Annotated in this window: 56 protein-coding genes and 3 tRNA genes (1 of these 59 running past the window's edge); 38 read left to right on the top strand and 21 right to left on the bottom strand. The window is 49.1% G+C overall.

The genetic code is table 11. From position 1 onward, the window contains the following. On the bottom strand, positions 1-1,860 hold the 5' portion of the coding sequence (locus tag C0068_RS08010) for a transglycosylase SLT domain-containing protein (RefSeq protein ID WP_103683970.1). The gene continues 78 nt to the left of window position 1, outside the view; 1,860 of the gene's 1,938 nt are visible here — the first part of the coding sequence; the start codon lies at positions 1,858-1,860; the stop codon falls past the left edge of the window. 100 nt (positions 1,861-1,960) lie between these two features. Between C0068_RS08010 and C0068_RS08005 the strand changes: the two genes are divergently transcribed. Continuing rightward, positions 1,961-3,856: an ATP-binding cassette domain-containing protein gene (locus C0068_RS08005; protein WP_103683969.1), complete on the top strand. Its 1,896-nt coding sequence runs from the start codon at positions 1,961-1,963 to the stop codon at positions 3,854-3,856. A 4-nt stretch (positions 3,857-3,860) separates the two neighbouring features. Here C0068_RS08005 and C0068_RS08000 read toward each other — a convergent pair whose 3' ends face one another. Beyond that, positions 3,861-4,301: a universal stress protein gene (locus C0068_RS08000; RefSeq protein ID WP_103683968.1), complete on the bottom strand. Its 441-nt coding sequence runs from the start codon at positions 4,299-4,301 to the stop codon at positions 3,861-3,863. A gap of 85 nt (positions 4,302-4,386) precedes the next feature. Here C0068_RS08000 and C0068_RS07995 point away from each other — a divergent pair, with 85 nt between their 5' ends. The 5 genes from C0068_RS07995 to C0068_RS07975 all read left to right on the top strand — a co-directional run bounded on the left by C0068_RS07995 (position 4,387) and on the right by C0068_RS07975 (position 8,754). Continuing rightward, positions 4,387-4,884 carry a hypothetical protein gene (locus tag C0068_RS07995; RefSeq protein WP_103683967.1) on the top strand — a complete coding sequence of 166 codons (498 nt, stop codon included), beginning with the start codon at positions 4,387-4,389 and terminating at the stop codon, positions 4,882-4,884. Beyond that, positions 4,877-5,125, top strand: coding sequence for a DUF1653 domain-containing protein (locus C0068_RS07990; RefSeq protein ID WP_103683966.1), 249 nt, complete (start codon positions 4,877-4,879; stop codon positions 5,123-5,125). Before C0068_RS07995 ends, C0068_RS07990 begins: the two co-directional genes overlap by 8 nt. Positions 5,126-5,241: 116 nt before the next feature. After that, on the top strand, positions 5,242-7,902 hold the full coding sequence (gene topA / locus C0068_RS07985) for a type I DNA topoisomerase (protein WP_103683965.1): 2,661 nt from the start codon (positions 5,242-5,244) through the stop codon (positions 7,900-7,902). Between the two features lie 37 nt (positions 7,903-7,939). Beyond that, positions 7,940-8,410: a DUF6586 family protein gene (locus tag C0068_RS07980; RefSeq protein WP_103683964.1), complete on the top strand. Its 471-nt coding sequence runs from the start codon at positions 7,940-7,942 to the stop codon at positions 8,408-8,410. 86 nt (positions 8,411-8,496) lie between these two features. Further along, positions 8,497-8,754, top strand: coding sequence for a hypothetical protein (locus C0068_RS07975; RefSeq protein WP_103683963.1), 258 nt, complete (start codon positions 8,497-8,499; stop codon positions 8,752-8,754). Between the two features lie 15 nt (positions 8,755-8,769). Here C0068_RS07975 and C0068_RS07970 read toward each other — a convergent pair whose 3' ends face one another. From C0068_RS07970 to C0068_RS07960, 3 genes are all read right to left on the bottom strand, one after another. Beyond that, a complete protein-coding gene (locus C0068_RS07970; protein ID WP_123182434.1) occupies positions 8,770-9,186 on the bottom strand; it encodes a hypothetical protein in 417 nt (138 codons plus the stop codon). A 5-nt stretch (positions 9,187-9,191) separates the two neighbouring features. Then, entirely contained in the window at positions 9,192-9,794 is a 603-nt protein-coding gene (gene lexA, locus C0068_RS07965) for a transcriptional repressor LexA (RefSeq protein ID WP_103683961.1), read from the bottom strand. Between the two features lie 194 nt (positions 9,795-9,988). Further along, entirely contained in the window at positions 9,989-10,306 is a 318-nt protein-coding gene (locus C0068_RS07960; protein ID WP_233208771.1) for a DUF6763 family protein, read from the bottom strand. 255 nt (positions 10,307-10,561) lie between these two features. Between C0068_RS07960 and C0068_RS07955 the strand changes: the two genes are divergently transcribed. Further along, the gene (locus C0068_RS07955; protein WP_103683960.1) at positions 10,562-11,671 is read left to right on the top strand and encodes a mechanosensitive ion channel family protein; all 1,110 of its coding nucleotides are present in this window, start codon (positions 10,562-10,564) and stop codon (positions 11,669-11,671) included. Positions 11,672-11,675: 4 nt separating this feature from the next. Next, entirely contained in the window at positions 11,676-12,419 is a 744-nt protein-coding gene (locus tag C0068_RS07950; RefSeq protein ID WP_103683959.1) for an S-methyl-5'-thioinosine phosphorylase, read from the top strand. On the opposite strand, the gene C0068_RS07945 is transcribed toward C0068_RS07950, so the two are convergent. Then, positions 12,413-13,228 carry a CsiV family protein gene (locus C0068_RS07945; protein WP_158249939.1) on the bottom strand — a complete coding sequence of 272 codons (816 nt, stop codon included), beginning with the start codon at positions 13,226-13,228 and terminating at the stop codon, positions 12,413-12,415. The genes C0068_RS07950 and C0068_RS07945 overlap by 7 nt on opposite strands. A gap of 62 nt (positions 13,229-13,290) precedes the next feature. After that, on the bottom strand, positions 13,291-16,737 hold the full coding sequence (gene mfd / locus C0068_RS07940; protein WP_103683957.1) for a transcription-repair coupling factor: 3,447 nt from the start codon (positions 16,735-16,737) through the stop codon (positions 13,291-13,293). Positions 16,738-16,894: 157 nt separating this feature from the next. Here mfd and C0068_RS07935 point away from each other — a divergent pair, with 157 nt between their 5' ends. From C0068_RS07935 to nqrM, 9 genes are all read left to right on the top strand, one after another. Then, on the top strand, positions 16,895-18,361 hold the full coding sequence (locus C0068_RS07935) for a glyceraldehyde-3-phosphate dehydrogenase (protein WP_103683956.1): 1,467 nt from the start codon (positions 16,895-16,897) through the stop codon (positions 18,359-18,361). 234 nt (positions 18,362-18,595) lie between these two features. Then, positions 18,596-19,936 carry a Na(+)-translocating NADH-quinone reductase subunit A gene (locus tag C0068_RS07930; protein WP_103683955.1) on the top strand — a complete coding sequence of 447 codons (1,341 nt, stop codon included), beginning with the start codon at positions 18,596-18,598 and terminating at the stop codon, positions 19,934-19,936. Positions 19,937-19,939: 3 nt separating this feature from the next. Beyond that, a complete protein-coding gene (locus C0068_RS07925; RefSeq protein WP_103683954.1) occupies positions 19,940-21,139 on the top strand; it encodes an NADH:ubiquinone reductase (Na(+)-transporting) subunit B in 1,200 nt (399 codons plus the stop codon). Continuing rightward, positions 21,132-21,899: a Na(+)-translocating NADH-quinone reductase subunit C gene (locus tag C0068_RS07920; RefSeq protein ID WP_103683953.1), complete on the top strand. Its 768-nt coding sequence runs from the start codon at positions 21,132-21,134 to the stop codon at positions 21,897-21,899. Before C0068_RS07925 ends, C0068_RS07920 begins: the two co-directional genes overlap by 8 nt. Positions 21,900-21,901: 2 nt before the next feature. Beyond that, complete coding sequence (locus tag C0068_RS07915; protein WP_103683952.1) at positions 21,902-22,567, top strand: NADH:ubiquinone reductase (Na(+)-transporting) subunit D; 666 nt, start codon at positions 21,902-21,904, stop codon at positions 22,565-22,567. Then, positions 22,567-23,175 (top strand): NADH:ubiquinone reductase (Na(+)-transporting) subunit E, encoded by a 609-nt coding sequence (nqrE, locus tag C0068_RS07910; RefSeq protein ID WP_103683951.1) that lies wholly within the window; start codon positions 22,567-22,569, stop codon positions 23,173-23,175. Before C0068_RS07915 ends, nqrE begins: the two co-directional genes overlap by 1 nt. A 24-nt stretch (positions 23,176-23,199) precedes the next feature. Beyond that, on the top strand, positions 23,200-24,423 hold the full coding sequence (gene nqrF, locus C0068_RS07905; protein ID WP_103683950.1) for an NADH:ubiquinone reductase (Na(+)-transporting) subunit F: 1,224 nt from the start codon (positions 23,200-23,202) through the stop codon (positions 24,421-24,423). After that, a complete protein-coding gene (locus C0068_RS07900) occupies positions 24,380-25,444 on the top strand; it encodes an FAD:protein FMN transferase (protein ID WP_233208770.1) in 1,065 nt (354 codons plus the stop codon). The genes nqrF and C0068_RS07900 overlap by 44 nt, the downstream gene beginning before the upstream one ends. Before the next feature lies 1 nt (position 25,445). Next, the gene (gene nqrM, locus C0068_RS07895) at positions 25,446-25,679 is read left to right on the top strand and encodes a (Na+)-NQR maturation NqrM (RefSeq protein WP_103683948.1); all 234 of its coding nucleotides are present in this window, start codon (positions 25,446-25,448) and stop codon (positions 25,677-25,679) included. A gap of 100 nt (positions 25,680-25,779) precedes the next feature. Here nqrM and C0068_RS07890 read toward each other — a convergent pair whose 3' ends face one another. Continuing rightward, complete coding sequence (locus C0068_RS07890; protein ID WP_103683947.1) at positions 25,780-26,889, bottom strand: 3-deoxy-7-phosphoheptulonate synthase; 1,110 nt, start codon at positions 26,887-26,889, stop codon at positions 25,780-25,782. Positions 26,890-27,026: 137 nt separating this feature from the next. On the opposite strand from C0068_RS07890, the gene C0068_RS07885 reads away from it, so the two are divergent. Genes C0068_RS07885 through C0068_RS07875 form a run of 3 tightly spaced genes read left to right on the top strand, consistent with a single transcriptional unit; the run spans position 27,027 to position 30,225 of the window. Beyond that, positions 27,027-28,274 (top strand): lipoprotein-releasing ABC transporter permease subunit, encoded by a 1,248-nt coding sequence (locus C0068_RS07885; RefSeq protein WP_103683946.1) that lies wholly within the window; start codon positions 27,027-27,029, stop codon positions 28,272-28,274. A 14-nt stretch (positions 28,275-28,288) separates the two neighbouring features. Continuing rightward, positions 28,289-29,005 (top strand): lipoprotein-releasing ABC transporter ATP-binding protein LolD, encoded by a 717-nt coding sequence (lolD, locus tag C0068_RS07880; RefSeq protein ID WP_103683945.1) that lies wholly within the window; start codon positions 28,289-28,291, stop codon positions 29,003-29,005. Next, positions 29,005-30,225 (top strand): lipoprotein-releasing ABC transporter permease subunit, encoded by a 1,221-nt coding sequence (locus C0068_RS07875; protein WP_103683944.1) that lies wholly within the window; start codon positions 29,005-29,007, stop codon positions 30,223-30,225. Before lolD ends, C0068_RS07875 begins: the two co-directional genes overlap by 1 nt. A gap of 26 nt (positions 30,226-30,251) precedes the next feature. Here C0068_RS07875 and C0068_RS07870 read toward each other — a convergent pair whose 3' ends face one another. Further along, entirely contained in the window at positions 30,252-30,776 is a 525-nt protein-coding gene (locus tag C0068_RS07870) for a DUF2062 domain-containing protein (protein WP_103683943.1), read from the bottom strand. Between the two features lie 106 nt (positions 30,777-30,882). On the opposite strand from C0068_RS07870, the gene C0068_RS07865 reads away from it, so the two are divergent. The 18 genes from C0068_RS07865 (at position 30,883) to C0068_RS07780 (ending at position 47,467) form a co-directional block, all read left to right on the top strand. After that, a complete protein-coding gene (locus C0068_RS07865) occupies positions 30,883-33,240 on the top strand; it encodes a DNA internalization-related competence protein ComEC/Rec2 (RefSeq protein WP_103683942.1) in 2,358 nt (785 codons plus the stop codon). A gap of 64 nt (positions 33,241-33,304) precedes the next feature. Beyond that, positions 33,305-33,943, top strand: coding sequence for a MotA/TolQ/ExbB proton channel family protein (locus tag C0068_RS07860; RefSeq protein WP_103683941.1), 639 nt, complete (start codon positions 33,305-33,307; stop codon positions 33,941-33,943). Then, a complete protein-coding gene (locus C0068_RS07855; RefSeq protein ID WP_103683940.1) occupies positions 33,940-34,371 on the top strand; it encodes an ExbD/TolR family protein in 432 nt (143 codons plus the stop codon). The genes C0068_RS07860 and C0068_RS07855 overlap by 4 nt, the downstream gene beginning before the upstream one ends. Positions 34,372-34,400: 29 nt before the next feature. Further along, positions 34,401-36,203: a lipid A export permease/ATP-binding protein MsbA gene (gene msbA / locus C0068_RS07850; RefSeq protein ID WP_103683939.1), complete on the top strand. Its 1,803-nt coding sequence runs from the start codon at positions 34,401-34,403 to the stop codon at positions 36,201-36,203. Then, positions 36,204-37,187, top strand: a complete 984-nt coding sequence (gene lpxK / locus C0068_RS07845) for a tetraacyldisaccharide 4'-kinase (RefSeq protein ID WP_103683938.1) — start codon at positions 36,204-36,206, stop codon at positions 37,185-37,187. 67 nt (positions 37,188-37,254) lie between these two features. Beyond that, complete coding sequence (gene kdsB / locus C0068_RS07840) at positions 37,255-38,028, top strand: 3-deoxy-manno-octulosonate cytidylyltransferase (protein ID WP_103683937.1); 774 nt, start codon at positions 37,255-37,257, stop codon at positions 38,026-38,028. Further along, the gene (locus tag C0068_RS07835; RefSeq protein WP_103683936.1) at positions 38,025-38,504 is read left to right on the top strand and encodes a low molecular weight protein-tyrosine-phosphatase; all 480 of its coding nucleotides are present in this window, start codon (positions 38,025-38,027) and stop codon (positions 38,502-38,504) included. The genes kdsB and C0068_RS07835 overlap by 4 nt, the downstream gene beginning before the upstream one ends. Then, positions 38,501-39,508, top strand: coding sequence for a UDP-N-acetylmuramate dehydrogenase (gene murB / locus C0068_RS07830; RefSeq protein WP_103683935.1), 1,008 nt, complete (start codon positions 38,501-38,503; stop codon positions 39,506-39,508). Before C0068_RS07835 ends, murB begins: the two co-directional genes overlap by 4 nt. Then, on the top strand, positions 39,508-40,092 hold the full coding sequence (locus C0068_RS07825) for an alpha-ketoglutarate-dependent dioxygenase AlkB family protein (protein WP_103683934.1): 585 nt from the start codon (positions 39,508-39,510) through the stop codon (positions 40,090-40,092). Before murB ends, C0068_RS07825 begins: the two co-directional genes overlap by 1 nt. Positions 40,093-40,173: 81 nt before the next feature. Then, entirely contained in the window at positions 40,174-40,818 is a 645-nt protein-coding gene (gene uvrY / locus C0068_RS07820) for a UvrY/SirA/GacA family response regulator transcription factor (protein ID WP_103683933.1), read from the top strand. Between the two features lie 18 nt (positions 40,819-40,836). Continuing rightward, entirely contained in the window at positions 40,837-42,711 is a 1,875-nt protein-coding gene (gene uvrC / locus C0068_RS07815; protein WP_103683932.1) for an excinuclease ABC subunit UvrC, read from the top strand. Between the two features lie 42 nt (positions 42,712-42,753). Further along, positions 42,754-43,314 carry a CDP-diacylglycerol--glycerol-3-phosphate 3-phosphatidyltransferase gene (gene pgsA, locus C0068_RS07810; protein ID WP_103683931.1) on the top strand — a complete coding sequence of 187 codons (561 nt, stop codon included), beginning with the start codon at positions 42,754-42,756 and terminating at the stop codon, positions 43,312-43,314. Positions 43,315-43,449: 135 nt separating this feature from the next. After that, positions 43,450-43,525 (top strand) — tRNA-Gly (locus C0068_RS07805). Positions 43,526-43,743: 218 nt separating this feature from the next. Then, positions 43,744-43,817: transfer RNA gene (locus tag C0068_RS07800), tRNA-Cys, on the top strand. 219 nt (positions 43,818-44,036) lie between these two features. Further along, positions 44,037-44,519: a hypothetical protein gene (locus tag C0068_RS07795; protein ID WP_103683930.1), complete on the top strand. Its 483-nt coding sequence runs from the start codon at positions 44,037-44,039 to the stop codon at positions 44,517-44,519. Between the two features lie 88 nt (positions 44,520-44,607). Next, a complete protein-coding gene (locus tag C0068_RS07790; protein ID WP_158249938.1) occupies positions 44,608-46,872 on the top strand; it encodes a CFI-box-CTERM domain-containing protein in 2,265 nt (754 codons plus the stop codon). A 142-nt stretch (positions 46,873-47,014) separates the two neighbouring features. Continuing rightward, positions 47,015-47,101: transfer RNA gene (locus tag C0068_RS07785), tRNA-Leu, on the top strand. A 189-nt stretch (positions 47,102-47,290) separates the two neighbouring features. After that, complete coding sequence (locus tag C0068_RS07780; RefSeq protein ID WP_103683928.1) at positions 47,291-47,467, top strand: carbon storage regulator; 177 nt, start codon at positions 47,291-47,293, stop codon at positions 47,465-47,467. A 510-nt stretch (positions 47,468-47,977) separates the two neighbouring features. Here C0068_RS07780 and C0068_RS07775 read toward each other — a convergent pair. The 12 genes from C0068_RS07775 to C0068_RS19505 form a co-directional block, all read right to left on the bottom strand. Then, positions 47,978-48,598: a hypothetical protein gene (locus C0068_RS07775; RefSeq protein WP_103683927.1), complete on the bottom strand. Its 621-nt coding sequence runs from the start codon at positions 48,596-48,598 to the stop codon at positions 47,978-47,980. Continuing rightward, a complete protein-coding gene (locus tag C0068_RS07770; RefSeq protein WP_146047854.1) occupies positions 48,595-48,945 on the bottom strand; it encodes a hypothetical protein in 351 nt (116 codons plus the stop codon). The genes C0068_RS07775 and C0068_RS07770 overlap by 4 nt, the downstream gene beginning before the upstream one ends. 37 nt (positions 48,946-48,982) lie before the next feature. Beyond that, entirely contained in the window at positions 48,983-50,374 is a 1,392-nt protein-coding gene (locus tag C0068_RS07765) for a hypothetical protein (protein ID WP_103683925.1), read from the bottom strand. Continuing rightward, entirely contained in the window at positions 50,371-50,721 is a 351-nt protein-coding gene (locus C0068_RS07760; protein ID WP_103683924.1) for a hypothetical protein, read from the bottom strand. Before C0068_RS07760 ends, C0068_RS07765 begins: the two co-directional genes overlap by 4 nt. 366 nt (positions 50,722-51,087) lie before the next feature. Next, positions 51,088-53,556 (bottom strand): DUF3987 domain-containing protein, encoded by a 2,469-nt coding sequence (locus C0068_RS19555; RefSeq protein ID WP_199176137.1) that lies wholly within the window; start codon positions 53,554-53,556, stop codon positions 51,088-51,090. Positions 53,557-53,886: 330 nt separating this feature from the next. Beyond that, positions 53,887-54,135, bottom strand: coding sequence for a helix-turn-helix transcriptional regulator (locus C0068_RS19435; protein ID WP_146047853.1), 249 nt, complete (start codon positions 54,133-54,135; stop codon positions 53,887-53,889). An 87-nt stretch (positions 54,136-54,222) separates the two neighbouring features. After that, positions 54,223-54,870: a hypothetical protein gene (locus tag C0068_RS07745; RefSeq protein ID WP_103683922.1), complete on the bottom strand. Its 648-nt coding sequence runs from the start codon at positions 54,868-54,870 to the stop codon at positions 54,223-54,225. Between the two features lie 42 nt (positions 54,871-54,912). Next, positions 54,913-55,140 carry a hypothetical protein gene (locus C0068_RS07740; protein ID WP_103683921.1) on the bottom strand — a complete coding sequence of 76 codons (228 nt, stop codon included), beginning with the start codon at positions 55,138-55,140 and terminating at the stop codon, positions 54,913-54,915. Next, a complete protein-coding gene (locus C0068_RS07735; RefSeq protein WP_103683920.1) occupies positions 55,137-55,343 on the bottom strand; it encodes a hypothetical protein in 207 nt (68 codons plus the stop codon). The genes C0068_RS07740 and C0068_RS07735 overlap by 4 nt, the downstream gene beginning before the upstream one ends. Further along, a complete protein-coding gene (locus tag C0068_RS07730; RefSeq protein WP_103683919.1) occupies positions 55,340-55,618 on the bottom strand; it encodes a hypothetical protein in 279 nt (92 codons plus the stop codon). The genes C0068_RS07735 and C0068_RS07730 overlap by 4 nt, the downstream gene beginning before the upstream one ends. 95 nt (positions 55,619-55,713) lie before the next feature. Continuing rightward, on the bottom strand, positions 55,714-57,018 hold the full coding sequence (locus C0068_RS07725) for a site-specific integrase family protein (protein ID WP_199176136.1): 1,305 nt from the start codon (positions 57,016-57,018) through the stop codon (positions 55,714-55,716). Positions 57,019-57,422: 404 nt separating this feature from the next. Continuing rightward, the coding region (locus C0068_RS19505; RefSeq protein WP_158249937.1) for a hypothetical protein at positions 57,423-57,671 on the bottom strand (249 nt) is incomplete at its 5' end.

Below are 57,671 nucleotides of genomic sequence, written 5' to 3'. Positions count from 1 at the left end.
GAGCTTATTGGCGTAAATTACGCTAAATGCCAGCACGTTTTTGATGTACTCGCGGGTTTCACCGTAGGGCAGGTTTTCAATCCAAATGTCTGCGGGAAGATCAGCGGTTTGTCGCAACAGCACCCGCTCAACTCGGCTGGGGCCAGCATTATATGCGGCAGTTGCTAATATACGGTTGCCGCCGAATTGCTCTAATAATTGCCCGAGATAAAACCCGCCCATCGCGATATTTTTTTCTGGTGTCACTAAGTCTTCGGCGCGGGGATTAGGCAAGCCCATTTGACGAGCAACGGTGCGGGCGGTACCTGGCATTAGCTGCATAATGCCGCGTGCTCCTACCCGCGAGTTGGCGCTCGGAGCGAAGGCGCTTTCTTGTCGCGCTATTGCATATATCCACTTCAGGTCAATTTTTTCTCGCTTGGCGACCGACTTGAACGTCTCCTTATAAGGCGTCGGGAAGCGTAGGGTAAGGTCATCCCATTCGCCGGCGCGGATTGCCGTCATTATAGATTGGTGTGACCAACCCCAGTCTAAGGCGAGCTGTGCGGCCGCTACTTGCTCGGGCTTGCTTAAACTCCGCATGCCGTAATTCCATTCTAGGCTTGCGGTTAGGTGCTCTCCTAATAGGTAGAGTTCTTTGGCGCGGTTGATGGCGTCGTGTTGTTCAACTTCAGAAATAAGAGCCGGATCTAGGGTGCGAGCAGATTCTAATTCGTAGTCTTCATTAAGAATATCTGCCGCTAAAAAACTGTAGTAACCGCGCTCCGCTGCGATTTTTTGCAAAACGAGCTGGGTGGCAACACTTAGTTCGCCCTTGAGCTCTATGTCAGCTCTAGCCCACCAATAGCGCCAGTCGGCTTTTTCGCGCATATCTGCGGGAAGGAATTGAATGGTTTGCTGCACCGCCGGCCAGTCACGGTCTTTCAGGGCTAGGCGAATTCGCCATTCGGTGAGATAGGGGTCTTCGTAATTGGGGTCGTTGGCCGTAACCCAGTCGCGGGTATAGTCAGCGTCGCTGGCGATTGTTTGGCGTGCCATGCTGTCACGCAGCGCGTAGTTTTGTTTGGCAGTGAAATTAAGCCTGCGATCAAGCTGGTGCCACAAGGTATTGGTACGCTCAAAATCGCCGCGCGCTAGACGCTTTAGGGTATGAACCGCAACTTCTTGGCTGTGGCTATTTACCGGCAGATTGACACCAATTTGATAGAGGCTCTCTGGGCGGCGCAATAGCTCAAGATATTGTTCGGTATTTTTAATCTTGCCCATTAGATAGCGGGCCATATCAGTTTGGCCTTTTTCTAGCGCCAACTCCGCACGCAGCCAATACTGATCTTCAATTTGATTTGCGTTAAGGCGTGCCATCCATTGGCTGATGGGAATGTCGCACTCTTTGGGCAGAGAGTAAGGAGTGCGCCAAAGCTCTGCTATCGCGACATCGGCTTTGCTGTGCTCGCCGACTTGGCGCAGCGCATAGGCATAATGACAGCTGGTGGCGGTGGATGAGTTCTTTTGGTAATAGCGAACAAAACGTGGCCAGTCGCGGCTACGCAATAATTTGTTTAGCCACGAGATACGAATGCGCTGCCCTACAATGGTGTCGCCATATTGTTGAAGGTAGACGTCTATGGTCTTGTCAGACACGCTATTAATTTGCGCCTTCACTAACTCAAGCTCTAAATAGGGTAGTAGCGGGTAGTTATTTAGCTTGGGAACCAGCTTTTCCGCATTGTTAAGTCGGCCGCGGCTGATTTCGTCGATAGCTTCGCGGTATAATCGCCGGCTTTCGTCAAGGCTAGGGGCGGCAAACACATTTGTTGCCAGTGAGCTTAGGATGAAAAATAGTATAAAGAGGCGTTTCATTTCCCTGCAGCCTTGTAAAACATCGTTAATTTCCTGAAGTAGCGTATTTATCAAACTCGAGATAACCAGCCTAAGCTTGGTTACATACTGGATCAAATATATGCCTTTGTTACGTGCCACACAATTACAGCACAGTATTGGACAACAAATTGTGTTGGATAACGCAGAATTGCAATTAGAAGCTGGCGATCGCGTTTGCTTATTGGGTCGTAATGGCTGTGGTAAGTCAACATTGCTGCGCATTGTCGATGGAAATACCACGGTAGATTCCGGCGAGATTTGGCGCCAGCCAGGTGTAAAAATCGCGCGAATGGAGCAAACCTTAGATTTCGCCTCTCCAGAAGAAACGATTTACGACGTCGTCGCCGACGGTTTGGCGGGCTTAGGTAAAATTCTGCGCCGATACAATGAATTGATTCACGGTGAGATGGGTAACAAAGAGCTTAGTGAACTTGAAAAGCTCCAGCGGGAAATAGAAGTTAATGACGGTTGGCTCTTCCAGCAAAGAATAGAAAATATTTTGTCTAGGCTTGAGCTAGATGCTGACGCGACGGTGTGCAGCCTATCAGGTGGTTGGCGCCGTCGAGTTGCCTTGGCGCGGGCATTGGTTTGTGAGCCTGATATTTTATTGTTGGATGAGCCCACCAACCATTTGGATTTGGACGGCATTCTTTGGTTAGAACAATGTGTGATGTCGTTTCAGGGCTGTGTGCTTTTTGTTACCCATGACCGCGCTTTAATCGAAAAACTCGCTACGCGTATTATTGAATTAGATCGCGGAATTCTCACCAATTACGATACAAATTATGTTCGCTATTTGGAACTGCGGGAGCATGCTTTAGAAGTCGAAGCGGAGCAAAACGCACTTTTCGACAAGCGTTTAGCGCAAGAAGAGGTGTGGATTCGCCAAGGTATTAAAGCCCGTAGAACGCGTAACGAAGGTCGCGTTCGAGCTTTAGAAAAAATGCGGAATGAACGCTCTCAGCGCCGCGTCATCACCGGCTCTGCCAGTCTCAGTGTTAATCAGGGCGACAAAACCGGCAAAGTCGTTGCGGAGCTCACAGACGTTACATTTGAAGTCCCTGGCAAGATGTTGGTAGACAATCTTTCACTATTAATTTGTCGCGGTGACAAATTAGCGCTTATTGGCCCTAATGGCGCGGGTAAAACAACTCTGCTGCGTCTGATCCTTGGAGAGCTAGCGCCTCAGAGTGGCACAGTTAAAGCTGGCACCAAACTTCAAGTTGCGTATTTTGATCAGCTGCGCGATCGTTTAGACGAAGATAAACGCGTTGTTGATATTGTGGGGCAGGGGCGCGACGCCGTCACGATCAATGGTAAAGACCGGCATATTATGAGCTACCTCGGTGATTTCTTATTTACTCCCGAGCGTGCCCGCAGTCATTTTGGCGTCTTGTCTGGCGGTGAGCGGGCGCGGGTGCAGCTCGCGTGTTTGTTTAGTCAGCCCGCGAATGTGCTGGTAATGGATGAGCCGACCAACGATTTAGATATGGAAACCCTCGAATTGCTCGAGAGTTTATTGGTTGAATTTAGTGGCACGGTACTGCTGGTAAGCCATGACCGTTCCTTTGTTGACAGCGTTGCCAGTAGTTGTCTGCTATTTGAAGGCAATGGCCAGATTAGTGAGCATGTTGGCGGTTACACAGAAGTGTCGAATTACATGGCGCGTCGAGCCAGCCAGCAAAAGAGCGTGTTACAAAGTAAGGACAGCGTAAAGGTGGAAGTCGCAGTAGCAGACGTAAAGCCGGCGCCGAAAGTCCGCAAATTGAGTTACAAGGATCAGCGAGAGCTGGACGCGCTGCCGGAGAAGATTGAAAACTTAGAAGCTAAAATTGCTGAGCTGGGTGAAGTTACTGGCGATCCTGCTTTTTACCAGCAAGATGCCGACAAAGTCACCCAGGTTCTCGAGCAGCTCAGTAATGCCCAGCTAGAGCTAGACGCATGTATGGAGCGCTGGATGGAGTTGGCAGAGTAAGGCGCTATTTGTCCTGTCCAACCCGTACTGCGAGCACGTCACAACTTGCACCGTGTAGCACGCCGTTTGCGGTTGATCCTAGCAATAGGGCCAGCCCCTTGCGGCCGTGGCTGCCAACGATGATGAGGTCCGCGGCGAGGTTTTCACTGAGTTCATGAACTTGGGCGTCTGGCCGGCCGCTTAGCAGGTGACAGCGCTCAGCGGCGACATTGGCGCGCTGCGCGTATTGGTGAAGAGATTCTTCCGCTTGACTCTGCAATTGTTCTTGCACGCTTGAAAAATCCATGGGGATATCACCGCCATAAGCTAAATTTAATGGCTCGACCACGTGGACTAAATGCAATTCGGCATTGTCACTGGCAGCCATTGCTACGGCGCGTTCTAACACGGCTTCGGCTTCGTCAGATAGGTCAATCGCCGCAAGGATACGCTGGTAATTCGGCATAGCTTTCTCCTTTTGTGTTCGCAATCTACCCGAGTATTAAGGTATAAAGCCTGCCATCTGTCCAGTGAACTCAAAGGAGCGACGTGTGGGTTGGCTAATTGCAGTAGTCGTAATCGGGTTTATGCTGGCACCAGTAATTTGGATATTGCCCTCGCGGCGCCAGTCGCAGCAGGCCGAAATACGCGCCTTTGCGCGCACGATGGGGCTGTCAGTAAAAGTCGTGGCGATGCCTAAAACGCGGCGTGCAAAGATTCGCCGCGAAGATGATGTGTTCGGGGTCTGCTATACACGCTTTTTACATAATAAAAAGCCGCTAGCAAGCTGGAAATACTGGTTGATAGAGGTGCCGGATGGTGACGATGACATTGAGTCGCTTGATCCGGCTATGCTTGAATTGATTGAAGCGCAGCGGCAGTTGTTGCCCAAAGATGCAAGCATGCTTGAATTGACACCACTTGGTCTCAATATCTATTGGCGTGAAAGTCATGCAAGCGACGAGATTGTGAAAAATATTGCACAGTGCTTCGACAATATTATTGCGGCGGCGGGGCTCGAAAACGGGGTGAGTAAATCAGATGGCTGATGAAACGAACAAAAGTGTGGTGCCAGGGCGCTATCGCCATTACAAGGGCGGTGAATATTACGTTTACGAGCTTGGTACTCACAGCGAGACCGAAGAATTACTTGTTGCTTATCGACCGCTTTACGGCGAGTCTGCACTTTGGCTTAGGCCCCTCGCAATGTTTTTGGAAGCTGTTGAATTTGAAGGAAAAGTTCAGCCTCGCTTTAAGTTAATTAGCCCTGCAGACGGGTCGAGTTTGTAGTGTTAGGGTTGGGGTGGGGATATTACTTCGCCCTTGACCCTGAGGAAATGAACACTTATATATGTCGCCTCTCGCCGCTAAGGCGTCACATTATTACGTACTTGTAGAAGGATAATATGGGCAAATCTTTAGTTATTGTGGAATCGCCAGCCAAGGCGAAGACCATTAACAAATATCTGGGTAACGAATACATCGTTAAATCCAGTATTGGCCATATCCGTGATTTGCCGACCAGTGGCAGTAGTAAGGCCAGCCCTGTTGATGCCAAGCAGCGCGCTAAAGCTGCGGCGCTAACTCGTAAAATGTCGCCAGAAGAAAAGGAAATTCATAAGAAAACCAAGGCCCGTGAGCAATTGATTGGCCGCATGGGGATAGATCCGGAAAATGACTGGAAGGCGCATTATGAAATTCTTCCCGGCAAAGAAAAGGTTGTTAATGAATTAAAAAAATTGGCAGAAAATGCTGACACCATCTATCTCGCAACGGATTTGGACCGCGAGGGAGAAGCTATTGCATGGCATTTGCGTGAATCCATCGGCGGTGACGATAGCCGTTATAAGCGGGTGGTGTTTAACGAAATCACTAAGAAGGCAATTCAAGCGGCCTTTGAAAAACCCACCGAGCTCGATATCGACCGTGTTAATGCTCAGCAGGCGCGGCGTTTTTTAGATCGCGTGGTGGGCTATATGGTCTCGCCTTTATTGTGGGCGAAAATTGCGCGGGGCTTGTCTGCGGGTCGTGTGCAGTCGGTTGCAGTGCGGCTTATCGTAGATCGCGAAAAAGAAATACGCGCATTTATACCCGATGAATATTGGCAAATTCATACCGATAATGCCTCTGCGTCTGGGCAATTACGGCTGGAGCTAAAAAAACAAGCGGGTGAAAACTTCCGCCCTGATAATGAAACCGACGCAATGGCGGCGTCGGCGGCCTTGAAACAGGCTGAGTTTAAAGTCAGCGCCCGTGAAGACAAGCCCACCAAGAGTCACCCCGGTGCACCGTACATCACATCAACGCTTCAGCAGGCTGCTAGTACACGGCTAGGCTTTGGGGTGAAAAAAACCATGATGATGGCTCAGCGCCTGTATGAGGCCGGCTACATCACCTATATGCGTACCGACTCAACAAATTTGAGCGCAGATGCAGTTGCGGCATGCCGTGACTATATTTCGTCTAATTTCGCCAAAGCGTATTTGCCAGAGGCGCCGCGCTCATATTCAAGCAAGGAAGGCGCTCAGGAGGCGCATGAAGCGATTCGCCCCTCAGATGTCAATGTTGAGCCTAGTCAATTGGCCGGCATGGAGCGTGATGCAGAGCGCCTGTATACCTTAATTTGGCGTCAGTTTGTGGCCTGCCAAATGGCCTCTGCTGATTTTACTAGCACCTCGATTACTGTGACGGCGGGTGAGTTTGAACTGCGTACTCGTGGTCGCGTTGTGCGTTTCGACGGCTTTATGAAGGTACAGCCGCCGAGCATTAGTAAAAAAGAAGATGATCAAGAGCTGCCAGATGTGAAAGTTGGCGAGAACTTGGAGCTGTTAAAAGTCGATCCGACTCAGCATTTCACCAAACCGTCACCGCGCTATTCTGAAGCGGCGTTGGTAAAAGAATTAGAAAAGCGTGGTATTGGACGTCCCTCTACCTATGCTTCGATTATCTCAACGATTCAAGATCGCGGTTATGTAAAAGTAGAAAATCGACGCTTTTACGCGGAAAAAATGGGCGATATTGTTACCGATCGTTTGGTTGAAAGTTTTAGCAATCTTTTGGATTACAGCTTTACCGCAAGGATGGAAGAGTTACTCGACGCAGTTGCTTCGGGGGATAAAAACTGGAAGCAGTTGTTAAACGAATTCTATGTGGATTTTCGTAAAACATTAGAGCTGGCGGAAGCGAGCGATGATGGTATGCGCCAGAACGCACCGACGGGGACTGATATACCTTGCCCTAATTGCGGCAGAGATATGCAGATCAGAACCGCGAGTACCGGTGTGTTTTTGGGCTGCTCTGGTTATGCATTACCGCCAAAAGAGCGCTGCAAACAGACAATAAATTTGGTGTCTGGTGATGATTTTGTCAGCATCGACAATGATGATGACGAAGCTGAATCCAAGCTGCTACGCAGTAAAAAACGCTGCAAATTGTGCAATACCGCAATGGATAGCTATGTTATCGATGCATCGCGCAAGCTCCACATCTGCGGCAATAATCCTGATTGTTCCGGTCATGAGATTGAAGAGGGCAGTTTTAAAGTTAAGGGTTATGAGGGGCCGCTGATTGAATGCGATAAGTGCGGCGCAGATATGCAGTTAAAAACTGGCCGTTTCGGTAAGTACTTCGGTTGTACGAGTGAAGATTGTAAAAACACGCGCAAGCTCTTGCGCAGCGGAGAGGCGGCGCCGCCGAAGATGGACCCCGTGCCGATGCCGGAGTTGAAGTGTGAGAAAGTAGACGATCACTATATTTTACGAGACGGCGCGTCGGGCCTATTCCTAGCGGCAAGCGGATTTCCGCGCAACCGTGAAACACGGGCGCCACTGGTTAAAGAGATACTGCCGCATCGCAAGGAAGTTGACGAAAAATACGCATTTTTATTTGATGCGCCGGTGAAAGATAAAGAGGGCCGCGATAGCGTTATTCGCTATAGCCGCAAGACCAAAGAGCAGTATGTTCAAACTGAAGTTGATGGCAAACCTTCTGGCTGGGCGGCATTTTACGAAAACGGTAAGTGGGTGGTGCGCGAAAAAGCAGCGAAAAAGCCTAAAGCGTCAAAGTAATCAAAACGATGTAGCAGCCTAAGGTGCTGGAGTGATTATGAAAGAGAGCTTTCGCGGGCAGTGCAATTTACATATTTATTTTGCTGAGCAGTATCTTAAACAGCTCGGGTCGGCGGACTCGGAGGAGTGGGGTGGGCATTTTCACCGGGCTACCTCCGAGTCGCTGACTTTGCAGCTTTTGCTAGCTTACCAGTGCCATTTGGCTGATGTGCTAGAGCAGCAGCCCAAATTCGGGATAAGTGCGCCACAGGGACAGTTTAATGCGCGCTCATTTGTTGAAGTGGATTTACCGCCCGAAATAGTTGAGCTGGCAGATCGGGAGCTACACTCGCCGTGGCTCAGCTCATTAGTTAATTATTCCTTTTTGCAAACTGCCGCTGCCTCTCCCGCAGGTGTCATTGCCAGCGATGCCGGCAGCACTCGTCGCGCTAGCGTGGATTATGCTGACTGCCTTGCCGAATTAAAGTCCTTGATTGCTCGTCATCGAGCAACGTTGATGGAATATTGAAGTCGTTGGCGCGAGGCTAGGCGGGTTTGCTACAATAGATTTACCAGACACGCCGTGTTGGCCTTAGTTATATCAAGGATATTTTAGTGTTGTCATATTTAGAACTCGTCGAGCTTGCGAACGGCGATATAGTCTTGCAGCGATCAGAAGGTGATGAAAATCCGCTGGTGACGATCAAATTTTCGAAAGAAACCCGTGAGCATATTGCTGGCTCAGCTTTAGATGTTGCGCGGGCAATGGTACAGGCGGGTATTGAAGCTGCCGCGATGCCGGTAGAGGAAGACAGCTTTGACGATGATATTGATGATGACGATCTTGAGCCTGACGCCAAAATCGTCCACTAAAAGCGTTTAATAGCGCTAAGGCTGCATAAAAATAACAAGGCACTCTGCTGAACCAGCAAGCGCTGCAAGCTCTAAGGCTTCTCGTTCATCGTCTCTGAGAGGTCTTTCTAGTAATACCGCAACAGTATGGCTTTTGCCGCGTTCAAGAGCTCTTATCGCAATTTCACTTAAGTCTCGCTTGGTGTTTGACACAACCTGTAATATTTTACGGTCGTGCTGGTGCGATTCAGCGTTTAATAACGGTTTTAAAGGCCTGTCTGCGACCCAGCAAAGCCAGCGCTGATCGGCATTGCTACTGAGTTCGATCATCATGGCGGCAAGCATGGGGCGAGATAAATGCGCGTCGCTACGCATAGTAATCTCGGTGACAGTCCCGCGGTTTAAAGACGGTGCTGGGCTGTAATGTAAGGGCATTTGTTCTAGACAAGACATAATATTTAGCTCCCGCGCCGTAAAACACCAACACTTAAACCTTCAATCGCAAATTCTTGCTCTCTTAGGTCCACTTCAATGGGTGCGTAATCTGGGTTTTCAGCAAGTAAAGAAATATGGAATTTACTTTTTTGCTGCTGAAAACGTTTTACTGTGACTTCATCACCGATTCTTGCAACGACGATTTGCCCGTTGCGTACCGCAGTTGTGCGATGTACCGCTAGTAAGTCGTCGTCGAAAATCCCAGCATTTATCATGCTGTCGCCCTTAACTCTGAGGAAATAGTCAGCGCTGGGAGAAAAAATTGCGGCGGGCATATCGCAGTAATCTTCTATATGCGCTTCAGCGAGAATAGGGCTACCGGCGGCGACGCGGCCAATAATGGGGATGCCAAGAGATTCGGGTAAGCGAATGCCGCGAGATGCACCGGCAATGATTTCGATAGCGCCTTTTCTTGCCAGCGCTTTCAGGTGCTCTTCTGCAGCATTGGGAGACTTAAAGCCAAGCTCTCTGGCGATGTCTGCCCTGGTTGGTGGATACCCAGTTTCACCGATATGATCTTTGATCAATTGCAGGACTTCACTTTGTCTAGCGGTCAGCTTTTCCATAATTTTGGCATCTGGTTACTTATACAGTAACTGTTATTATATACAGTACGATGTGAATCGCAATAGCCTAATTGAATATTGGAAATGAGAGCGTTCAGAAACAAAAAAACCTGCGCTAGCAGGTTAGGAGAAATAGCTGGCTGTGCGCTGCAGAGCAGGGTGTGCGCTTGCTGTAGCGGCGGTTTGCACAGGGCTTAATACTCGTCGATGATCCCATTTATAATGTCTGACTCAATTTCCGAAAGTGGATTCCAGCTTTCGGGAACCATTGTGTCGTCTAGGAATCGATAGTCGTCGTCGCTTAATTCAAAGGCGTTTCGCCAATCTTCAGGTTCTTCGATCATCTCTAAGCTAAGCTGATCCCAACTGTCCATATCGTATTGACAGAGTTCGCCGTCTATTAGCTGAGCTTCTACAGAGTCGCTGTCGTCATCTACTGCAACTACTTCGAATAATTGGCCAGACTCGATGTCTTTGTACCAATAACCAATTTGGGGTCTTATTGCTGCCATGATTTCCGCCTCGGTTGATCTACGCTTCCCAAACTAACACTTAAGAAACCGCTGTCTAGTAGGTATTTTTCGCAGTGCTGAGAGATCCGAGCTGGGGTTTTACGTCGCTCTTTAATACAATTAGCTTTATATTCAGCTGCATAGACAATTTTATTGATCTTACTTAGCAGTTTTACTTTGGTTTTTTATGGTGCATTTATCTAAGCGCGCAGGGTTTAGAAATGAAATTGTATAGAAATAAGTTGAGGGGCCCCGATGCTTAAGCAGTGGTGGACAGATTTTCAACCTGCGGAATATCCGTGGTTAGGTGATGTTTTTGTATTGGTGCTCATTTTACTCGGCTTGAATTTAGTGCTTGGTAGGCTGATTGCGCATTTGGGCAAAAAGTTTGAGAAAACCCATAATTTGTGGGACGACGCCTTGCTGGAGGCTGCCCGCCGCCCCGCATTGCTGATGATTTGGGCTGTTGGTGGCAGTCATGTCTTAGAGGTGATTGCTCAGTCCAGCGAGGCAGAGGTATTTTCAGCCTTAGATTCACTGCGAGCAGTGGGCGTGGTGCTGATTTTGGCTTGGTTTTTGGTGTCTTTGGTGAGGCAGGTAGAGCTGCGCCTATTGTCGGATGAATACAGCGTAAAAGATGAGCCCATAGACCAGACCACCGTCATGGCGCTGGGTAAGTTGGTACGTTCAGCCATTATTATTGTGTCGGCATTGATGGTTTTGCAAAACCTTGGTTACAGTATTTCTGGGGTGTTGGCCTTTGGCGGTATTGGCGGTATTGCGGTTGGTTTTGCCGCCAAGGATTTATTAGCCAATTTTTTTGGTGGCTTGATGGTGTATTTAGATCGGCCATTTTCGGTAGGCGATTGGGTGCGCTCGCCGGATAAAAATATAGAGGGAACGGTTGAAAATATCGGTTGGCGGCAAACGCGGATACGGACGTTTGATCAGCGGCCACTCTATGTACCTAATGCGACCTTTTCGCAGATTTCAGTCGAAAACCCTTCGCGGATGTTGAATCGTCGAATTTATGAAACGATTGGTGTGCGCTATGAAGATGCGGCAGTTCTCCCCGATATTATTCGCCAAGTGCGGGCAATGTTAGAGGATCACACTGATATTGATTTAGGGAAGACGCTGATTGTTAACTTTAATCAGTACAATGCTTCGTCCTTGGATTTCTTTGTGTACACCTTTACCAAGACTACAAACTGGGTTGAATACCACGCTATTAAGCAGGATGTGTTGCTGAAAATCCTCGACATTATTCATGGCTTGGGCGCGGATGTCGCGTTCCCGACAACCACGGTGAAGCTCGATCCAATTTCTATCGAGACAGCGCAAGAGCGCAAAACGGAGCAGTAAGTAAATGAGTAAAACCATAGCAGTGATTGGTGGTACCGGTTTGTGTGATTGGCCTGGCGCAGAAGTGCTTGATGAGACAGCTGTCGAGACGCCGTATGGCGCGCCTAGTGCACTTTTACAGCGAATTCGTTACGAGGGTGCAGAGTTTTTGTTTTTGGCGCGGCATGGTAAGGGCCATCAAATTCCGCCGCACGCGATTAACTATCGCGCAAATATCGACGCATTAAAAAGAGCGGGCGTTGATGCACTGGTGGCGGTGAACGCCGTTGGGGGGATAAGTGAGCGGTTTGTGACGGGGGTTATCGCCATTCCCAATCAAATCAATGATTACACTTGGGGGCGTGAACATACCTTTTTTGATGGCAGCAACGGTAAAGTCGAGCATATTGATTTTAGTTATCCCTATAGCCAAGATTTACGCTCGCGGCTCGCGAATGCAGCGGTAGATGCCGATATCGCATTTGAGGATTATGGCGTGTATGCCGTAACGCAGGGGCCGAGATTAGAAACGGCGTCAGAAATAAGCCGCTTGGCACGTGATGGCAATGACATTGTAGGCATGACTGCAATGCCCGAAGCGAGTTTGGCTCGCGAAGCGGGCATTGAATATGCGTCTATCGCGCTGGTGGTAAATCCCGGGGCCGGTCTGAGTGATAATATTATCACTATGGAAGATATTCAGACCGTGATTGATACTGGCATGCTGCAGGTGAAATCTATTTTAGCGCATTGTATCGCGGCTTATTGAGCCGCGTTTTCTGCACTTGCTTCTGTGACGCCAGTGCCTTCTTTTATTTTACTTATTTTGATGATCACGCCGAATCTAGGGTGATCAATGAAGTGTAATTCGTCACTACGCATCCGTCGCTGTTGTTTCATCACGACTATTTGATCAATCGGGTAGTCGCCGCGACTCTCTGCCTCGGCTTTTGCTTGGACAGCTTGCGGCGTATAGCCTGGATTTTGTTTTAAAAATTCCGCGTACTCTGGGCTGTCGCTAGCTGGGCTGGGTAGTTCTTCCGGTTCGTCAAAGCTTAATGGCTGGCGTGGGAGATAGTAATTACCGCCACGACTCCCAAAGCTGCTCAACCATAAATTGGTATCTACGTGTAGATAGCGCTCTACAGCCACGCGAATATAGCCTTCCAGCTCGTAATGGTTGCCGTATTGCTTTCCGCCTTGAATTAAAATGGCAGGCGATCTTTTACGCGATGTTAAATCTTGCTGCCAGCTTGCTTGAAGCAGGGGTTTATAGCGCGACGACAGGCGCAGAGATTTAAGGGTTTGCTCAAATTCTGGGTCCATGTAGTCAACTTTTTGCAGCGTGGTGCCGCTATTGTAAATACGTGTCCAGTTGCGGGGGTAACGGAGGTGGAGGTTATCTGGCCAGTCTTCTTCGTAACGGCTGGACTGATCATTATTAGCGAATACGACGAGATCGATGTGAAAACGATTGTCGTTTTGGCTTAGCGCAAAACTACTAAAAGTTAGCAGTAAAAACGCAAGTAAGCCGGTGATTGGGCGACAGTAAGAATGTCGTCGATTCGCTGTGTTCATATCGCAATGTCTCTTTGTTTTCATGTCACAGGGTGACTGTCTATATGCTAATGCAAACTATCTCAGTTCTGGGGAGCGGGCGCCAGTTTTGCCAATAAAGATTCAATAAATTCAAAACGCTGCAAGGGCTCTTCCATCGGCTGCTTAAATTTTAGCGCGGTAGCCCCGTCGAGTTGGTAGGTGGCTGGGGCTGATTGCACTAGCTGCACTAAATTTAAAGGATTCACTTGGGTATCTTCGGCAAATTCAATGCGGCCAGAGATGGCCGAGGCCTCAATTTTGCTCAGACCTAACTTCAGTGCTTGCAGACGTAATTCGCCGCAGCGGAATAAGTTTTTTACTTGATTGGGGAGTAGGCCAAAGCGGTCTATCATTTCTATTTGCAGTTCGCGCAATGCGTCGCTGTCGGCGGCACCGGCAATACGTTTATAGAGCATCAGGCGGCTTTGCACATCGGGCAAATAGTCGTCGGGAATCAGCGCTGGTAGGCGCAGATTGATTTCAATATGGTCGTCGTCGCTGCGCTCAAGATTGATTTTCTTGCCGGCTTTAATGGCTTGAACAGCTCGGTCTAGCATGTCCATATAAAGTGTAAAACCGATGGTATGTATCTGCCCGCTTTGGCCTTCACCTAGCAGCTCGCCTGCGCCGCGAATCTCCATGTCTTGAGTGGCCAGGGTGAAGCCTGCGCCGAGGTCGTCAGCCTCGCTAATGGCGTTTAGACGCTTTTCTGCATCGCCGGTTAATTGTTTAGCCGGCGGCGTTAGCAGGTAGGCATAGGCTTGGTGGTGGGAGCGACCGACTCGGCCTCGTAATTGGTGGAGCTGCGCTAAGCCAAATTTGTCGGCGCGATCAATAATAATGGTGTTGGCATTGGGCACGTCGATCCCAGTTTCAATAATCGTTGAGCACACCAATACATTGTGGCGTTTATGGTAAAAATCGCTCATTACTTGTTCGAGTTCACGCTCGCGCATTTGGCCGTGTCCAATACCGATGCGCAGCTCGGGGATCATTTCTTGTAAATCCCGCGCAGTTTTTTCAATGGTTTTTACTTCATTGTGTAAATAGTAAACCTGACCGCCGCGCAAAATTTCGCGAAGTATCGACTCCTTTATCAAGGCGGGGTCAGATTCCCGAACAAAGGTTTTTACCGATAATCTCCGTGCAGGAGGGGTGGCGATAATCGATAGGTCGCGAATACCCGCCATTGACATATTTAAGGTGCGCGGAATTGGGGTGGCGGTGAGGGTGAGCACATCGACTTCGGCGCGAATATTTTTGAGGGCTTCTTTTTGCCTTACGCCAAAGCGATGTTCTTCGTCGATGATCACCAAGCCGAGATTTTTATAAACAATCTCATTGCCGAGCAGCTTATGAGTGCCGATTAAAATATCGACTTTTCCTGCTTCTAAATCTGCGACAACCGATTTTTGTTCTGCAGCGCTGCGAAAGCGTGACAGCACTTCTATGTTTACTGGCAACTCGGCAAAGCGATCGCGGAAGGATTCAAAGTGTTGCTGGGCGAGCAGAGTTGTGGGTACTAATATGGCGACTTGTGTGTTGTTTTGAACGGCGACAAAAGCGGCTCTTACTGCTACTTCGGTTTTACCAAAGCCAACGTCGCCACACACTAAGCGATCCATTGGCTTGATGGATTTTAAATCAGCAATAACGGCTTCGATCGCGGTTTGTTGGTCAGGGGTTTCCTCAAAGGGAAAGGCGTTGGCAAACTCGTAATAGTCTTCGTCACTTAACTCAAAGGAGCGACCTTGGCGGGCTTCGCGGCGGGCGTAAATGTCAAGCAGTTCGGCGGCGACATCGCGGATTTTTTCAGCGGCCTTGCGCTTTGCCTTGTTCCATTGGTCGGTGCCCAAGCGATGTAGTGGCGCAAGCTCATCATCGGCGCCGCTATAGCGACTAATCAGCTGGAGTGAGGTGACTGGAACATATAATTTGGCGCCATCGGCATACTCAAGGCTTAGAAACTCATTGGCTTGATTGTCGATGTTTAGGGTTTGTAGGCCAAGGTAGCGGCCGACGCCGTGATCCGCGTGGACTACCGGCGCGCCAACCCTGAGTTCGGCCAGATTTTTAACCACGTTTTCTGCGGTATTGGTGGCTTTTTTACGTCGTCTGCTTTGTGAAACCCGCTTACCAAATAATTGGGATTCGGCAATTAGAGCGAAGGGGTGGGGTGCGTTCGCTGAAATACCTTCGTCGAGCGGTGCGACGGTAATATTAATGGGATCGGCGCCGGTGGTGAACTCGTGCCAGTCGGCGACGGGTTTGGCCTTGAGTTTGTGTCGCCCTAATAGGTCGATAAGGGCTTCGCGGCGGCCAGCAGATTCCGCACAAAAAAGTACGCGGCGGCCACGGCAATAAATTCTCAATGCCGCAATGGGGTCGTCTTGCTTGCTGTCTACGGTTAATGCAGGGGAGTTAGCAATAGTAAAATTATAGCCAGCAGCCCCCTCTGGTAGTGGTGACTCCGCAATTGTGACCCGTGGGTAATCTTTTAGGCGCGCAAAAATTTCCGGAACTGGCTGAAATACCGTTGCCGGTGGAAGCACGGGTCTGCGGATGTCGCCAATACGCTGCTCATAGCGTTGCTGAATATCATGCCAGTAATGCTCCGCTGCTCCCTCTATGCCCGCATTGGTAAGCAGCCAGCTATTGCTGGGGAGGTAATCGAACAAGGTGCCGGTCTTTTCAAAGAACAGCGGTAAATAGTATTCAATACCCGCTGGTGCGATGCCGTCGCTAACATCTTGGTAAATCGGACATTTACGGTGATCGACATTAAAGCTTTCATGCCAATGGCGGCGGAAGAGGGCAATGCCGTCTTCATCAATGGGGAGCTCTTTACCTGGCAAGAGTCGGATTTGCTTCACCGAGTCTATGCCGCGCTGGGTTTCGGGGTCGAAGCTGCGCAGACTGTCAATTTCTTCATCGAGTAGGTCGATACGGTAAGGTAGCTCGCTTCCCATGGGGAAAATATCAATAATCGCGCCACGGCTGGCGTATTCACCATGTTGGTATACGGTGTCGACGTGTCGGTAGCCACTTTTTTCTAACTGCTGACGAAAGGTGTCTATGTCGAGGGTTTGGCCGATATCGAGTAATAGGCTGTGCTTGCTGACATAGTCTGGCGGGGCAATGCGATGCATTAATGTGCTAATTGGTGCGACTAAAATGCCGCGACGCATGGTCGTTAGCTCACTTAAAGTTCGCAGGCGTTCAGAAATAATGTCTTCATGTGGTGAAAAGTTATCGTAGGGTAAAGTTTCCCAGTCGGGGAGCAAGCGAACCGGTAGACCGTCGGCAAAGAAGCGAAGACTTTGCTCCAGTTGGTAGGCCGAGGCGGTGTCTGCAGTCAGTAGTAAAACGGGCGCATCCAGCGAATTTGCTAGCTTTGCGGCCAGTAAGCCGCGACTGGCAGCGGGAATGCCGCCCCAGTGAAGGGCGCCGCCCTTGGGTGGTTTTACGATGGCGGGTAGTTCGATCACAGTCTAGATTCTGCTTCTTGTAAGAGGTAAATGCGCCATTGTAACCCGCAAGTGGTAGTTATTACATTGCTTCAAATGGCTTGAGCAGTTGAACTCAAGGTCAGTAATAAAGATAATACGCGCTCAAATTTCTCCCCGTAAGCAAAGGGTATCTACCGTGACTGAAAGAAGACGTGAGCGTCCTGATGATTACTTCGCTGATTGGAAAGAGCGCGAAGCATTGGCAGAGGGGATGATTCCCCTAATTGGTAAGTTGTACCGTACCAACAACGTTAAGACCTACATCTATGGAAAGAATCTCGTAAACCTTTCTGTTCTAGATATCATGCAAGCTCATCGTTTTGTCCGTCAGGTAGAACAAAACGAAATGTCAGAGTTTGAAACCTTCCCTGTTATTCAAGCCTTAGCAACCTTAGATCTTGGCACAGCACATATTGATGCTGGGCGTATTGCTGTTGCTTACGAAGAAACCGGCAAGCCTGCCGGACAGTCAGTAGAAGAATTTGTGCGCGGTCAAGTCGCGGGCTTAATCGGCGGCTCAAAAGAGCCAGTTCGCCCAGCTCGTGATGTCGTGCTTTATGGCTTTGGTCGTATCGGCCGCTTAGTGGCGCGTTTGTTAATCGAAAAGGCAGGCGGCGGTGAAAACCTGCGCCTTAAAGCGGTTGTTGTTCGCCATGGTGGCGCTGAAAACGATTTGGTTAAGCGTGTTAGCTTGCTGCGTCGCGATTCTGTTCACGGCCCGTTCAACGGTACGATTCGGGTTGACGAAGATCGTCAGTCCTTTGTGGCTAACGGTGTTGAAGTTAAGATTATTTACTCTAATTCGCCCTCAGAGGTTGATTACACCCAGTATGGTATTAACGACGCTATTCTGGTGGATAACACCGGTAAGTGGCGTGACGCCGAGGGTTTGTCTACCCACCTAGCTTGCCCAGGTATTTCAAAGGTCATTTTGACCGCACCGGGTAAAGGCGATATGAAAAATATCGTTCATGGTGTAAACAGCCATGAAATTTTGCCGACTGACACTATTATTTCGGCGGCAAGCTGTACTACCAATGCTATTGCACCTCCGCTAAAAGTGTTGGATGACAAGTTTGGTGTTGAGGGTGGTCATATCGAGACCGTCCACTCTTATACCAATGATCAGAACTTGATTGATAATTATCACAAGGGTGATCGTCGTGGCCGCAGTGCACCATTGAATATGGTTATATCAGAGACCGGTGCGGCCAAGGCGGTGGGTAAAGTATTGCCACAGCTACTTGGCAAGCTCAGCGGTAATGCGATTCGTGTTCCCACGCCAAATGTGTCCTTGGCGATTTTAAAACTCAATCTTAAAACTGAAACCAGTACAGAAGAGTTGAATGAGTTTATGCGTCGGGTGGCATTGCACTCGCCGCTGCGCAAGCAGATCGACTACTCAAATTCGCCGGAAGTTGTATCTAGCGATTTTGTTGGTTCGCGCCATGCCTGTGTGTTTGATAGCGAAGCAACTATCGTCAACGGTAAAACGGCTGTTTTGTACTGCTGGTATGACAATGAGTTCGGCTATAGCTGCCAAGTACATAGAATTCTAGAGCAGATGGCTGGAGTGGAATACGCGGTATATCCTCAAGATTAAGAGGGAGGGGCCAGTTTAAGCGTATTTAAACTGGCTTGGCCGTAATTGTTTGCGAACTTGGCCTTTATCGTAGGTCTTGCTGTAGCAAGCGGATCGGTGAGTCTTTATACTTGCCGCAGTTTTTTTAATGCGTGGCTGTAACATCAGCAAGCGCATAATTTCCGGAGTGCTTTCGCGCCCCGTTTACGCAGATTTGCAATTTCGCGTTTAACCATAAGAGTGTTAGGCAACCTTATGATCAAAATTACCAGGGGTCTTGACTTACCCATTTCGGGTTTGCCCGATCAGCGTATTGAGCCTGGCTCAAAAGTTCGCTCGGTCGCGGTGGTCGGCTTCGATTACAACGGTATGAAGCCAACTATGGCGGTAAAAACCGGTGATCGTGTCAAAACCGGCCAACTACTATTTACCGACAAGAAGAATGAAGGCGTGCGCTACACCGCGCCGGCGACGGGTCTTGTCTCTGCGATTAATCGCGGAGAAAAGCGGGTGTTGCAGTCGGTAGTCATTGATGTTGAAGATGATGAGTACGAAGGTTTTACCAAGTACGATGCATCTGAGCTGCCCAAACTAAGTGCTGAGCAGGTTACCGAAAATCTTGTTGAATCTGGTTTGTGGACATCGCTTCGCGCGCGCCCATTTAGCCGAGTTCCGGCGATTGGTAGCAGCCCCGCAGCAATATTTGTTACAGCGATTGATACCCATCCCCTCGCTGCTGACCCAGCCCCGATTATTTCTCGCTCTGAAGAAGACTTCACAAATGGCCTTGAACTGCTGTGCCGTTTAACTAGCGGTAAAGTACATTTGTGTGTGGCACCGAATAGCTCAGTGCCTAGTCTCGATAATGATCAATTGCATGTAGCTGAATTCGGCGGCGTACATCCGGCAGGTTTGGCTGGTACCCATATCCATTTCTTGGAAGGTGCTAGTGCAAGCAAGGTGGTTTGGTCTATTGGTTACCAGGATGTAATCGCTATCGGCAAGCTATTTACCACCGGCAAACTCTATACAACTAGAGTGGTATCGCTGGCAGGGCCGCAGGTAGAAAACCCTCGTTTAATAGAAACCCGTTTAGGCGTCAGCCTTGATGAGCTTTGTGCCGGCCAAGTTGCTCCTGGTAATAATCGTGTGATTTCTGGTTCAGTACTTGGCGGTCGAACTGCTCGGGGCGCAACAGCATTTCTTGGTCGTTATCACAATCAAGTAACTGTGTTGGCGGAAGGTAATCAGCGCGACTTTATGGGTTGGTTGTCACCTGGTGTGAACAAGCACTCATCGCTACGTATTTACTTGTCGCAGTTTTTCAAAAAACGCATTCCTTACACTACTAATACTAATGGTAGTGAGCGTGCGATGGTGCCAATTGGCGTTTACGAAAAAGTAATGCCCTTGGATATTTTACCTACCCAGTTACTGCGTTCATTAATTGTTGGTGATACCCAAGTTGCACAATCCTTGGGTTGTTTAGAGTTGGACGAGGAAGACCTCGCGCTATGCACCTATGTTTGCCCCGGCAAATATGAGTACGGCCCGATCCTTCGCGACAATTTAAGCCGCATAGAGAAAGAGGGTTAAGTCATGGGGCTGAGAAAATTTCTCGATGATATCGAGCCGCATTTTGAGAAGGGCGGTCGTTTTGAAAAATGGTATGCGCTTTACGAAGCGGCAGACACTATTTTTTATTCGCCATCGTCTGTAACCAAATCCAACGCCCACGTGCGTGATGGTGTCGATCTTAAGCGGATTATGATCACCGTGTGGTTTTGCGCGTTTCCGGCGATGTTCTACGGCATGTGGAATATCGGCTTCCAAGCTAACCAGATCATGCTCGACACCGGACTTGCCGCCGGCGAGGGCTGGCGTCATGTGATGATTTCAATGATGGCGGGTTACGATCCGACCAGCATTTGGGATAATTTTTGGCACGGCTTCTGGTATTTCATTCCGGTTTACGCCGTAACCTTCGTGGTAGGTGGCTTCTGGGAAGTATTGTTTGCCATGAAGCGCGGCCATGAAGTAAACGAAGGCTTCTTTGTTACTTCTATATTGTTCGCTTTGATTTGCCCGCCAAGTATTCCTTTGTGGCAAGTCGCCTTGGGTATCAGCTTCGGTGTGGTAATCGGTAAAGAAGTATTTGGCGGAACCGGCAAAAACTTCTTAAACCCAGCATTGGCTGGTCGCGCCTTCCTGTTCTTTGCTTACCCAGCGCAAATGTCTGGCGATGCAGTGTGGACAGCGGTGGACGGTTTTACCGGTGCAACCCCTCTGTCAGTCGTCGCAAGCGATGGTTTGGCAGTGCTTCAAGAGCAGATGACGTGGATGGATGCCTTCATCGGTAATATGCACGGCTCAATGGGTGAAGTGTCAACGCTGGCAATCTTAATTGGTGGCGCTGTTTTGCTTTGGACGGGTATCGCGTCGTGGCGTATCGTTGCCGGTGTGTTAATCGGGATGTTCGCGCTCACAACCTTATTTAATTCAGTGGACAGTGGCAGCAACTTGATGATGGCGATGCCTTGGCATTGGCATTTGGTGTTGGGTGGCTTCGCCTTCGGCATGATGTTTATGGCGACTGATCCGGTATCGGCGTCTATGACGAATACCGGTAAATGGGTTTATGGTGCATTGATCGGCGTTATGGTGGTCTTGATTCGTGTTGTGAACCCAGCCTTCCCAGAGGGCATGATGCTGGCAATTTTGTTTGCCAATTTATTCGCTCCCCTAATCGATCACTTTGTGGTGCAGGCAAATATCAAGCGGAGGTTGGCACGTGGCTAATAACGACAGTACACAAAGAACACTGCTGGTAGCTGTCGTTCTCTGTATCGTGTGCGCGCTGGTAGTTTCCAGCGCAGCAGTAATGCTTAAACCTGCTCAAGTAGTGAACAAGGCGCTGGACCGCAAGGCAAATATTTTAGCCGCAGCGGGTATGCTAGTGCCGGGTGAAAGTGTTGAGGCTCAGTTTGAGCAAGTAACAACCAAGATAGTTGATTTGCGTACCGGCAAATTTACAGATGAAGTTTCTGTAGAGAGCTTTGATCAAGCCAAGGTTGCCAAAAACAGCGACACTTCAATTGCTTTAGGTGAAGATGACCTCGCTAAGATTAAGCGTCGTGAAAATTACGCGATGGTTTATCTTATTGGCCAAGAGGGTAATTTCGATAAAGTAATATTGCCAGTGCGCGGTTATGGCCTTTGGTCAACTTTGTACGGTTTTTTGGCGTTAGAAAATGATTTCAACACGGTAGTGGGGCTTGGGTTTTACCAACATGGTGAAACACCTGGTCTAGGTGGGGAAATCGACAATCCGAAATGGAAAGCAATATGGCCAGGTAAAGAAATTTACGCTGATGGCGATGTGGCAATTCAGTTGATAAAAGGCAATGTCGATTCATCAACGCCAGGCGCAGTGAATAAAGTTGACGCGCTATCAGGTGCAACATTAACCAGTCGTGGTGTCAGCAACCTTTTGCAGTTCTGGATGGGTGAGCTGGGTTACCAACAGTTCTTAAACAATTTGCGCTCAGGGGAGGCATAGGCATGTCTACAATGAGAGACGCTTTAACTAAGCCGATTATTCAAAATAACCCTATTGCACTACAAATACTCGGTATTTGTTCTGCGCTGGCGGTGACGTCTAGCCTTAAAGTAACGCTGGTAATGTGTATCTCGGTGACCTTGGTTACCGCATTTTCTAGCCTTGCGGTATCGCTTATTCGCAACCAAATACCTGGCAGTATTCGTATTATTGTACAGATGGTAATTATTGCCTCGCTGGTAATTGTGGTCGATCAATTGCTAAAAGCGTATGCCTTTGCAATTAGTAAGCAGTTATCGGTATTTGTTGGCTTGATCATCACCAACTGTATAGTTATGGGGCGCGCGGAAGGTTTCGCAATGAAAAACCCGCCGTTGGCAAGCTTTGTAGACGGTATCGGTAACGGCTTGGGTTACAGTGTGGTGCTCATTAGTGTTGCGGTGGTTAGGGAGTTATTTGGCTCTGGTAAGTTGCTTGGTTACGAAATATTGCCGCTTATCACTGACGGTGGCTGGTATGTTCCAAACGGACTTTTATTACTGCCGCCCAGCGCTTTCTTTTTGATTGGCATTTTTATCTGGATCGTACGCTCGGTGAAAAAAGATCAAGTTGAAAAAGCCGAATTCAAAATCACCAAAAATACCCGCAGTGTTAAGGAGGCTTTTTAATGGAACATTATATTAGCTTGTTTGTGCGCTCGGTATTTATTGAAAATATGGCGCTAAGCTTCTTCTTGGGTATGTGTACTTTTTTGGCAATATCTAAAAAAGTACAGGCCGCAATTGGCTTAGGGATCGCAGTGATTGTGGTAATGGCCCTCACTGTGCCGGTCAATAGTTTGATTTATAACCACCTGTTGCGCGAAGGCGCGTTGGCTTGGGCCGGCTATCCCGATGTGGATTTAAGCTTTTTAGGCTTGTTGAGCTATATCGGTGTAATCGCAGCTATCGTTCAAATCATGGAAATGGTTTTAGATAAATACGTGCCTGCGCTATACAACGCACTGGGCGTATTCCTTCCTTTGATTACTGTTAACTGCGCGATTATGGGTGGCTCATTATTCATGGTAGAGCGCGATTACAATTTCTCTGAGTCGGTGGTATACGGCGCTGGCGCGGGTACTGGCTGGGCCTTAGCGATTATGGCCTTGGCAGGTATTCGTGAAAAGTTGAAGTACAGTGATGTACCAGAAGGCTTACGTGGCTTGGGTATTACTTTTATTACTGTTGGTTTGATGTCCTTAGGCTTTATGTCCTTTGGCGGCATTGATCTTTAACCGAGACGAACTGGAGACCTTGTAATGAATACAGTAGTTATTCTCGGTGTGACGATGTTTACCGCGATAGTGCTCGCACTGGTATGCATTATCTTATTTGCACGCTCGCGCTTGGTGAGCAGCGGTAATGTCACAATTGAGATCAATGGTGAGAAAACCATCACCGTTCCTGCAGGCGATAAATTGCTGAACACCCTTTCTGGGCAGGGTGTATTTTTAGCCTCTGCCTGTGGTGGTGGCGGCAGTTGCGCACAGTGTAAGTGTATTGTTAACGATGGTGGCGGTTCTATGTTGGCCACCGAAGAAGCGCATTTTAGTCCTCGTGAAGCCCGTGAAGGCTGGCGTTTATCCTGCCAGACTCCGGTTAAGCAGGACATGAAAATTGAAGTGCCTGAAGACGTGTTCGGCGTTAAGCAGTGGGAGTGTACCGTTGAGTCCAACCCCAATGTGGCGACGTTTATCAAAGAGCTGACCTTAAAATTGCCAGAGGGCGAAAATGTAAACTTTCGCGCCGGTGGTTATGTTCAGCTAGAGTGCCCACCGCACCATGTGAAGTATTCAGATTTTGATATTCCTGATGAATACAAAGCTGACTGGGAACGTTTTGGCTTCTTGAATGTTGAGTCTAAGGTGGAAGAAACCGTTATCCGCGCTTACTCAATGGCCAACTATCCAGAAGAGCGCGGTATTGTTAAATTCAATATCCGTGCCGCGACGCCACCACCAAACAATTTGGCTTTAACCCCAGGGCAGATGTCTTCGTGGGTATTTAATCTTAAGCCTGGTGATAAAGTTAAAGTTTACGGCCCGTTTGGTGAGTTCTTTGCGAAAGATACTGACGCTGAAATGGTGTTTGTGGGCGGCGGTGCTGGTATGGCCCCTATGCGCTCGCATATTTTTGATCAGCTGAAACGTCTTGGTTCAAAGCGGAAAATTAGCTTCTGGTACGGTGCGCGTTCTATGCGCGAAGCCTTCTACGTGGATGAATATGACAAGTTGGCCGCTGAGAATGACAATTTCGAATGGCATTTGGCATTGTCAGATCCGCAACCGGAAGACAATTGGACGGGTAAAACTGGCTTTATCCATCAAGTACTTTACGAAAACTACTTGAAGGATCACCCAGCACCGGAAGATTGTGAATTCTATATGTGCGGGCCGCCAATGATGAACTCAGCAGTCATTAAAATGCTGGAAGACCTTGGTGTTGAATCAGACAATATCCTCCTCGATGACTTCGGTGGGTAAGTTTATTCAGCACAATATAAAAGCAGCCTTAGTGCTGCTTTTATTGTTTTTGAGTGGCTGTTCTCCCGCGCCGCAGGAATTTTTGCGTCTTAGCGGCATGACAATGGGCACGACCTATCACATCACGGTTCGCAACCCCGCGGGGGAGTGGACTGAGCAATCTTTAAAAGAAGCGTTAGACAAGCGTCTTGCTGCATTTAATCAAATTGCCTCCACTTATATTTCCAATTCTGAGCTTAGCCAATTAAACACAATGCCGGCGGGCGAATGGCGTCAGCTCACGCCAATGTTGTTTGATATTTTAGTCATGGCGGTTGAGGTGAGTTGGCTGAGCAATGGTGCATTTGATGTCACGGTTGGGCCGCTGGTAGATTTGTGGGGTTTCGGGCCAGAGAAACATGAGGGCAAACCTAGCGAGGAGGCCCTGAATAAAGCCTTAGAAGAAGTTGGTTTTGACCGTATCGAGCTCGATATGGCAGACCATAAAATAAAGAAAGGCGCGCCGCTGCGTATTGATCTTTCGGCTATCGCGAAAGGCTATGGGGTAGACGCGGTTGCGCTGTGGCTTGAATCCTTGGGTAGCACTGATTATTTAGTCGAGATTGGTGGTGAGATGCGGGTCGCCGGTCTAAGTCCTCGGGGAGATCAATGGCGTATAGGTGTTGAAAGCCCTGATTTAGAGGTGGATAAAACGACGCCCATTTTGCTCGGAAATATCGGTGTGGCGACCTCGGGTGATTATCGCAACTACTTTGAAGAAAATGGGGTGCGCTATTCCCACACCATTGATCCACGTACCGGTAGGCCTATCACTCATAATCTTGCGTCGGTCACGGTACTTGATCCTTCCTGCGCATTTGCTGATGCGATGGCAACCGCTTTCTCTGTACTCGGTGGTGATAAAACTATCGAACTTGCGGAACAATTAGATATTCCAGTTTACCTAATAGAGAAGACCGAAAACGGTTTTAGTAGCCGTTATAGCTCGTCTTTTGCACCGTATCTGGAACAGGAGAAATAAGATGGCCACTATTTTTGCAGCGATAATTGTCATGCTTTTAATCGTCGCCGCCATGTCAATAGGCGTGCTCATGGGCCGCAAACCCATTGCAGGTTCCTGCGGCGGTGTGGGTGCTGCTCTCAGTGATCCTAATTATGTCTGTGATTTATGCGGTAATGATCCTAATAAATGTGCAGAAGAAAATGATAAGGCTAAGCAAGCGGCGTCTAAGACTGAGTTTTACGACGCAAGCTGAAATCGCTTAATGCTTGACGGAAGATGATAGACGCTAAGCAAAGACAGGCGTTCGTCTTTGAGCGGTGAGCGTACCGAATAAAAGCATCTCCCGTTTTCCGTCAAGCGTTCCGCCATGCGGCTACTCTCTCCAAATATGCCTTCCTCGCAATTTCCATATCCTTCAGAAACACATCCAATTCATTCAGGGTAAGCGCCTGCGGGCCGTCTACCAATGCTTTTTGCGGTGCAGGGTGAAAGTCTACTAAGACCATATTAGCGCCCGCCATGACACCTTGGGCGGTAGCGTGGCAGAGTTCAAGTACGCCGTCTGGCGCTACATCGCGGCTGCCCACTGAGTGTGAGGGGTCGATACATACGGGCATTCTGGTTAGGCGTTTTACGGTGGGCACTTGGGCGAAGTCGACCATATTGCGGTGGGGGGCACCAAATTCGCTTTTCATTCCCCGCAAGCAGAATATCACTTGGCTATTTCCGGCGCTGGCGAGATATTCAGCGGCATTTAATGATTCACTAAGGGTAATGCCGAAGCCGCGTTTGAGCAGGGCAGGGTATTCGCTTTGTTTGCCTATGGCTTTTAATAATTCAAAGTTTTGGGTGTTTCTGGTGCCAATCTGCATAATCACGCCGCAGGGATTGCCGGCGTCATTGAGGGCTTGATCGATTTCCTCCATATGGCTTTCGTGGGTGACTTCCATCGCGATCACTTTAATGTCGTATTTGCCCGCTAAATCAAATACCCACGGTAGGCAGTCTTTGCCGTGGCCTTGGAATGCATAGGGGTTGGTGCGGGGCTTGTAGGCTCCCATACGTGTGCAATTTAGGCCATTGGCCTTTAGGGCTATCATCATTTCTTCAACATGTTTGGGGTTATCTACTGCGCAGAGCCCTGCAAAAATATGCAGGGAATCCTGGTCGAAATTTAAGCCCTTATAGTGAAACCCAGTTTTGCGCTGTAAATCTTTGTGACGGCCGAGAATGCGGTATTCCTCAGAGATGCGAATGACTTTTTCGACCGCTGGCAGTGCTTCTATTTCATCTACGCTCAGGGCATGGGTGCTGCCGAGGAGGTAGATCTCGTGAAGAAGCTGTTGCTGGCCGCTGACTTGGTGGTGTTTCAGCGTGACCCCCGACAATTGCTCAAGATAGGCAAGGGTTTTCACATAGGCTGGGTCAGTGTCTTTGATGTTTGGGTGAAGTATTAACAGCATCTTTACGTCCTCTTCATCTGCATTGTCTTTACCTGTATTGCCCTAGCGTAATAATTGTCAGTAACGCAGCGCAATAATTTAGTGCCTAGTGATAGTATAGGCACAGTTTTCAAACTTGGATTTTTGTACTCGTCACTATGGCAGTTCCACTTTTTCTACGCATAGGTATCCGCTATTTTCATCGCGCATCTGGCAATGACCGCTTTTTGTCGCTGGTGTCGTGGTTTTCCTTGCTGGGTATGTTAATTGGCACGGTTTCGCTGATTGTGGTGATGTCGGTCATGAACGGCTTTGAACGTGAATTGCAACAGCGGGTTTTGTCCGTCGTTCCCCACGGCTATATTGAAGGGCCGCAGCAGCGCTTGCTTGGCTGGCGGGACTACGCGGATAAACTCAGCAATACCAGCGGTGTGAGTGGGATTGCGCCCTATGTCGGCGGTAAAGCGATGCTATCTGCGTTTAAGCGGCTGCGCGGCGTTGCGCTATACGGCATTGATCCCGAGCAGGAGCGGGAGGTGTCTGCGGTTGCTGAGCATATGGTGGCGGGGCGCTATCTTGGTGATGATGCCGGAGAGTATCAGATAATTTTAGGCGATATTTTGGCCCGCCAACTTGGCGTGAATGTCGGCGATGACCTGACCGTGATTTTGCCCAAGGTCACGGTGACCCCCTTTGGTTTATTTCCCCGTGAAAAGCAGTTTCGGGTAAGCGGTGTTTTTAGTGCTGGTGCCCAGCTCGATGCAACTAGCGCGTTTATCCATATTGCAGATGCGCAGAGGCTTTACCAATTGGGCGATGATGTGGAGGGCTTGCGTATTCAGTTGGATGATATGTTTGCCGCGCCAGTGCTATTACCCGCCTTGGCAGCCGAATTACCCGAGGGCAGTGTTGCGGTAACGTGGAGCGATAGCCAGGGCAGTCTTTTTCACGCTGTAAAAATGGAAAAGCAAATGGTGCGTTTACTGTTGTTATTTATCGTACTGATTGCGGCATTTAACATTGTCTCGATTCTTAGTATGGCGGTATCTGGCAAACGGGGTTCGATTGCTGTGCTAAGAACAATGGGGGCGACCCCCGCCACGATAATGGCTATTTTTATGGTCTATGGTATGGCGACGGGCATAATCGGTTTGGTTCTTGGTTTGATTATCGGCGTACCGCTGGCGGTACAGGTTGGCGACGTGGTGGCGTGGCTAGAGCAGCTAAGTGGTATGCAAATTTTTAATCCCGACGTGTATTTTATTACTCATCTTCCCTCATATTTAAAATGGTCAGATGTCGCGGTGGTGAGTGGTTTCGCTTTGTTATTAAGTCTTCTGGCTACGCTGTACCCCGCCTGGCAGGCGTCACGCGTGCAGCCTGCTGAGGCCCTGCGCTATGAATAAAGAGTATTTTTACTATGTCTAATGCTGTTCTGTCAGAGGATGTTCCCAGCGATTCTGTGCTGGCATGTCGAAGCTTGAAGAAGTTTTATATTCAAGGCTCGGAGCAACTCACTATTTTGCACGATATTAATGTCGATATTGGCAGCGGTGAGCGCATTTCAATTGTTGGGCCATCTGGCGCGGGTAAAACAACTTTGCTGCATATGTTAGGCGGGCTGGACGTACCCTCACAGGGTAGCGTTTTTGTGCGGGGAAAAAATATTGCGGCAATGAGTGACCGCGACCGCAGCCGCTTACGTAATCAGGAGTTGGGTTTTGTTTACCAATTCCACCATCTGCTGAATGAGTTTTCTGCCCTAGAAAATGCGGCAATGCCCATGTTAATTGCCGGCACAAAGCGCTCAGATGCATTTGAGAGAGCATCGAATTTACTAGATCGAGTTGGCTTGGGTCATCGCCTAAAACACCGTCCTGCACAACTCTCAGGTGGTGAGCGGCAGCGAGTGGCCATTGCCCGGGCTTTAGTTAATGAACCCGCCTGTGTGCTGCTAGATGAGCCGACGGGGAATCTCGACGGTGACAATGCCGAGGCAGTGCAAGAATTATTACTAGAGCTAAATAAAGAATTGGCGATTAGTTTGGTTATTGTGACTCACGATTTACATTTAGCGAATCGAATGGATAGGGTGTTGAATATTCAAGACGGCAGCTTATTTGAGGCCACGGCCTAATGCGCTCTTTGGTCACCTTTATCGGTTTTCGTTATAGCGCCGACCGTTCCGGAAATCAGCTGGTATCCTTTTTATCGCGTTTGTCGATGATCGGCTTGATTCTTGGCGTGGCCTTGCTTGTGGTGGTGCTATCCGTCATGAACGGCTTTGACCGCGAAATGCGCAATCGTATTTTAGCCTTAGTGCCGCACATCACTTTGCAACCGTGGTCAATGCAAGAAATCGATTGGCAGCAATTGCAGAAAGATGTTGAAACACATTCGCGAGTGGTGGCAACGGCACCGTTTGTACAGGGCAATGCCATGCTCATAAAAGGCGGTGCAGTTGAGCCCAGCATTTTTTATGGCGTAGATCCCGCTGCTGAAAAGCGGGTATCACGAATTCAAGAATATGTAGATTTAGGTAGTTTACAGCCCGATGTTGCGGGTTTGATTCTCGGCAAGGCTTTGGCAGATAGACTTAAAGTTGATGTCGCTGACCGCGTTACCTTGGGTGTTACACAGGCAGAAGGCCGTCAAAATGTACGTTTTGTGCAAATGACGGTGGCGGCGGTAGTGGCGACGGGGACGGAATTAGATCAACAACTTATACTAATGCATATTGAGCAGGCGCGCGCCTTGTTTAGCGAGGCGCCGCCGGTGTCCTTGCGGGTTTCAGTTGATGATGTGTTTGCCTCCCCGCAAATTGCCTGGGAACTGGCCTCGGTGCACGGTCGCGATTACCTTTTAAAAGATTGGACTCAGCAATTCGGCAATATGTATCACGCCATTCAGATGTCGCGGAAGCTGGTGGTAATTATGTTGCTCGCAGTGGTAGCGGTAGCGGTTTTTAATGTGGTGTCGACCCTAGTTATGGTGGTAAATGATAAGCGCGCTGACATCGGAATTTTACGCAGCCAAGGCGCAAGTCAGGGTGATATTTTGCGTATCTTTTTAATCTACGGTGCGGTAATTGGTGCGGTAGGCGCTGCTGCAGGCGGTGTAGTGGGTGTTCTGCTAGCGTTGGGCGTGAGTGATTTGGTTGCCGGCGTAGAGAGCTTGTTCGGATTAAAAGTGCTGCAGAGCGATGTATACCCCATAAATTATTTGCCGTCTGATGTGCGGATGCCTGACGTTGCCATGGTGTGTGCAACGGCTTACACAATGAGCTTATTGGCGACTATTTACCCTGCATGGCGGGCTTCGCGAATGGCACCGGCGGAGGCGTTACGTAGCAGTTAAAAGTGGGGCTTGCTCGGGTCGGGGACTTAGAGCTTATTTCGACGGGATTCTTGGCGTTTGCGCCAGCGCCGTACCACATGTACACGCCATAACACGTGAATGCTTGCCGCACCGACGAGACCTGAAAGCAAGCCAGTTAGGAAACAACCGAGTACCAGTGGTCTCCAGAGATAGGTGAATTCTTCTGCGAGCCAGGTCCACGATAGTTCAAAATGGAATGAATTGGGGGGGATCCCCATCACCATCGCACCCAGTTTATAGGTAAAGTAAAAGATGGCGGGCATGGTGACTGGGTTCGTAATCCACACCAGCATCACCGAAATAGGTAGATTAGCGCGGCATATAATGGCTGCGAGGGCCGCGAGTAGCATTTGGGTCGGGATTGGCACAAATGCAATGAACAGGCCGAGGAAAAACGCCACGGTGACCGAGCGTCGATTTAAATGCCAGAGATTTGGGTCATGCAGCAGGCTGCCAAAAACACGAACCGAGGGGTGCTCGCGCATTTTTTCGGGCGTTGGTAGCCAACGTTTAAATAGTTTACGAGCCATCCGCTCAATTCTAATTTACGATTGTGACAGATAAAAACTACCGAGCCGCAGACCGGTAATATACGGGCGGCGGCCATTATGCACGGTTCTACTGGGGTACTCCAGCATGTTGTCATGGATGACGGCAGCGATAGTCGGAATTTTTGCGATTGCCTTCGCGCCTATTTTACCTAGCTATAGCTTGCTGCTTGCCATGCTGGGGCTGGCTTCCATATTTCAGCTACACAGTCGCTCTTCCCGTAGTCGAGTGATCTTGGCGTTTGTTCTCGCGTTTTGCTATGCCGGATTGTACGGACATTGGCGGGTGGCTTTGCTCCTACCAGCGCATCTGAGCGGGAGTGATTTTGTCGCAAATATTAAGGTGTTGAACATTCCAGAGGAGCGCCTTGGCTTTAGTCGCTATTACCGTTTTGACGCAATGCTAACTGAGCTTAGCTGTAAAGAGGATATACAAGACAGCTATTGTGATTCGTCCCAGCCATTGCTGGATAGGCGGCGGGTGCAATTAAACTGGTATGCGGATTCGCCGCCACAGCAGGGGCAAGTATTAAAAGGGGCGATACGTTTGCGCCGGCCACACGGCTATCAATCACCGGCTGCTTTTGATTATGGTCGCTGGATGTTTGCCAATGGGTATTCCGCTAGCGGCTATGTATTGCATCCTGAGCAGGTAGTGTATCTCAGTCATCGCAGCGGCTTTTCTTTTAATAGTCTTCGTCAGGGCGTGATTGCGAGCCTTGGAAACAAACTTACTCATTACCAGCACGGCCATATTATGGCAGCCTTGCTGTATGCAGATCGCAGTGGCATTGATCGCCAGCAATGGCAGGTATTTTCGCGTACCGGCACCAGCCACCTTATGGCTATTTCGGGTATGCACATTGGTATTGTGCTGGCGTGGGGGTTTTTAATTGCGCGAGGTATTGGCTTATTAATACCCCGTGTAAACAGCTTGTTTGTCGGTGCAGGCGTTGCTTTGGTATTTGCACTGGCTTATTCCGCTTTGGCGGGTTTCTCTGTGCCGACCCAGCGGGCTTTAATCATGGCTGCGGTGGCGCTGCTGGCGTTTTGTCTACGGCGAAATATTTCGATATGGCAAGCCTACGTAACGGCTATGTTATTGGTCTTGCTAGTCGACCCAATAGCGCCACATAGGGCGGGTTTCTCACTCTCATTTGCCGCAGTTGCTGTCTTGTTATTCGCATTTCAGGGCCGGCGATCGGGAGGCCTTTTGCGGAGCATTTTTCAATCTCAGTGGGTGGTGTTATTAGGTTTGATCCCACTGCTGATGATGTGGGGTTACGGCTTAAGTCTTATTAGTTTCCCCGTGAATTTGATAGCGATTCCACTCGTCACATTGCTCGTGTTACCACTGCTGTTTTGCGGCTTATTGTTGCTAGGCCTTGCGCCACCGTTAGCGGAGCATAGTTGGCGCGCTGCAGATTGCTTGCTGGAAGTGTTATTGCACGGCCTTACTTGGGCTGCAGAGCTATTTCCGCAATTTATTATTCCTAGCTCCTATTTGGCTTTTTTCTTCGCGAGTGTATCAATTTTAGTGCTGATGCTGCCGCGCGGGGTGCCAGCTAAGTATTTGGCGTTGATACCGTTGCTGGCAATTATGCTTTCACCATCGCCTAGGCCTAAGCACGGCTCTGCGTGGGTAACGGTGCTAGATGTCGGGCAGGGTTTGGCGGTGTTGGTACAAACCCATTCCAAGGCACTGTTGTATGATGTTGGCCCTGATTTTAGCAGCGGATTTAATAGCGCTGATGCGGTGGTTATACCGGCGTTGCGCAGCTTTGGCATCGATGAGCTGGCAATGTTGGTTATTAGTCACGCAGATAAAGATCACGCTGGCGCTGCGCCCGCGCTATTAAAAGAGATAAAGGTAGGGCAGCTAGTATTGGGGGAGGCTTTAGAACGTGTTGAGCTTCCGTCAATATATTGCAAGGACTCCTATCGCTGGGAGTGGGATGCCGTTCAATTTGAATTTCTTATGCCTGAGAAGGGAGGGCATGGCGGCAATAATGCCTCCTGTGTATTACGGATTCGCGCTGGCGGGAGTTCGGTATTGCTAAGTGGAGACATTGAGACGGACATAGAGCGCGAGTTACTCGCCGAAGGGCGGGATTTGCGCGCAGCATTGCTGATAGCGCCACATCACGGCAGTAATACCTCGTCTAGTGCTGAGTTTATTCAAGCGGTATCGCCACAGCAGGTTGTGTTTTCGGCGGGAATGAATAATCACTATGGCCATCCGGCGCTCAAGGTATTGCGACGATACGATAATATTGCCTCGCGCTGCTGGAGTACGGCCAAACACGGTAGCATTCAGTTTCATGCGACGGCAGAGGGGCTTAGAGTAGAAAAAATATGGGGAGGTCGGCGCTATTATTGGCAAAATGAGCGTAAATTCTCGGATAATACTGATGAAATCTGCAGCAATTTGCATTCCGAGCGCTGATTCGCTTCTTACCCTAGCATTCCCTACGTATAATGCTCCCACATAAAAATTGAAGGGACTGAATGTGCTGGAATTGGTGAAAGCCGGCGGCTGGCTAATGCTGCCCATTATCATGTCATCTATTATCGCGATGGCAATCTGCGTAGAACGCTTCCTTAAACTCAATCCCGATAAAGTTGCGCCCCGTGGCTTGCTTAATCAAGTTTGGGCTTGGCTGCAAAATAAGCAGCTAGATGCCGAGAAATTGCGCGAATTGCGGCGCGGTTCGCCCCTAGCGCGAATTTTGGCGGCGGGCTTGGCTAATGCGAAACATGGTCGTGAGATCATGAAGGAGAGTATCGAAGATACCGCCTCGCATATTATTCACGATTTAGAGCGCTATCTAAATGCCCTTGGCACTATCGCAGCGGTGGCGCCTTTACTCGGACTACTTGGCACGGTGCTTGGTATGATCCGCGTATTTACCGAGATTATGGTGCAGGGCACCGGCAATGCGGGGGTGTTAGCTGGAGGGATCTCTGAGGCATTGATTACAACGGCTTCTGGTCTATGTGTAGCCATTCCAGCGCTTGTTATGCACCGGTATTTTTTGCGCCGAATTGACGAAATTGTTGTCACCATGGAACAAGACGCCATCAAATTGATCAATGCCATGCATGGCGAAGTGCAAATCAAAGATTCCTCGTCAGGTAAAGCGTCGTGAAATTTAAACGCCAACGTGTCGATGACGGCGGTGTAAATTTAACGCCGCTGATTGATGTGGTCTTTTTGTTGCTCATATTCTTTATGGTATCGACTACCTTTACCAAAGAGAGTCGGCTGAATCTTGAATTGCCCAGCGCGCAGGGCGAAACATCGCTGCAAGAGAGCGTCGTCTTGGAAGTTGTGGTCGATGCGTCGGGGCATTATCGAGTAAATGAGCGAGCTTTAGCCCTGCACACTGTTGAGGCCTTAATGAAAGCAATGACTGACGCCGCACAGGAAAATAGCGATATTCCCGTTATTATTACTGCAGACGCAAAAAGCCCACACCAATCAGTAATCACCGCAATGGATGCAGCCGGTAGACTCGGCTTTGCGAAACTAAGTTTAACGACCCAAGATCCAGAAACTAATTCTGCGGATCAGTAATTAATTTGCATCAGGATACACCTAGCGTTATGAGCAATAATCAGTCGGATCTCGCGATATATGGACGACTACTAAAATACGTATTGCCTATGTGGGTAATGTTTTTATTCAGCGTGCTCGGTTTTTCGATTTTTTCCGGCGTGCAGGTATTACTTGCCGATATGATGCAACTTATTGTCGACTATATTGGCGGCAATATGGTCAAGGGCGATGGCGGCTTGTCGGCTAAAGTGATGTGGGCCTTGGGCGGTGACGATTTTGTATTAAGCGATGCGCGGCTGTGGATTGTGGTCATGATGGTCATCCTCGGTGTTGTACGCGGCCTTGGTTATTTCGCAGGTAATTATTTTATAGCGATCGTTTCTCACAGCTTGGTACACAATCTGCGCTGTGAGTTATTCCAAAAAATGCTTCATATGCCAAGTTCGTACTACGACCATAACTCCAGTGGCATGATGATTTCTAAAATCACCTTTAACGTCGAACAAGTGACCGGCGCGGCGGTAAATGCCACCAAGGTAGTGTTGCGCGAAGGCACTTTTGCCATCGGGCTTATTATATTTTTGCTCTATGCCAACTGGAAACTCACGATGGTGTTTTTCCTTGCCTTACCGGTTATTGCGATAACGGTCTATTGGGTGGGGAAGCGTTTTCGCAAGATTAGTAAAAGCATTCAAAACGCAATGGGTGAAGTCAATCAAGTCACCAATGAGTCGATTAGCGCTTATCGAGAAATCCGCCTCTACGATGGCGTTAGCTATGAGAAAAAGCGCTTCGATGACGCTAGCCGTCGCAACCGCAGTCGCAATATTAAAATGGCTTTTTACAATGCCATTAGCCCCTCGGTTATTCAGTTTCCCGTAGTTCTGGCCACCGGTGTCCTTGTTTGGATAGCCCTCGGTCTGGGTGGCGAAATGTCACCCGGCGCTTTTGTTGCCTATTTATCAGCGGCTCTGTTCCTTCCTAAGCCGATGCGTCAACTTGCTGATGTAAGTAGCACCATTCAAAAAGGCCTAGCAGCGGCGCAGGATATTTTTGAATTTATTGATACCGACCAAGAAAAAGATACCGGCACCTATGTCAGCAAAACCACCAAGGGCGATATCGAGATTAAAGACCTGAGCTTTGCCTATACCCCCGGTGGCGACAAAGTATTGCGCAATGTGAGTTTGCGCGTGGGAGCAGGGCAGTCTTTGGCCTTGGTGGGTTTGTCGGGCTCTGGGAAGTCAACGTTGGTTAGTCTTATCTCGCGTTTTTATGATCATAGCGAAGGCGAGATATTAATAGACGGTGTTGATGTGCGGGATTACACGCTAGAAAACCTGCGCGACAAAATGGCCTTGGTTACGCAGCAGGTCACCTTATTTAACGACACGGTATTTAATAATATCGCCTATGGAAAAATGGCGGGCTCGAGTCGAGAGCAGGTTCGCGCCGCGGCGGAAGCGGCGCATGCGATTGAGTTTATCGATAAGCTGCCAAATGGCTTAGACACCATCATTGGCGAAGATGGCGTTATGTTGTCCGGCGGTCAGCGCCAACGCTTAGCGATTGCGCGGGCCTTTTTAAAGGATGCGCCGATACTGATATTAGACGAGGCGACATCGGCACTTGATAACCGCGCAGAAAGTCATATTCAACAAGCTATGGAAGAGGTCATGAAAGGCCGCACGACCATAGTAATAGCTCACCGCCTGTCGACCATTGAGCATGCAGACCACATCGTGGTGATGGAGGCAGGACAAGTAATGGAGCAGGGCAATCACGCTGATTTATTGGCCTTAAACAAGCGCTACGCCCAGCTTTACAATAAGAATTTTGAGGAGCAGTAAATGTCATTAGAGCAGCGAATAAATGCTGCTTGGTACGGCAAACCTAGGGGCTTATTACTGCTGCTGCCCCTGATGTTTGTTTTTCGCTTTATTGCGGCACTGCGACGGCGTGTTATTTCCCCTCAGCCCTGTGGTGCGCCTTTAATCGTTGTGGGTAATATCAGTGTTGGCGGCAGTGGCAAGACACCGGCGGTATTAGCGCTGGCTGAATACTGTCGCGATCGTGGCTATCGCGTCGGTATTGTTAGTCGCGGCTACGGCGGGAAAGCGCCGTATTATCCCTATCTGTTAGATTCCTCAACCGAGCCTAATATCGCCGGCGATGAGCCCTGTTTAATTGCTCGCCGCAGTGGCCTGCCGGTTGCGGTTGCGCCAGATCGCCTTGCTGCGGCTAAGTTACTGGTAGACCAGAAGGGGTGTAATTTAATTATTAGTGATGATGGTTTGCAGCACTATCGCATGGCGCGGGATATAGAAGTGTTATTGCTCGATGGTCAGCGAGGTTTTGGCAACGGCTATTGCCTGCCTGTTGGTCCTTTGCGCGAACCCATCTCACGGGCAAAACAGGTTGATATCACGATTATCAACGGTGGGAGTAATAGTTTTAGCGGCCACACCATGTTGCTGCGCGGCGATACCGCGATTGAGCTAGGCAGCGGTGAACGCCGTTCTCTGCAAGAATGGCCGGCGACTGAGCGCCGTGTTCATGCGGTGGCAGGGATCGGCAACCCGCAACGGTTTTTTGATGCTTTGCGAGAGAGGGACTTTGATGTTGTCGAGCACCCCTTTGCGGATCATCATGCCTTTATTGCCAAGGATCTAAACTTTGCCGATGCTTGCCCCATCATAATGACGGAAAAAGACGCGGTAAAATGCGCCGGATTCCATCTAAATAATAGCTGGATGCTGCCGGTAGACGCGGCGCTAGATGCTCGCTTTTTTGCACAGTTTTCGGGTTTACTTGAACGCCTGCCTGCACCATAAAATTATTCAACCGTTCTTGTCTTTGTTAAATCCTAGTTTAAGACAAGATGATTAGCTCGGAGTCGCTATGTCTTACACCGTTATCATTCCAGCTCGCTTTGCCTCTAGCCGTTTACCCGGTAAGCCATTATTGGATATTGCTGGCAAACCCATGATTCAACACGTGTGGGAGCGGGCTAGCGAGAGCGATGCAGATAGAGTGGTTATCGCCACGGAAGACCAGCGCGTTTTTGATGCCTGTCAGAGTTTCGGAGCCGATGTCGTGATGACCTTGGCCAGCCACGAATCGGGAACCGATAGATTGCAGGAAGTGGTCGCAAAGCTGGGTTTGATCGATGAGGACATCGTTGTCAATGTTCAGGGCGATGAGCCCTTGATTCCACGTGAAGCCATCGCGCAGGTAGCAAATAATCTTGCGCTCAATCCGCAGGCGGGTATTTCAACCCTTGGCGAGCGAATTACCGAAAAGAGCACTGTGTTTAATCCAAATGCGGTAAAAGCAGTGTGCGACCGCGCTGGCTTTGCCTTGTATTTTAGCCGGGCGCCAATGCCCTGGTGTCGAGATGAATGGGCAGTACAGAGCGATGTTGATACCCTGCCGGTGTTAGCGCCTTTTATGCGGCATGTCGGCATTTACGCTTATCGCGTCGGCTTTTTACATCAGTTTGTGAGCTGGCCGATGGGTGTTTTAGAGCGGGCCGAAAAGCTAGAGCAGTTACGGGCGATGGAGAATGGCGTCCGCATCCACATAGAGAAAGCCTGCGTGGATATTCCTGGCGGTGTTGACACCGAAGTAGACCTGCAGGCTGTACGCGCTATTCTGGCAGGTAACAGCGAATGAGCACCAAAGTTTTATTTGTTTGCCTTGGCAATATCTGTCGTTCACCGACTGCGCATGGCGTGTTTGAAAAATTAGTAGCTGATGCCGGTCTGCAAAATGATATTTATATAGATTCTGCTGGCACGGGCGATTGGCATATTGGCCGTGCACCGGATGAGCGAACTCAGCATGCGGCAAGCAAGCGCGGTTATGATCTTTCTAATTTGCGCGCGCGGCAGGTAAGCAGCGCTGATTTCAGTGAGTTTGATTATGTGCTGGCGATGGATAAAAACAATCTGAAAGATTTGCGGGGGATGGCGGGGGATAAAAGCGATTGCCACGTATCCTTGTTTTTAGATTTTGCTGAATCCTCTTGGAAGCGCGAAGTGCCTGATCCCTATTACGGTGGAGAAGACGGCTTTGAAACGGTGTTAGATCTCGTTGAAGATGGCGCAAGAGGCTTGCTGGCGACCATACGGAGTGCCAGTGTGAAGTGAATATTTTACAGAATATCGACCTACGCAGCTTCAATACCCTCGCTGTTCCAGCAAATGCCGCATACTTTATTGAAGTGGCAAGCCTTGCTGAACTGCAGCAAGCCTTGGAATTTTGCCGTGAAAGGCGGCAGTCTCCCGTCGTAATTGGCGGCGGCAGCAATGTTGTTTTTACCGGCGATATAGATGGCGTTGTTATTCGTATCGCCATGCGTGGTATTGAGTGCACGATGCAGGGCGATGACTGCTTAGTAACCGCAGCGGCGGGCGAAAATTGGCATGAACTGGTTTGTTATTGTTTAGCCCAAGGCTGGTATGGTCTAGAAAACCTTATAGCAATTCCTGGCTCTGTGGGAGCTGCGCCCATTCAAAATATCGGCGCGTATGGGGTGGAATTGTCGCGGGTACTTGAGTCGGTCACAGGCTGGGATTGCGAGACCAGTACTCTGCGTAGTCTTAGCCTAGAGCAGTGTAAGCTTAGCTATCGCGATAGTATTTTTAAACACGAGCTAAAAGATAAATTCATTATTACTTCGGTAACATTGCGCTTGAGTAGTAAAGCTAAACCAGAAGTGAGTTACCCAGCCTTAAGAGCAGAACTTGCCGATCCGGACAGTGTGACATCCGAACAGGTAGCTGAAACAGTAGCAAAAATTCGCAGTTCAAAACTTCCTGATTATCGACGGGAGCCCAATGCCGGCAGCTTTTTTAAAAATCCCCTTATTGAGGCAGAGCAGGCGCGTGCATTATTGGAACAATTCCCGACTCTTGCCCATTGGGCAATGCCAAATGCGCAGGTTAAACTTGCCGCCGCTTGGTTGGTGGATCAATCCGGCTGGAAAGGGCGGCGTGAGGGCGGGGTAGGTGTTCATCCTAAGCAAGCCATTGTTCTTGTGAATTATGAGGGCTTAAGCGGCACTGCTGTTATTGAGTTTGCTGCACAAATTCAGGCCGACGTAATGGCAAAATACGGTGTGAATTTGGAAATTGAACCTCGGGTTTATTAATGTTTTCTGGCGTGCAGCATATTCCCCTTGAGGGCGGCGGCTTAGATTATTACGCCGATTACCTCGCTGACCCCCAAGCCCTTTATACCGAGCTACGCGAGACAATCCCTTGGGAACAACCACTGATTACTCTTTACGGACAGCAACATCAGACGCCGAGATTGCTTTATTTTGTTGGCGATGCCGGCCTTGCTTATCAATACAGCGGTATCCGTCACGCGACGGCGCCGTGGCCAAAACCCCTTAGCCAATTGCGGGATCGCTTATTGGCGGAAACGGGCTACGACTTTAATTGCGCCTTGTTAAATTACTATCGTGATGGTGATGACCGTATGGGCTACCACAGCGATGATGAGCCGGAATTAGGTGATTCACCCTGTATAGCCTCTATTAGCGTGGGGGCGGAGCGCGATTTTTGTTTAAAACCTAAGTCTGGCGAGACGAAAATGCAAAAAATTAACTTAGCATCGGGATCGCTATTAATCATGCTTCCGCCAACTCAGCGGTATTGGCAGCATGCTCTGCCAGTGCGCAAGGGCGTGACCCAGGGGCGCATCAATATCACGTTTAGAAAGCTGCTCTAGTTGGCGCGAAATTTAGCGTCTACAGGCTGGTTAGGCCCAGTTCAGGGTGGTATTGTTTGGGCATTCGATGTGGGGTAGTACATGATCACAGTGTTAGTTGCCGACGATCACGCTATGGTGCGTGCCGGAATAGTGAGGATGTTAGAAGATGCCGATGGCATTTCTGTTATCGCGCAAGCTGCCAGCGGTGAAGAGGCTATAAGTAGCTGCCGAATTCTTCGGCCCGATGTGGTTTTAATGGATGTTCGAATGCCTGGGATTGGCGGCTTAGAAGCCACCCGTAAATTAAAACAAATCTCCCCAGAAACCCGTGTGATCGCATTAAGTGCCTATGATCAAGAGCCAATGCCCAGCTTGCTATTAAAAGCTGGCGCCTCCGCTTATGTAACAAAGGGTGCGTCTGAGCAAGAAATGGTGCTTGCGGTTCGTCAAGTAGCCAAGGGACAGCGCTATATAAGCCCTTGTGTTGCCCAAACAATGGCGCTGAGTCAGTTAAATGGTGACGATGGCTCACCCTTTGAGATGTTGTCTGAGCGAGAAATGCAAATAAGTTTGATGATTGCCAGTTGCCACAAGGTGCAAGATATTGCCGAAAATCTGCATATTTCGGCTAAAACGGTGAATAGCTATCGCTATCGCGTGTTTGAAAAGCTGAACATAAACGGCGATGTTGAGCTTACTTTATTGGCAATGCGTCACGGTTTGATTGATGCGCCTGAAGCGTAGTTGGCGGCGTGCAGTGGTATGAGTAGTACAAATAAAAACGCTAGCGGCCCCGCATTAGATCAAGGCGCCCCAGTGTTTGACTCCAAAACCTTCCTTAAAAACGTCACGGTAAAGGCGGGCGTTTACGTGATGCTGAACGCGGCGGCAGAGGTGTTGTACGTCGGTAAGGCTAAAAACCTACGCAATAGGTTGAGTAGTTATTTTCGCGCCAGTGGTCTAACCAGTAAAACTGTGGCGCTTGTGTCGCGGATTCAGCAGATTGAAGTTACCGTTACCGCTAGCGAGCGCGAGGCGCTATTGCTTGAACAAAACCTCATTAAGCAATACAAGCCGCCATACAATATTCTGCTTCGAGACGACAAATCCTATCCCTATATTTATTTAAGCACCGACCATAAGCATCCGCGCCTGAGCATCCATCGCGGTAGTAAAAAGGGCAAAGGCATGTACTTTGGGCCCTATCCGAGTGGGGCTGCGGTACGTGAAAGCCTTAGTTGGCTACAAAAGGTATTTCGCGTTCGTCAGTGCGAAGACAGCTATTACCGTGGTCGCAGCAGGCCCTGTTTACAGTACCAAATTGGTCGTTGTTCTGGGCCCTGTGTGAACGCAATTAGTGATGAAGAATACGCTTTAGATGTTAATCATACTCAGTTGTTTTTGAAGGGGAAAAGTGTCGATGTTAGCCGTGAGTTGGCCGATGAAATGGAGCGTTGTGCAAGTGCCTTAGAATTTGAAAAGGCAGCGGAGCTTAGGGATCGAATTGGCCATTTACAGCAGGTCCAGGCAAGCCAATGTATTGAGGGAGAAACCGGTGATATTGATATTGTCGCCGGGGTGATGGATGGCGGGACAGTATGCGTGCAATTGCTGTGCGTACGCGGTGGTCGGGTGCTGGGTAGTCGCAGCTATTTCCCAAAGAGTCAGCTAGAAGAATCCCTAGTTTCCCAATTGGAAGCCTTTGTTGCCCAGCACTATTTGATTGGTACTGGCAGTGTAGATATGCCAAGGGAAATTATTACAAATATTGCTCTCGACGACGCCGCTCTACTGGCTGGTGGTTTAAGTGAGCAGGCGGGCCGGCAGGTGAGTATCAGCCACAATGTTCGCAGCCATAGAGCTAAGTGGTTGAATTTGGCGATGACGGCTGCCGAACAGAATTTAGCAAATAGGCTCGCTTCGTCGGCGAGTAGTTTAAAGCGTTTTAAAGCCCTGCAAGCGGTGTTGGAGTTAGAGAGCAAGCCGGAGCGCATGGAATGTTTTGATATTAGCCATAGCAGCGGCGAAGCGACGGTTGCGTCCTGCGTAGTTTTTGACGGCAATGGCCCGCTAAAGTCTGATTATCGAAAAATGAATATTGAAGGCGTTGCCGCCGGCGATGATTATGCCGCTATGCACCAAGCACTCAGTCGTCGCTATAAACGGGTAAAAGCTGGCGAGATTGTGATGCCGGATATTTTGTTTATCGATGGCGGCAAGGGGCAGCTTAGTCAGGCCAAGCAGGTTATGGCGGAGCTGGGCATCGAAGGCCTGTTTATGGTGGGCGTTGCCAAGGGTTCCGATCGTCGCGCAGGCTTAGAGGTATTGATTCGTGGTGATAATGGTCGCGAAATTACACTCCCCGACAACAGTCCCGCGCTTCACCTTATTCAACATATCCGGGATGAATCCCACCGTTTTGCCATCACCGGCCATAAGGCGCGCAGAGATAAGGCGAGAAGACAGTCAAGCCTAGAGTCCATTCCCGGAGTTGGCGCAAAACGTCGTCGCGAGCTGCTTAGGCACTTTGGTGGGCTGCAGGGGGTAAAACAGGCTAGTGTTGAAGATTTGCAACGTGTGGCGGGTATTAGTGAGAAAATTGCCCTGCAAATTCACGAAGGCCTGCGCAGCGCTTAAAAACCGAATAGAATAGGCGGGACTGCCGCTGATGAGATCAATATGAATATACCCAACTCCCTTACCTTGTTCCGGATTGTCCTAATACCGGTGCTTGTGGCGTTATTCTATTGGCCCGAGGCGCACACCTATTTTTTAACGGCGGCGGTTTTTGCAGTCGCAGCGGGAACAGATTGGTTAGATGGTTATCTTGCCCGCAAATTGGGTCAGAGCACGGCGCTTGGGGCATTCCTTGATCCAGTGGCCGACAAGTTGATGGTTGCTGTCGCGCTGGCCCTGTTGATTGAGCGATACGATGCGGCGTGGTTTACCATTCCAGCGCTAATTATTATCGGTCGAGAAATCGTCATATCTGCGCTGCGGGAGTGGATGGCTGAACTAGGTAAGCGCACCAGTGTTGCGGTGTCGTATCTAGGTAAAATCAAAACAACAGCCCAAATGGTGGCGATTTTTGGTTGGCTATTGGTGTCACCAGACAGCGACGGCTATCTGTATTACGCCAATATTATTTGTTTATATACTGCTGCGGTGCTCACTTTATGGTCAATGGTGATTTATCTGCACGCCGCGTGGCCGGATTTACGCGATACCGCCAGTAATTAGAAAAAAATTACGTTAAATCAGCGACTTTCCTTGACAGGAAATTATCTCTGACTAGAATAGGCGCCTTCCTGAAGCACAGCTCAATGCTGAAAATCAGGCTTGAGAGATCAAGTAAAAACTCGAGGTATAAGTGACGCGGGAATAGCTCAGTTGGTAGAGCGCAACCTTGCCAAGGTTGAGGTCGGGAGTTCGAGCCTCCTTTCCCGCTCCAATATATCGCAGCGGAGCAGATCACCTGCGATGCAGTATGGCGCTGCGTTCCCTCTAGTGGATTGCAAACCAGTGCCTAAGGTAATGTGTATTACAAAGTGATTTAGGCGCGGTGGCAGAGTGGTCATGAAGCGGACTGCAGCTCCAGTGCCTACGGCGAGATTGAAAGAGCCGGCAACACCGGCGTACACAAGTAAATGTGTATTACAAAGTGACTTAGGCGCGGTGGCAGAGTGGTCATGCAGCGGACTGCAACTCCGTGTACGCCGGTTCGATTCCGACCCGCGCCTCCATTTCTCAAAGACTTTCCCAGTAAGCGGCTACTAACCGCAACTATTTCGCAACAATAAAACCCAACCACTGTCCACCGAAGCTATTTAATCTGTTTCCATATCGTTCCGGCGCAAACTCAACCGTGCCTGCTACGTAATCTCACTAGGTAAATCCCTTACATTGCAAATGAGCTGCAGTCGATATGCTTGTTATGAGTATGTCTGGGCTGGTGAATTGCTATGAGTAAATTCAGAGGGGTATTAATTGCGGTAGTCGACGTGGCGCTAATTGCTGTGGCATTTGGCGGATTATTACTTTCCTGTAGCAATCACGAGTCTGAGCGCCAAGCTGCAAAGCAAGATGCCGATGTGATTCAGCGCGTGGTATACCAATCCCCGCTGGATAGATTTTTGCGACTAGACGATACTTTGTGGCAGCAGGCGATACAAACACCAGGGTATTTTATCGACGCTGAAAAAGGCTTGCTGTTGGATATTCGCTATTGGGAGGAGAAAACCGATGCCATTATCGAAAAGATCCGTCAGGCGGGCTATAGCGTAGATTATATTAACCCTGCCAATCAGCGAATTTATTTGTGGGCGAAAAGTGCCGAGCAATTAATGGCGCTATCTAAAATATATGGGGTGAGCGTTGTTTCTATTAGCAGCTCTGCACCCAAAATGGCCGTGGCAATAAAGGTTTTTGATGAGTTTCAAAAATAAGACATCAATTGTTTGTTGTGTGCTGTTCCTGCTTTTTTCTGGGGGCGCTGTATGGGCGAGCGCTAATATTAAGCAGGCGGACAGAAAGTTGGGTGATTTTATCGCGAAGGTGGATAGCCACCTGAAGGCTATAGCCGTTAATAGTGCCAGTAGCGACATAGCCTCTCTTTCTCTAAAGCCCATTGTTGACAGTGCTGGGCCGATGGTGACTCGCCTTATTGGGGGCTTAGCAACTAGGGGTGTAGACGTTGAGTTGTTTTTAAATACAGCTGATGGCTTGCCCCAGTTTTTGGAGGAGCAGGGTATTGCTTTGTCCTTTCTCGCTAAGGATGGCAAGCGAGCAACCGTTCAAATTCGCAGTGCTGCAGATTTATCGCGTTTGTCCGAGAATGAAAGCATTCGAGAGATCCGCTATTTGCCGCCAACAATACTAAGAGTTGGCGCTGTGACCAGTCGAGCACCAAAAGCAATGCGCTCCGACTTGGCTGCGAGTGCGCTTGGTGTTGATGGTAGCGGGCAGACTATTGGTATTATTTCAGACAGCTTTGCGCAAACCTCAATTGTCCGCGACGGAAACACGGTGCCCGCACAGTTTGACGCGGGAATATTACAGGGGAGTCGGCAACAAGATAGCGGCGACCTTCCTGCTCTTATCTCGATATTGCGAGACGATGTGCCTGAAGGCACTGACGAAGGCGCCGCAATGGGGGAATTAATCCACGATGCGGCCCCCGGAGCGGCGATGATTTTTCATGCGGCTGGGCGGAGCAGGGCAGAAATGGCCGATGCGATAGATCAGCTTTGCGCGAATGGTCGTGCTGATATCGTGGTTGATGATATTTTGTTTCTCAATGAAAGCGCTTATCAAGACGATGTGCCCGCTTTGGCGGCGAGTAATTGTGTAAGCAAAGGCATTCCTTATTTAACGGCGGCAGGTAACGATCGAGACCAAGCCTATCGCTATGTTTACAGAGACTTAGTGGCGAATATTGACGAGCCTGGTCTTAGTCGATTTCCCAGTGGTAATGATTTACATAATTGGAGTAATAGCGGGGAGGATGCATTTTTAGAGTTGCGTATTCCCGCTAACTCAACTGTTTACGCAGTACTTATCTGGAATCAACCAAACAGCTCGATAAATTCTGCCAATGGCGCACAGATTGATTTGGATTTGTACGCAACGAGGGCGGAATCCGTCGCTGCATTAAACCCGTCCTCTCGTCATTTTTATGCCCGCAGCAGCGACGAACAGGGTACGACCGGAAACCCGAGGGGAGATGCGTCGGAAGTTGTCATACTGACCTCCGGTGCTTCACCTGAGACGTTTTACCTTGCTGTAGAGCACTTTGATGGTAGTCAGGGTGACATTCCTCAGCAAAGCGGCGTACCCCTAGAGTTTCGCTTGTTGTTGACTGGCGATGAGCTGGTGAGTGTGGAATACGATTACAACGGGCCGTCAGTGTGGGGGCATTCAACTGCGCGGGGCGTTGCGAGTGTCGCAGCGGTTCCGTGGTGGGAGTCGCCTGAATATCGACCTGAAGCCTATGACACTATCGAAATTGACCCAGAGCCCTTCAGTTCGCGTGGTGGTGATATCACTATTCAGTTTGATAGTAATGGGCAATACGCGCCGCAAACACGATCAGCTCCTCATTTTGCCGCTATCGATGGTAATAATAATACGGTGCTGGGGTCGTCGGTAGTGCCCTCAGAAGCCGGCGAGCCAGACAATTTTCTAAACTTTTATGGTACTTCGGCGGCGGCACCAAACGCGGCAGCGGTATTTGCGCTATTCAAAGAAGCGTATGCAGGGGTTAGTCCGGAGCAATTGATTGCGTCAGTAACAAACACCGCAATCGACGTAAAAGGTTTTCGGGCCAGTGAGGGCAAAGACGATGTAACGGGAAGTGGCTTAATTAACGCTGAGGCTGCTGCAAGTTATTTGGCGTCTTTAATCGGGGCTGACCCGATCCCCCTTGCAACTCCCGCATCGACGCAAGCAACGCCTTCGTCGCGCAATGGCGGGGGTGGAGCATGCTTTATTGCGACTGCCGCCTATGGCAGCTATTTAGCTCCTGACGTTAAAATTCTGCGTGAATTTCGTGACAAGGTGTTGTTGCCCTATAAGTGGGGGCAGGCATTTGTCGCAGCCTATTACCGGTATTCGCCGCCAATTGCAGATCGCATTGCGAGCTCTGACGCTCTGCGTTTAGCGACCCGAATCAGCCTAAGCCCTTTGGTTTATGGATTAAAATACCCCTTTGTCGCAATGCTGCTATTAGCCTCAGGATTGCTAGTTTTGGTACGTAGACGCGACGCCCACAAAGTTAAGCTGCAAAAAGTGGCAGCTTAAACTGTAATTAACTGATCTAAGCCGTTGATTTTTTAGGACAGTATAAGTAGACTGCGAACGCTTTTTTAGCACTACCGCATAAGCAGTTTCGGCGTATTTTTCCGCGTCCTGCATATCACATTGGCCTACGCCAAACCCCTTAGCCCGGGTGGTGAAATCGGTAGACACAGGAGACTTAAAATCTCCCGACAGCAATGTCGTGCCGGTTCAAGTCCGGCCCCGGGCACCACTCTCCTTGATAGTGTTTACTAACCACCCTCAAATATGTAGCAAATATGTAGCAGCTTAGAATAAATTAATCTAAGCAATTTATTTCCAATCTCCCGCTGAATTGTCTTTAGTCAGTCTCGATCTGTTTAATCAATCCGCTATCTAGTGCTATTCTTTGGCTTGGACTAACGATAAAGAGGCAAAGGATATGCTTACAATCACGCGCCGTTCTGGCGAGTCGTTCCAGATAGATGAAGACATCGTCGTTCACATTCGGCAAATTAATGGCGGCCAAGTTCGGGTATCAATTGACGCTCCCGAGTGGGTGAAGGTTCTTAGGTCTGAATTGCTAGATAGTGAAGACGATCGCCAGAGTGACGGCTAATACTTCTGGATCTTAAATCCGAAAGGGTCAGTTTTCAAAAGGCACCCTTAAAAGGGCCGGTTCTCGGAATTGTAAACTAGACAAAATTGTCCAGTTTGGAGCTCGGCTTTCAACTGTGCATATCTGCATAGTTTCTAAATACCGTGATGCCGGTAGTTTGCCCGTGTGACGATGTGCATATCTGCATATCGGGTTGGGCTAAGGGTAAATCTACATTTTGGGCTCTCAAGCTGCTTGCTTCCCGCCTGTACTGCTGTAATTACGGAAAATCCCACCTTTGAGCTGGTGGCTGATTGCCTCGCGCGCGTACTACTGCAAAGCGGGAATTCCCGCTTAGCTAAAGAAGAGGATTTTAGGGCTAGGCGTAAAAAAGCCCCAATTAAGGGGCTTAGTACCAGTTCACCGCCATCTGCAAAGGAGGCCTCGCGGCACTGGCTGCCGGTGATGTTACCCGCGCTCTAAACCGGCGGTACGCGGCACCACCATAGGTAGTGCGCTGACAGTTATAAGTTAAAGGGATTGGCCTAAATGCCCTTGCGAGAAGGTTATTCCTAACTCCTCGGAGTGGTCGCAATGCCGCCCAAATACCCGCGTTCTCAAGTGTTCGGCCCAAGGTGCAAACGCTCGGATACGTTCAGCAAGTCGAGGCTTGGGTGTTGCTGGTATATGCCCGCCACGAATAGCTATGCTTCTGGCTGTGACTACTGCGTTATACGCTGAATCAAACTCCTGTAGCTGCGTGTTTAGCCGGTCGCGTGTTGACTCGATGGCTGTCATTCGTGATTCAAGGTCTTTAAGCATTGCAGGTATGCTTTCCGCTGCTTCCTTGTGAGAGGCCGAATCAAGGCGGTTCCGAATGGCTTGGCGCTGCATGTCTAGCTGTTCAGCCTCGATTGAGAGATCCGCATACTCGTTTTCGATGGCGCGAACATCATCAGGTGTGCCGCTGATTAAAGCCTTGCGGCGTTCGGGGCCTGCTTCGCCGCCATGCTTACCAACTGGCTTAATAGCAGCTAAGCGAGCAGATACCTCTCTCCGTCGTGTATCTATCTGATTTTGTATATCAAGATATTGGGCAGAGGTTAGGTCTGTAGACAATGCGTCTGCAATTACTTGGCGTAATTCGTTCATGCTGGGTTTCTCCATTGATTGTAGTAGTTGCCGCTAGTTAGATCATTAACATAACTGTCGTATGCGTCCTGCTTTGAGCATTGCTCGTGTGTTGCGGCGTGGTGGTCGCGGATAGCGTCTTGCCGATCTTGTTCACGCTGCGCTGAATTAGACATAATCTCCTGCTGAATTTGGTCGATGCTATCCATCATGATTAGGCTAACGCTGACCTTGCCGCCATCGGGGATGATGTCGCCATACAGCCGCGCCTCATCAATGCGCCTTTCGTTGTGCTTTTTCTTGCGATGGTAATTCCCGCTCTCTAAATCGTTTACATAATCGTTGTATGCTTGGTCTGCTAAGTTCATAGGTGTTACCTCAAAGGTTAAGTATTGGTGATCCTGTTCATGAAACATTGGCGAGGGTGTACCTGGAACGCTTGGCATTGGTCGCCACCAATCCGGCCATAGCGTTTGCTCTGTCATCATGTCCGCCGCTTGGGTGGTCGATACTGTCGCGCCCTGAGCGGCTAGTGCGGCGCTCTAGGTTGGTTAGTTGGTTGGTAAGGATGGTGTCGGGTGGCAGCTCTACGCGCCCACTGTTAAGCATGGGTAGGCAATCGACATATAAATCGCTCTTTGCTTTCTCACTATGGTTTAGCGTAATGCCGTGCTTCTTAAATTCATCGGCAGGCCATGAGCCAGCGTAGCGGTCGCCAATAATGGAGCTGACCTTGTAGGCTTTGAATAGCTGCGCATACTCGGCAACGATTGCGCTTGGTGTGCCTTTTAAACCGCGTACAACATCAACAATGGTGACATCGCCTTCATGGTGTCCAATGGCCATAGTGAACTCATCCTGTCCACCACCTGCTGGATCGGCAAAACCGAAATATCGAAACTTGTTGTTGTATGGCAATTCAAGCGGGCTGGTTCGGGTGCATGACTCAATTACTTCGCGGCTAATGAAGGCTTCAAGGTCTGAGCGAAATTCTCCTAGCCATTCAGACTTGGCGGCTTCTGGGTCGTCACGTAAGGCGTCGTAAATAATCTGCGGGTCAAGAGTTGGGTTAAAATCTAATGTGCTGCCTTTGATGTACAGGGTGGTGCTGTCGCGGCCGTAGTGATCCTGATGCATTGAATACAGCAATCCACGCTTTGCGTAAGGGCTGCTAATGAGGATCACCATACCGCCGAGTGTTGCAAGCCCCGGTACGGCGGCGCGATAAATTTCTACGTCTGGATTGGCGCTATTATCAGTTCTGAAAAAGGCGCATTCGTCTAGTATTAATGCTAGTAATGTCCGTCCACGTACGGCGCGAAAGCTTGCGGTATTAACCTCGATCCGAGTGCGATTTGAAAATTCTATGCACTCGCTGTCTTGCCGAATTACCATTGAGCGAAGGACTGGGGATTGCTCAACCATCCCCGCCGCGTATTGCATAGCGATTTTTGATTGATTGCGGTCTGGTGAGATAACAGCGACAACAGCAGATTCGCCGGGGCTTAGTCTCGATTGTATGCGCTCGCTGCTGCCTTCTATTGCGCATATATACAAGGCCACGCTCATTACTGTTTCGGTTTTAGCATTACGGCGCCCTATACCTATTGCAAGTGCGTTTACTCGCTTTTTTGGTGGGTTTCGGCCACCGGCTACCTTCTTAAAAAAAGATGTTTGGTCGTCAGTAAGTGGCAACCCATAAGCTGCTGTGAGTACGGTTCGCATCGGTTGGCGGCTTTCGCCTTGAAAGGTATCCCCCATTAATTCGGGGGTATCGATGAACTGAATGTAGTTCATTGCGCGACCCTGTCGACTAGATCCTTCAGGCTTACGTCGCGGGCTTGTTTGCGTAGTCCTAGCTTCATCAGGATGCCTTGTAGGCTGTTCGATGCTGCCGTTACCTTGCCCACGTCATATTCGCCACCATTAGCCATTTTGGCGTTCTCTTGCCTTAGCCAGTATTGAAGCCATAAAGCCTGTTCGACTAGGGCGCGTTGCGAATAGCTCAAGACTCCATCGCCGCCTAGGTGGTTGGTCATTTCTAGGTAGTTGGCGCGCATTGTTTGGGCGAGTTCGGTACGTCCGTCTAGATCCTTAATCCAGTTACCGGATAACTTATGTGGTGGTTCTTGTATCTTGCTCATAAGTGCTGGTATCTCTGTTGTTTGTTAGGTCTAATTTAATAAGATGCTACATATATGCTACATATTATTAGGCGTACTAACAAATGGTGCTTGTATAGTAGATTAATACTGATTAATACGGGTGATTACAAATCTCCTGTGTTACAAAAGTTTAATGTAAAATCAGGTAATTTAGGGCGTGATAGGGGTGTGGGGTTTTGGTTATCCAGTTCGGACGCAACCACTCTAGCCAGTCTTTGCGTGCTTAATGTCGCCTTTGTCGTATGCGTGCACGTAAGAGAGTCAGCATTTCTATATTTTTTATTATAAATAGTCGCTTTTCTTCTATCTGTTACGCGCGCACGTACGACATTTTCGACAATCATGTTATCTACCTATTTCTGCCATCATCGCCGACACTTCCGCTCTGCGTTCTCGCTCTATCTTTGCGTGTTCGGTGAATAGCGTGTGCACTTTAGGGTTTACTAGGTAGGCTGATGGTTTGCCTTTTTCGTTTATCTTGCCGGGGTCTGGTTGTATCCAGCTAAACGCTTCTAGTCGGTCAAGGGTTTGCTCTAGTTCCCAGGGCTTCATTTTCCGCGTGGCCTTCATATACCGGTCAAGGTCTCGTTTAACAGTGAACCTTTCCCAGTTTCTAGCTAGTAGTAGTGAAGCAATGTTGCGGGCGTTTTCTTCCGCTGGGTCTAGGTCGTGGTAAAACCTAACCGCGTGGGGGAGAAGTACACGCCACATTAAGTTGGCAACTTGTTGCGCTGTTTTGCCGCTAACTGGCTGGCTTGTCGGGTGCGTAAATTCTTCTGCCATTTCTAAGCAGTGAAATACCAGTAGCAGGCGGGCATAGATCCCTTGCCATTTACCCATTGCAGCCGTTAAAAACTTATTTGGAAGGCTTACTGTTGCGTTGTGCAACTTCTCGTTCAGGGCCTCTCTAATGAGCTGTGCTGGCTCCGAAAGAGTAACGGGCTTACTGCTAGGCATCAGACCGGCTAATTGCTCCAGTGAGCCCCTGTATTCGTCCAGCGTGGTCAGGTTTGGGCTTATATCCTTATCTAGTTTTGCCGGGTCTGCGAACACCAATAAAAACCGCTGGATCATTCCGTCGTGGTTGGTGTTGTGGGCGTAGTTTTGCACGACTTGGGGCTGAATGCCGCCTAGTACGCAAGTGCTCCAGTTGTCCACGAAAGTAGAGCCTCGGCCTATACGATCAATTGCTTTAGGCCCTCCATTGAATGCTTCTAGCCATGCTGCTCGATCTTTGCCCGCACCGTTTTTATAGGCGTCCATTGAGGTCAGCCAGCCGGTCAGCTCGTCTTGATAACTGAGAATGCCGCGCGGTTCTGACTTGCTCAAAATGTCGCCTAACTTCTCGACGGTTATGTCGTTAACGATTAGGCGCTTTTCAATCGGACGGTCTGGTAGGTCGTCGCCTTTTTGTACCGCATCACAATCTTTTTGCCACTCGTAGAGGGCTTTGGCGGTTTCAGTTCTCCACCGTTGGTCGATCTTGAAAAGCGGCTTCATCGCTTTGGATATTCCTGGGCTTTTTTTGGTCGATGGATCTCCGATTATTGCCACCCAAAGACGCGCGCTTTCTGTCCATGTCGGGTCGTTTCGTTTTGGCTGTATTTTTATCCGGTCATCGATACAGCTTGCAGCCGCACAAATTGCGCTCATACCAATGACGGCGGGATCTACCCCGATTAGGGTTGATTGGTCGGTGGCATAGTCGGCAATTACTTTAGGGAGTAATCCAATAGGAAAGGGCGGCGGCACAAACTTATTGAACAAGTCGAGCGGTTGGTCGTCCTTTGTTTCATTGTTCGTTTTTACCTGCTGTATTTCCGCTTTCTTTTTAACATGCTCCATTTGCCGGTGCTTTTGTCCGTCGGGGTCTAGCTTCGCCGCTTCTTCCTTAATCATGGTCGTTTCATCACCGCCATATTGCAGGGTGCAAAGCACGTCAGCGGCGTCGAGGGCGTGGCCATCATGGTTTAGGTTTGAAAGCGGGTCTGTGGTGCCGTGGTGGCTGTATAGGCGCTCTTTCTCGCCATCTAATATGTAAACGCCAGCGGTTCCCGTTGTGCTTTGAGGCGCAAGATACGCGCTCCCTTGGCGTCGGTAGCCGTTGCACTCTAGTAGTTCGCGCAATGAGTAAGCACCACAGATTAGGCTAATAATACTGCCATTCTGAGTATCTACGGGGCGGGGCTTTAGTAGCGACCGCTGCGCAGATTGCGCTTGTTGTTGCTGGTGGTCGGCAAACTCTCTGAAACATGCTTTTACTAAAGCTGCAGAATTATCCAGCGGATCTAGTTTTAGCCGGTCTGTGTGGTCGATGACTTCATAAGGCGCGTCTTTTGTCAGCTTGTTAGGCGCGTAAAGCACTTGCTGAATAGGTGTCTGGCCTTTGTCAGTATCGAAAAGTAGGGCGGCGCCAATGGCGAGGCCGGTGTATCGTTCTGCGTCTACTGGTTGGACGAAGGGAATTAGAACCTTCCACCGTGGAGCGGCTGGCTCATTCTTTTTTCGTTGCATGTGGCTTGACGTAGTCCATGCGAGATAGGCCACGTCTAACGGGTCGTAGATTGCTCGGATCGCTTCGCCGGTTCTGTTGTCGTTGTCATGATCGAGAATTAAGGCGTAATACTGCGACAGTTGTGCAACGTCTTTCGTTTTGGCGCTGGCTTTGTAGGGTGTCAGAGCTGCAGCGTCGGCTTTAGGGCCAACGGTAGGCGAGACTGCCAAACTAACCACCTCAGAAAGGCTAATTGCTTTGGCTGGTGTCGTGTTATTGATTCGACTATAGAGCGGGAAAAGAGGCGTGTTATTGTTCATCAGCACCCCCGATCTCTACAAGCTCCCATTGATGCACTGGGGAAGGTACGCCAAAGCGATTAATTATTCGGGGGTGTGGTTCTGTGCAAATAAGGCGAAGGCCAACTTTGCCAAGCCTTGCATTAGCTTTCTTGGCCGCGTGGGATACATTGCCAACTGCGCACCGATGGGCTATGTGATGTGTCAGGGCGCATGGGTTTTCAAGAATAAAAAAAGTAATGCGGTGCGCTTGTCCATTTAGCCCAAGGCTGGCTATTTTGCTATACTGTGTGCGTGTGTTTGTTTGAGTGGTCGTGCCTTTGGTGCGGCCATTTTTTTTGTTCATTTATTTTAACCCTCGCTGGTGTTCTGGCGAAGATTGCTTGCTATGTAGTCGGCAACATCGGAAGGGCGGTACCTAACGGATGAACCGAGTTTTACAAATACTGGCCCGCGTCCTTGTATTCGGTCTTTGCGGATTTTGTAAACGCTTTGCCCTGTGACTTCGGAGAGCTGATGCTCGTCAAGTAGTTTAGGGACTATGATGTAGCCATCTGCGGGGTTGCTTAGGCCAGTGGATTGGGGTGCCTGTGTTGACATGTTGTGTACCTCGCTTGATACAGATTAGTAACGAGGTTCTTATTAAAATGGTTGGATTTTCTTGGCTTAGCCATCGGGACTAATTGGTTATTTTTTGTTCGATTTTGGGTTTCTTGTTTCAGAAAGTAGATTCTCAAAAGTTTTAAATGAAATACCGTTTGGCAACCCGTCGCACCGAATTACTGAGCTGTCGCATGTGCGTGAAGGGCCTTCCTCTATTGGGTTGAGGCCATCAAAATCCAATCTTGCAAAATACTCGGGCCATAACTCCTTGGCCGGTATCGGCCCCCACACATCCTTGCGTGCAGCCAAATCAATGATAATTTGGTTTCTGACTTCTCTAGTTTCGCTTGCCCATCGGCTTTTTAGGCCTTTATATCCTGCGGATCGCCTAACCTCAGTGATTTCAAGCGTTCTATTATCGTATTTTTCAAGGCGGGTAAGCTCCATTGCCTCTTTTAGCTTTGTGTAGTCATCAATGATTCTAATTAGATGGAATTTAACTTGCTTTAAGTCGCCAGCCTTCATGAGCGCTGTAGCGGCGCCGATAAATTTTGGTAAGAGGCTAAGCTGGGCTTGTAGTTCCGGCGGTGCTAGCTCGTACTCTTCATTAATTCGGGTGAATATTTTATTTATTTCTGTATCAGCGGGTAGATGGGTTTGTTCTGCCCTGATCAAAATGCTTTCTGCGTGGTTAGTCCAAATTTTACGGATGGCTTCATATTTGGTTTGCATGGTTCGTCCCGCTTTGCCCCCTCGCGGGGGCGGTGGTGGTTCCTATTTGAGAGAAATTTCTATCTGGCCGATTAAACGCTTTTGTCTCCTTGCAAGGTCAACAATCATGCTGGCGGCTTCATAGGCGTCTGCACTACTTAACTCCAAGTCGCCGCCTTTTTCATTGTCGATACCAAGAACAACAACTTTAGATAACGTTTCAATTCTCTCGGCAATACTACCGGCTTCATCAATTACGGATGCTGATGATACTTTTGCGACTTGTTTCATAGCAGAGCCTCCTTTGCGTTCTTTTCGTGAGCCGCATTAATGTAATCGAACATTTCCGCACCTTTCCCACCATCGGCGATAAGCTCAAGCAACCGCTTGTCTTTAGCCAAAATAAGCTTCATTCCGGTTAGCAGGATTGGGAGCCTATCTTCAGGAACTTCCGCTAGTAGCTCTTTGAACTCATTTTTTCTATTCGTGTTCATAGCTGTGACTCCTCTAAATACTTCTTCTCGCTTGCCGTGAAAAACATATTGTTTGCTATTTCAGTTAACCAGACTGCACCATAGAGGCATGAGGCTAGGCTTTGCGCGTCATCATCAGAGCTTTCAAATAACTTGTTTGCGGCCTGCTTAATTTGCTCTATGGCGCATCCTAGTACCGCGAACCCATCATCAAAGAGATCGCCTCCCGACATATTTGGGTCGAAATTGATTCCGCCAGGGAGGCGGTTTGTTTTGGTATCATTACTGGTAGTCATAGATTGAACTCCTGTGTAGTTCATTTTGTGATTAGGGGCTTTCAGTGTTCCCGCACTGGTGGCCCCGTTTATTTACGCCGTATGGCGCAAATTCTTCATTGGGCAGCTTGCCCGTTAATCGGTATAACTTTGCCGGTTTGCTCTTTGCCTTCCAGCATTGAGAGCAGCATTTGCAGTGCTTCTAGCTTCTCGTCGTGAAATTTGTATTTTTGGTAGTGCTTAGCCTGAACGCCGCCCAAACCGTGACTTAATAGGTGCCCAAGCACGTTTTCAGGTACGCGATACGGGCTAGCTGTTAAGCGAGTTTCAATCGTTGCGCGGATGGAGCCAGGTGTAAAATGGCCGTTTTCAAGTTCTTCTGCAGCTTCCATAGCTTTGCGAATCATAATCACACCATTCCGAATGTAAGTGTCAGATACCGGAGATATGCCACCGTTGCATGAAAAGACGTAGAGGCCGCTGCCAGCTAAATTGTCAATTGCGGTTAAAGCTTCGGGGAGCAGGGGAAATACGTGTTTATATGGCGTGGTTCGTCGCCCTTTGTAGTCGAGCATTGTGGCCGTAGCTGAATCGCGGTCTATGTCGGGTAGTGTGATACGTCGTAATTGGTCTATTCGTTGCCCGCCGCTGAGAACGTGTAGCATCATTATTGAACGGCGCGGCTCAGGGAAAGCCTTTGCATGCTTCCAGTAGGCGCGGAACTCTGCCACTGATAAAGCTCTGTCCCTCGCGTTACTTGATCCCTCGACCTTTTCAATATCGGCACACGGATTGATTTTAATGTCGGCAATACGTAAGCCCTCGGGGTAGCGGCGTTTTCCTCTGGCATTAATCGCTTTTCTGAATGCTGTCTTCATGTAAGCGCGGATCTTATCGGCTTGCCGCTTCTTACCCTCTGATTCGATGGCCTCTATTATCCGGTCGCAGTCATCAGGAGTGATCTGGTTCGCGGGTTTTTTCCATAGGCGAGGGTAGGCGGTTTCAATATCTTTTTTGATCGCGCGTTTTACTTTGGCTGCGCTAACTTTGCCCTCCGATTCCATCCACTCACAGTAGCCCAGCATCATATTTCCGAACGTGGCGCCGACTGAGCCTTCTACTTTCTGAATGCGTGGATCTTCGCCGCTGGCAATCTTTAATAGCCAAAGCTTGGCGACCTTTCTAGCCGCCTCTGCGGAGAATGTAGGGTACTTCCCTATGGTGGCTTTAATTGTTTGGCCCTTGAGTCGATCCTGAATGAAGAACGTGCACGCGGGCTCTCTGACACCATCAACAACACGACCAGGATTGACGCGAACACCAAAACCTTTTTGGGCATCGTCCCAGTAAACGACCTGTTTTCCGTCTTCGGAATCTAGGCTTTTTAGGAATGTATTGTTTATCTTTACCTTACGCGACACGGTAATCTCCTGTGTTGCTTCCATAGAAATATGTAGCAAATATGTAGCAACTTGCGTATTAATCAGTATTAACACAGGGGATAATATTGCAGAAAAATCCTTTAAAAACAATAGTCGTATTGCTACATATTAAAAGGTACAAACAGGAAAGGGGGACTTAAAATCTCCCGACAGCAATGTCGTGCCGGTTCAAGTCCGGCCCCGGGCACCAATAAAATTAATTAGTTACAAAGATATCCTCTTGGGGAGTTACTGCGTGTTTTGATAATGTAGGCGCAGTGTAGGCAGTATTCTCTATGTTTAACGTGGTTTCACTGTATAAGAACAAAATACTGGCTCTACCCCATTAACGGGGATAATCATCAAACTGTAGTGCTCAAGTAAAACTGGCCACGGTTTAGTGGCTAATCCAATACTGCCCCCTCGGCTGCATTGGGGCTTAAACCACGGTTATGTTGATGTGGTCTTGTTTGGCTGTAATAACCAACAAGGTATTCCGTAATTGATTGCTGAGTATCGGTAATTAAGGTCGGGGCCGAGCGGTCAGACACAATCGCAGTAAGTGCGTTAACCTTACTTGCAGCCTGAGCAGCGCTGGCACCAAGTAAGCTAAAAAAGGCGCTTAGCAAAAATACAATGGAGTAGAGCTTGGA

The sequence above is a fragment of the Zhongshania marina genome, assembly GCF_002915595.1.
Classification (GTDB): Bacteria; Pseudomonadota; Gammaproteobacteria; order Pseudomonadales; family Spongiibacteraceae; genus Spongiibacter; species Spongiibacter marinus_B.
The sequence above is the reverse complement of the archived record's forward strand: the minus strand, read 5'-3'. Positions and strand labels throughout refer to the sequence as shown.

What these genes read in the sequence shown, in the direction of transcription:
- C0068_RS07760 (WP_103683924.1), bottom strand. Translation starts at nt 50,721, where the DNA reads ATGAGCAAGATACAAGAACCACCACATAAGTTATCCGGTAACTGGATT.
- C0068_RS07765 (WP_103683925.1), bottom strand. Translation starts at nt 50,374, where the DNA reads ATGAACTACATTCAGTTCATCGATACCCCCGAATTAATGGGGGATACC.
- C0068_RS07730 (WP_103683919.1), bottom strand. Translation starts at nt 55,618, where the DNA reads ATGACTACCAGTAATGATACCAAAACAAACCGCCTCCCTGGCGGAATC.
- lexA (WP_103683961.1), bottom strand. Translation starts at nt 9,794, where the DNA reads ATGGAAAAGCTGACCGCTAGACAAAGTGAAGTCCTGCAATTGATCAAA.
- topA (WP_103683965.1), top strand. Translation starts at nt 5,242, where the DNA reads ATGGGCAAATCTTTAGTTATTGTGGAATCGCCAGCCAAGGCGAAGACC.
- C0068_RS07960 (WP_233208771.1), bottom strand. Translation starts at nt 10,306, where the DNA reads ATGGCAGCAATAAGACCCCAAATTGGTTATTGGTACAAAGACATCGAG.
- C0068_RS07775 (WP_103683927.1), bottom strand. Translation starts at nt 48,598, where the DNA reads ATGAACGAATTACGCCAAGTAATTGCAGACGCATTGTCTACAGACCTA.
- C0068_RS19555 (WP_199176137.1), bottom strand. Translation starts at nt 53,556, where the DNA reads ATGAACAATAACACGCCTCTTTTCCCGCTCTATAGTCGAATCAATAAC.
- C0068_RS07780 (WP_103683928.1), top strand. Translation starts at nt 47,291, where the DNA reads ATGCTTACAATCACGCGCCGTTCTGGCGAGTCGTTCCAGATAGATGAA.
- C0068_RS07740 (WP_103683921.1), bottom strand. Translation starts at nt 55,140, where the DNA reads ATGAAACAAGTCGCAAAAGTATCATCAGCATCCGTAATTGATGAAGCC.
- C0068_RS07945 (WP_158249939.1), bottom strand. Translation starts at nt 13,228, where the DNA reads ATGAACACAGCGAATCGACGACATTCTTACTGTCGCCCAATCACCGGC.
- C0068_RS08000 (WP_103683968.1), bottom strand. Translation starts at nt 4,301, where the DNA reads ATGCCGAATTACCAGCGTATCCTTGCGGCGATTGACCTATCTGACGAA.
- uvrY (WP_103683933.1), top strand. Translation starts at nt 40,174, where the DNA reads ATGATCACAGTGTTAGTTGCCGACGATCACGCTATGGTGCGTGCCGGA.
- C0068_RS07825 (WP_103683934.1), top strand. Translation starts at nt 39,508, where the DNA reads ATGTTTTCTGGCGTGCAGCATATTCCCCTTGAGGGCGGCGGCTTAGAT.
- msbA (WP_103683939.1), top strand. Translation starts at nt 34,401, where the DNA reads ATGAGCAATAATCAGTCGGATCTCGCGATATATGGACGACTACTAAAA.
- nqrF (WP_103683950.1), top strand. Translation starts at nt 23,200, where the DNA reads ATGAATACAGTAGTTATTCTCGGTGTGACGATGTTTACCGCGATAGTG.
- C0068_RS07990 (WP_103683966.1), top strand. Translation starts at nt 4,877, where the DNA reads ATGGCTGATGAAACGAACAAAAGTGTGGTGCCAGGGCGCTATCGCCAT.
- nqrM (WP_103683948.1), top strand. Translation starts at nt 25,446, where the DNA reads ATGGCCACTATTTTTGCAGCGATAATTGTCATGCTTTTAATCGTCGCC.
- kdsB (WP_103683937.1), top strand. Translation starts at nt 37,255, where the DNA reads ATGTCTTACACCGTTATCATTCCAGCTCGCTTTGCCTCTAGCCGTTTA.
- C0068_RS07955 (WP_103683960.1), top strand. Translation starts at nt 10,562, where the DNA reads ATGCTTAAGCAGTGGTGGACAGATTTTCAACCTGCGGAATATCCGTGG.
- C0068_RS07885 (WP_103683946.1), top strand. Translation starts at nt 27,027, where the DNA reads ATGGCAGTTCCACTTTTTCTACGCATAGGTATCCGCTATTTTCATCGC.
- uvrC (WP_103683932.1), top strand. Translation starts at nt 40,837, where the DNA reads ATGAGTAGTACAAATAAAAACGCTAGCGGCCCCGCATTAGATCAAGGC.
- C0068_RS07915 (WP_103683952.1), top strand. Translation starts at nt 21,902, where the DNA reads ATGTCTACAATGAGAGACGCTTTAACTAAGCCGATTATTCAAAATAAC.
- C0068_RS07745 (WP_103683922.1), bottom strand. Translation starts at nt 54,870, where the DNA reads ATGCAAACCAAATATGAAGCCATCCGTAAAATTTGGACTAACCACGCA.
- C0068_RS19435 (WP_146047853.1), bottom strand. Translation starts at nt 54,135, where the DNA reads ATGTCAACACAGGCACCCCAATCCACTGGCCTAAGCAACCCCGCAGAT.
- C0068_RS07980 (WP_103683964.1), top strand. Translation starts at nt 7,940, where the DNA reads ATGAAAGAGAGCTTTCGCGGGCAGTGCAATTTACATATTTATTTTGCT.
- C0068_RS07890 (WP_103683947.1), bottom strand. Translation starts at nt 26,889, where the DNA reads ATGCTGTTAATACTTCACCCAAACATCAAAGACACTGACCCAGCCTAT.
- C0068_RS07835 (WP_103683936.1), top strand. Translation starts at nt 38,025, where the DNA reads ATGAGCACCAAAGTTTTATTTGTTTGCCTTGGCAATATCTGTCGTTCA.
- C0068_RS07950 (WP_103683959.1), top strand. Translation starts at nt 11,676, where the DNA reads ATGAGTAAAACCATAGCAGTGATTGGTGGTACCGGTTTGTGTGATTGG.
- C0068_RS08005 (WP_103683969.1), top strand. Translation starts at nt 1,961, where the DNA reads ATGCCTTTGTTACGTGCCACACAATTACAGCACAGTATTGGACAACAA.
- C0068_RS07865 (WP_103683942.1), top strand. Translation starts at nt 30,883, where the DNA reads ATGTTGTCATGGATGACGGCAGCGATAGTCGGAATTTTTGCGATTGCC.
- pgsA (WP_103683931.1), top strand. Translation starts at nt 42,754, where the DNA reads ATGAATATACCCAACTCCCTTACCTTGTTCCGGATTGTCCTAATACCG.
- lpxK (WP_103683938.1), top strand. Translation starts at nt 36,204, where the DNA reads ATGTCATTAGAGCAGCGAATAAATGCTGCTTGGTACGGCAAACCTAGG.
- C0068_RS07875 (WP_103683944.1), top strand. Translation starts at nt 29,005, where the DNA reads ATGCGCTCTTTGGTCACCTTTATCGGTTTTCGTTATAGCGCCGACCGT.
- nqrE (WP_103683951.1), top strand. Translation starts at nt 22,567, where the DNA reads ATGGAACATTATATTAGCTTGTTTGTGCGCTCGGTATTTATTGAAAAT.
- C0068_RS07770 (WP_146047854.1), bottom strand. Translation starts at nt 48,945, where the DNA reads ATGAACTTAGCAGACCAAGCATACAACGATTATGTAAACGATTTAGAG.
- C0068_RS07735 (WP_103683920.1), bottom strand. Translation starts at nt 55,343, where the DNA reads ATGAACACGAATAGAAAAAATGAGTTCAAAGAGCTACTAGCGGAAGTT.
- C0068_RS07795 (WP_103683930.1), top strand. Translation starts at nt 44,037, where the DNA reads ATGAGTAAATTCAGAGGGGTATTAATTGCGGTAGTCGACGTGGCGCTA.
- C0068_RS07870 (WP_103683943.1), bottom strand. Translation starts at nt 30,776, where the DNA reads ATGGCTCGTAAACTATTTAAACGTTGGCTACCAACGCCCGAAAAAATG.
- C0068_RS07925 (WP_103683954.1), top strand. Translation starts at nt 19,940, where the DNA reads ATGGGGCTGAGAAAATTTCTCGATGATATCGAGCCGCATTTTGAGAAG.
- C0068_RS07930 (WP_103683955.1), top strand. Translation starts at nt 18,596, where the DNA reads ATGATCAAAATTACCAGGGGTCTTGACTTACCCATTTCGGGTTTGCCC.
- lolD (WP_103683945.1), top strand. Translation starts at nt 28,289, where the DNA reads ATGTCTAATGCTGTTCTGTCAGAGGATGTTCCCAGCGATTCTGTGCTG.
- C0068_RS07970 (WP_123182434.1), bottom strand. Translation starts at nt 9,186, where the DNA reads ATGTCTTGTCTAGAACAAATGCCCTTACATTACAGCCCAGCACCGTCT.